This is a genomic window from Paenibacillus sp. MER TA 81-3, from assembly GCF_023713585.1.
GTDB lineage: Bacteria > Bacillota > Bacilli > Paenibacillales > Paenibacillaceae > Paenibacillus_B > Paenibacillus_B profundus.
In genome coordinates this window covers 173015-223847 of record NZ_JAMAWB010000011.1, presented here as the reverse complement: position 1 = coordinate 223847, position 50833 = coordinate 173015, and the positions used below count along the sequence as shown (strand labels likewise).

53 protein-coding genes, 1 tRNA gene and 2 pseudogenes (1 of these 56 only partly in view) are annotated in these 50833 nt (G+C 49.4%); 41 read left to right on the top strand and 15 right to left on the bottom strand.

Annotated features, from left to right (window positions below):
• The first annotated feature begins 255 nt into the window (after positions 1-255).
• The gene (locus M3650_RS18195; RefSeq protein ID WP_251576806.1) at positions 256-399 is read left to right on the top strand and encodes a hypothetical protein; all 144 of its coding nucleotides are present in this window, start codon (positions 256-258) and stop codon (positions 397-399) included.
• Positions 400-406: 7 nt separating this feature from the next.
• Here M3650_RS18195 and M3650_RS18190 read toward each other — a convergent pair whose 3' ends face one another.
• The gene (locus M3650_RS18190) at positions 407-610 is read right to left on the bottom strand and encodes a hypothetical protein (RefSeq protein ID WP_251576805.1); all 204 of its coding nucleotides are present in this window, start codon (positions 608-610) and stop codon (positions 407-409) included.
• Here M3650_RS18190 and M3650_RS18185 point away from each other — a divergent pair.
• The gene (locus M3650_RS18185) at positions 609-1013 is read left to right on the top strand and encodes a lyase family protein (RefSeq protein WP_251576804.1); all 405 of its coding nucleotides are present in this window, start codon (positions 609-611) and stop codon (positions 1011-1013) included. The genes M3650_RS18190 and M3650_RS18185 overlap by 2 nt on opposite strands.
• Before the next feature lie 66 nt (positions 1014-1079).
• On the opposite strand, the gene ytvI is transcribed toward M3650_RS18185, so the two are convergent.
• Together ytvI and yfbR are read right to left on the bottom strand one after the other, a co-directional pair.
• Positions 1080-2198: a sporulation integral membrane protein YtvI gene (gene ytvI, locus M3650_RS18180; protein WP_251576803.1), complete on the bottom strand. Its 1119-nt coding sequence runs from the start codon at positions 2196-2198 to the stop codon at positions 1080-1082.
• A 130-nt stretch (positions 2199-2328) separates the two neighbouring features.
• The gene (yfbR, locus tag M3650_RS18175) at positions 2329-2949 is read right to left on the bottom strand and encodes a 5'-deoxynucleotidase (protein ID WP_251576802.1); all 621 of its coding nucleotides are present in this window, start codon (positions 2947-2949) and stop codon (positions 2329-2331) included.
• Between the two features lie 254 nt (positions 2950-3203).
• Here yfbR and M3650_RS18170 point away from each other — a divergent pair, with 254 nt between their 5' ends.
• From M3650_RS18170 to M3650_RS18155, 4 genes are all read left to right on the top strand, one after another.
• On the top strand, positions 3204-4757 hold the full coding sequence (locus M3650_RS18170) for a fumarate hydratase (protein ID WP_251576801.1): 1554 nt from the start codon (positions 3204-3206) through the stop codon (positions 4755-4757).
• On the top strand, positions 4754-4891 hold the full coding sequence (locus M3650_RS18165) for a hypothetical protein (RefSeq protein ID WP_233697833.1): 138 nt from the start codon (positions 4754-4756) through the stop codon (positions 4889-4891). Before M3650_RS18170 ends, M3650_RS18165 begins: the two co-directional genes overlap by 4 nt.
• A gap of 195 nt (positions 4892-5086) precedes the next feature.
• Positions 5087-6907, top strand: coding sequence for a two-component system histidine kinase PnpS (gene pnpS / locus M3650_RS18160; RefSeq protein ID WP_251576800.1), 1821 nt, complete (start codon positions 5087-5089; stop codon positions 6905-6907).
• Positions 6908-7076: 169 nt separating this feature from the next.
• Positions 7077-7802, top strand: coding sequence for a response regulator transcription factor (locus M3650_RS18155; RefSeq protein ID WP_019422804.1), 726 nt, complete (start codon positions 7077-7079; stop codon positions 7800-7802).
• A gap of 232 nt (positions 7803-8034) precedes the next feature.
• On the opposite strand, the gene M3650_RS18150 is transcribed toward M3650_RS18155, so the two are convergent.
• Positions 8035-8241 (bottom strand): hypothetical protein, encoded by a 207-nt coding sequence (locus M3650_RS18150; protein ID WP_251576799.1) that lies wholly within the window; start codon positions 8239-8241, stop codon positions 8035-8037.
• 114 nt (positions 8242-8355) lie between these two features.
• Between M3650_RS18150 and M3650_RS18145 the strand changes: the two genes are divergently transcribed.
• The gene (locus tag M3650_RS18145; protein ID WP_233697835.1) at positions 8356-9348 is read left to right on the top strand and encodes a helix-turn-helix transcriptional regulator; all 993 of its coding nucleotides are present in this window, start codon (positions 8356-8358) and stop codon (positions 9346-9348) included.
• 59 nt (positions 9349-9407) lie between these two features.
• Positions 9408-9941: a DinB family protein gene (locus M3650_RS18140; protein ID WP_251576798.1), complete on the top strand. Its 534-nt coding sequence runs from the start codon at positions 9408-9410 to the stop codon at positions 9939-9941.
• Positions 9942-10052: 111 nt separating this feature from the next.
• Here M3650_RS18140 and cydS read toward each other — a convergent pair whose 3' ends face one another.
• The 3 genes and pseudogenes from cydS to M3650_RS18130 form a co-directional block, all read right to left on the bottom strand.
• Positions 10053-10154, bottom strand: a complete 102-nt coding sequence (gene cydS, locus M3650_RS33165) for a cytochrome bd oxidase small subunit CydS family protein (RefSeq protein WP_483311757.1) — start codon at positions 10152-10154, stop codon at positions 10053-10055.
• 31 nt (positions 10155-10185) lie between these two features.
• Positions 10186-11190: pseudogene (locus M3650_RS18135) on the bottom strand (cytochrome d ubiquinol oxidase subunit II); the annotation flags it as partial.
• Positions 11187-12160, bottom strand: a pseudogene (locus M3650_RS18130) (cytochrome ubiquinol oxidase subunit I); the annotation flags it as partial. The pseudogenes M3650_RS18135 and M3650_RS18130, both read right to left, overlap by 4 nt.
• A gap of 155 nt (positions 12161-12315) precedes the next feature.
• On the opposite strand from M3650_RS18130, the gene M3650_RS18125 reads away from it, so the two are divergent.
• The 12 genes from M3650_RS18125 to M3650_RS18070 all read left to right on the top strand — a co-directional run bounded on the left by M3650_RS18125 (position 12316) and on the right by M3650_RS18070 (position 23500).
• Positions 12316-12606 carry a CBS domain-containing protein gene (locus tag M3650_RS18125; protein WP_251576795.1) on the top strand — a complete coding sequence of 97 codons (291 nt, stop codon included), beginning with the start codon at positions 12316-12318 and terminating at the stop codon, positions 12604-12606.
• Entirely contained in the window at positions 12594-12962 is a 369-nt protein-coding gene (locus M3650_RS18120) for a methyl-accepting chemotaxis protein (protein ID WP_285848523.1), read from the top strand. The genes M3650_RS18125 and M3650_RS18120 overlap by 13 nt, the downstream gene beginning before the upstream one ends.
• A gap of 129 nt (positions 12963-13091) precedes the next feature.
• On the top strand, positions 13092-14096 hold the full coding sequence (locus M3650_RS18115; RefSeq protein WP_233697839.1) for a PstS family phosphate ABC transporter substrate-binding protein: 1005 nt from the start codon (positions 13092-13094) through the stop codon (positions 14094-14096).
• A 154-nt stretch (positions 14097-14250) separates the two neighbouring features.
• Entirely contained in the window at positions 14251-15177 is a 927-nt protein-coding gene (gene pstC, locus M3650_RS18110; RefSeq protein ID WP_233697840.1) for a phosphate ABC transporter permease subunit PstC, read from the top strand.
• 4 nt (positions 15178-15181) lie between these two features.
• Positions 15182-16057, top strand: coding sequence for a phosphate ABC transporter permease PstA (gene pstA / locus M3650_RS18105; RefSeq protein ID WP_019422815.1), 876 nt, complete (start codon positions 15182-15184; stop codon positions 16055-16057).
• A 12-nt stretch (positions 16058-16069) separates the two neighbouring features.
• Complete coding sequence (gene pstB / locus M3650_RS18100; RefSeq protein WP_251576794.1) at positions 16070-16843, top strand: phosphate ABC transporter ATP-binding protein PstB; 774 nt, start codon at positions 16070-16072, stop codon at positions 16841-16843.
• Positions 16844-16954: 111 nt separating this feature from the next.
• Complete coding sequence (gene phoU / locus M3650_RS18095; RefSeq protein ID WP_251576793.1) at positions 16955-17614, top strand: phosphate signaling complex protein PhoU; 660 nt, start codon at positions 16955-16957, stop codon at positions 17612-17614.
• A 123-nt stretch (positions 17615-17737) separates the two neighbouring features.
• Positions 17738-20413, top strand: coding sequence for a DNA polymerase I (gene polA, locus M3650_RS18090; protein WP_251576792.1), 2676 nt, complete (start codon positions 17738-17740; stop codon positions 20411-20413).
• 61 nt (positions 20414-20474) lie between these two features.
• Positions 20475-21305, top strand: coding sequence for a DNA-formamidopyrimidine glycosylase (gene mutM / locus M3650_RS18085; protein WP_251576791.1), 831 nt, complete (start codon positions 20475-20477; stop codon positions 21303-21305).
• A gap of 142 nt (positions 21306-21447) precedes the next feature.
• Positions 21448-22203 carry an MntP/YtaF family protein gene (locus tag M3650_RS18080; RefSeq protein ID WP_251576790.1) on the top strand — a complete coding sequence of 252 codons (756 nt, stop codon included), beginning with the start codon at positions 21448-21450 and terminating at the stop codon, positions 22201-22203.
• Between the two features lie 113 nt (positions 22204-22316).
• Positions 22317-22913, top strand: coding sequence for a dephospho-CoA kinase (gene coaE, locus M3650_RS18075; protein WP_251576789.1), 597 nt, complete (start codon positions 22317-22319; stop codon positions 22911-22913).
• Positions 22910-23500, top strand: a complete 591-nt coding sequence (locus M3650_RS18070; RefSeq protein WP_019422822.1) for a lytic transglycosylase domain-containing protein — start codon at positions 22910-22912, stop codon at positions 23498-23500. Before coaE ends, M3650_RS18070 begins: the two co-directional genes overlap by 4 nt.
• A 60-nt stretch (positions 23501-23560) precedes the next feature.
• On the opposite strand, the gene M3650_RS18065 is transcribed toward M3650_RS18070, so the two are convergent.
• A complete protein-coding gene (locus tag M3650_RS18065; RefSeq protein WP_019422823.1) occupies positions 23561-23782 on the bottom strand; it encodes an alpha/beta-type small acid-soluble spore protein in 222 nt (73 codons plus the stop codon).
• A gap of 123 nt (positions 23783-23905) precedes the next feature.
• Between M3650_RS18065 and nrdR the strand changes: the two genes are divergently transcribed.
• A complete protein-coding gene (gene nrdR, locus M3650_RS18060; RefSeq protein ID WP_019422824.1) occupies positions 23906-24382 on the top strand; it encodes a transcriptional regulator NrdR in 477 nt (158 codons plus the stop codon).
• Positions 24383-24480: 98 nt separating this feature from the next.
• On the opposite strand, the gene M3650_RS18055 is transcribed toward nrdR, so the two are convergent.
• Positions 24481-24556 (bottom strand) — tRNA-Ala (locus M3650_RS18055).
• Positions 24557-24612: 56 nt separating this feature from the next.
• A complete protein-coding gene (locus tag M3650_RS18050) occupies positions 24613-24879 on the bottom strand; it encodes a hypothetical protein (RefSeq protein ID WP_311295098.1) in 267 nt (88 codons plus the stop codon).
• A 308-nt stretch (positions 24880-25187) separates the two neighbouring features.
• Between M3650_RS18050 and M3650_RS18045 the strand changes: the two genes are divergently transcribed.
• The 9 genes from M3650_RS18045 (at position 25188) to M3650_RS18005 (ending at position 32279) form a co-directional block, all read left to right on the top strand.
• Positions 25188-26099 (top strand): helix-turn-helix transcriptional regulator, encoded by a 912-nt coding sequence (locus tag M3650_RS18045; protein ID WP_251576788.1) that lies wholly within the window; start codon positions 25188-25190, stop codon positions 26097-26099.
• A 135-nt stretch (positions 26100-26234) separates the two neighbouring features.
• Positions 26235-27209, top strand: coding sequence for an N-acetylglucosamine kinase (locus tag M3650_RS18040; protein ID WP_019422827.1), 975 nt, complete (start codon positions 26235-26237; stop codon positions 27207-27209).
• A 76-nt stretch (positions 27210-27285) separates the two neighbouring features.
• A complete protein-coding gene (locus M3650_RS18035) occupies positions 27286-28596 on the top strand; it encodes a 6-phospho-beta-glucosidase (protein WP_019422828.1) in 1311 nt (436 codons plus the stop codon).
• 219 nt (positions 28597-28815) lie between these two features.
• Positions 28816-29217, top strand: coding sequence for a phage holin family protein (locus tag M3650_RS18030; protein ID WP_019422829.1), 402 nt, complete (start codon positions 28816-28818; stop codon positions 29215-29217).
• A 351-nt stretch (positions 29218-29568) separates the two neighbouring features.
• Positions 29569-29946: a cupredoxin domain-containing protein gene (locus tag M3650_RS18025; RefSeq protein ID WP_019422830.1), complete on the top strand. Its 378-nt coding sequence runs from the start codon at positions 29569-29571 to the stop codon at positions 29944-29946.
• A 100-nt stretch (positions 29947-30046) separates the two neighbouring features.
• Complete coding sequence (locus tag M3650_RS18020) at positions 30047-30475, top strand: DUF86 domain-containing protein (protein ID WP_251576787.1); 429 nt, start codon at positions 30047-30049, stop codon at positions 30473-30475.
• Between the two features lie 82 nt (positions 30476-30557).
• Positions 30558-31193 (top strand): helix-turn-helix transcriptional regulator, encoded by a 636-nt coding sequence (locus M3650_RS18015; protein ID WP_251576786.1) that lies wholly within the window; start codon positions 30558-30560, stop codon positions 31191-31193.
• Positions 31194-31374: 181 nt separating this feature from the next.
• Positions 31375-31788 (top strand): hypothetical protein, encoded by a 414-nt coding sequence (locus M3650_RS18010; RefSeq protein WP_251576785.1) that lies wholly within the window; start codon positions 31375-31377, stop codon positions 31786-31788.
• Between the two features lie 53 nt (positions 31789-31841).
• Positions 31842-32279 carry a YtxH domain-containing protein gene (locus M3650_RS18005; protein ID WP_251576784.1) on the top strand — a complete coding sequence of 146 codons (438 nt, stop codon included), beginning with the start codon at positions 31842-31844 and terminating at the stop codon, positions 32277-32279.
• A gap of 90 nt (positions 32280-32369) precedes the next feature.
• Here M3650_RS18005 and M3650_RS18000 read toward each other — a convergent pair whose 3' ends face one another.
• Positions 32370-33530 carry a phosphodiester glycosidase family protein gene (locus M3650_RS18000; RefSeq protein ID WP_251576783.1) on the bottom strand — a complete coding sequence of 387 codons (1161 nt, stop codon included), beginning with the start codon at positions 33528-33530 and terminating at the stop codon, positions 32370-32372.
• 229 nt (positions 33531-33759) lie between these two features.
• On the opposite strand from M3650_RS18000, the gene racE reads away from it, so the two are divergent.
• The 7 genes from racE (at position 33760) to M3650_RS17965 (ending at position 40395) form a co-directional block, all read left to right on the top strand.
• On the top strand, positions 33760-34569 hold the full coding sequence (racE, locus tag M3650_RS17995; protein ID WP_311295097.1) for a glutamate racemase: 810 nt from the start codon (positions 33760-33762) through the stop codon (positions 34567-34569).
• A 253-nt stretch (positions 34570-34822) separates the two neighbouring features.
• Positions 34823-36049, top strand: a complete 1227-nt coding sequence (locus M3650_RS17990; protein ID WP_251576782.1) for a M14 family zinc carboxypeptidase — start codon at positions 34823-34825, stop codon at positions 36047-36049.
• Between the two features lie 79 nt (positions 36050-36128).
• Positions 36129-36395 (top strand): hypothetical protein, encoded by a 267-nt coding sequence (locus M3650_RS17985; RefSeq protein WP_087435158.1) that lies wholly within the window; start codon positions 36129-36131, stop codon positions 36393-36395.
• A 120-nt stretch (positions 36396-36515) separates the two neighbouring features.
• On the top strand, positions 36516-36740 hold the full coding sequence (locus M3650_RS17980) for a YuzB family protein (RefSeq protein ID WP_019418963.1): 225 nt from the start codon (positions 36516-36518) through the stop codon (positions 36738-36740).
• Between the two features lie 84 nt (positions 36741-36824).
• A complete protein-coding gene (locus M3650_RS17975) occupies positions 36825-37109 on the top strand; it encodes a hypothetical protein (protein ID WP_019418964.1) in 285 nt (94 codons plus the stop codon).
• A gap of 115 nt (positions 37110-37224) precedes the next feature.
• The gene (locus tag M3650_RS17970; protein WP_019418965.1) at positions 37225-38751 is read left to right on the top strand and encodes a glycine betaine uptake BCCT transporter; all 1527 of its coding nucleotides are present in this window, start codon (positions 37225-37227) and stop codon (positions 38749-38751) included.
• 735 nt (positions 38752-39486) lie between these two features.
• Positions 39487-40395, top strand: a complete 909-nt coding sequence (locus M3650_RS17965; RefSeq protein ID WP_251576781.1) for a transposase — start codon at positions 39487-39489, stop codon at positions 40393-40395.
• A gap of 1303 nt (positions 40396-41698) precedes the next feature.
• On the opposite strand, the gene M3650_RS17960 is transcribed toward M3650_RS17965, so the two are convergent.
• Both M3650_RS17960 and M3650_RS17955 read right to left on the bottom strand, forming a co-directional pair.
• Entirely contained in the window at positions 41699-43681 is a 1983-nt protein-coding gene (locus M3650_RS17960; protein WP_251576780.1) for an LTA synthase family protein, read from the bottom strand.
• A gap of 141 nt (positions 43682-43822) precedes the next feature.
• Entirely contained in the window at positions 43823-44992 is a 1170-nt protein-coding gene (locus M3650_RS17955; protein WP_251576779.1) for a THUMP domain-containing class I SAM-dependent RNA methyltransferase, read from the bottom strand.
• Between the two features lie 83 nt (positions 44993-45075).
• On the opposite strand from M3650_RS17955, the gene M3650_RS17950 reads away from it, so the two are divergent.
• From M3650_RS17950 to M3650_RS17940, 3 genes are all read left to right on the top strand, one after another.
• Positions 45076-45711, top strand: coding sequence for an O-methyltransferase (locus M3650_RS17950; RefSeq protein ID WP_251576778.1), 636 nt, complete (start codon positions 45076-45078; stop codon positions 45709-45711).
• Between the two features lie 96 nt (positions 45712-45807).
• Positions 45808-47154, top strand: a complete 1347-nt coding sequence (locus tag M3650_RS17945) for a sodium-dependent transporter (RefSeq protein WP_251576777.1) — start codon at positions 45808-45810, stop codon at positions 47152-47154.
• Positions 47155-47210: 56 nt separating this feature from the next.
• Positions 47211-48557: a sodium-dependent transporter gene (locus tag M3650_RS17940; RefSeq protein WP_251576776.1), complete on the top strand. Its 1347-nt coding sequence runs from the start codon at positions 47211-47213 to the stop codon at positions 48555-48557.
• 126 nt (positions 48558-48683) lie between these two features.
• Here the strand turns inward: M3650_RS17940 and M3650_RS17935 are convergent, their stop codons facing one another.
• The gene (locus tag M3650_RS17935; protein WP_251576775.1) at positions 48684-49454 is read right to left on the bottom strand and encodes a Cof-type HAD-IIB family hydrolase; all 771 of its coding nucleotides are present in this window, start codon (positions 49452-49454) and stop codon (positions 48684-48686) included.
• A 277-nt stretch (positions 49455-49731) separates the two neighbouring features.
• Between M3650_RS17935 and M3650_RS17930 the strand changes: the two genes are divergently transcribed.
• Positions 49732-50721 carry a LacI family DNA-binding transcriptional regulator gene (locus M3650_RS17930; RefSeq protein ID WP_251576774.1) on the top strand — a complete coding sequence of 330 codons (990 nt, stop codon included), beginning with the start codon at positions 49732-49734 and terminating at the stop codon, positions 50719-50721.
• Positions 50722-50831: 110 nt separating this feature from the next.
• Here M3650_RS17930 and M3650_RS17925 read toward each other — a convergent pair whose 3' ends face one another.
• Positions 50832-50833, bottom strand: partial view of an MFS transporter gene (locus tag M3650_RS17925; RefSeq protein WP_019424234.1) — a 2-nt sliver only. It continues 1210 nt past the right edge of the window; only 2 of the gene's 1212 nt are visible here; the start codon falls outside the window, past its right edge; the stop codon is cut by the window's right edge — 2 of its three bases fall inside, at positions 50832-50833.

The following is a 50833-nucleotide window of genomic DNA, read 5'->3' as shown; positions in this document are numbered from 1 at the left end:
ATCACACAGTCGCCGAAATCCGCAAAAATGTTCAGCAGTTTATGGACGAGATCATGAAATATCCCTTGTCCATCATCGATCGTCTTTGTGTAAGATTCTAAGTGATTCAATAATTCAACTTATATAGCTGGTTCCCGCACTAACCGAACCAGAATACGTGGACTTCTGAGGAATAGACGCTACAGGGTAGAAGTTTCCCTATAGAGGCAATCTTTTGACCAAAATAATGATACAAGGCAATGCCAAATCCAACGATTGAAAATGGGTATGCTGTCTATTGAAGAGCCGGTATGTCTGCGCTCCATTCAGCTTGCATGGGCAGATCAGCGTTACCTGTCTCCAGCAGCCTGTATGTTTCGCGGCTACGTTACCGGTTATTACGCCGAATGCTTGCGATAGTGTAAGCTTACGGCTCGATACTGTAAGAGAGTTGAATGGTTGCGAGAGCGCCGACCTTGTACAATAAAGACATAAGCCAGTTAAGCAGACGCTCCAGCCAGCAGATCAGCCGTTCCGGTACATGATTGTATCGAGCCGCTTCAAGGGATGCGGAGCCATACCAGTCGCTGACTTGTCGCAAGTACAATATGTAAAGGAATGGTGCTCTCATGTCTCATGTTACGATCAACATCCATAACCGCAACGTGTTGTTAGTGACTGAGCCTCAGGTTGTCCGCATTGTAAATAATGAAGAGCTTATGGATTTGCTGCAATCGTTCGGCAGTCTGATGGAAGCGGGGAAAGTGATAGCGGATCGCGTGTTGGAGGAACACTGGCTTAGAGAACGCAGAGAACTCCATATTAGTAGAGACTCGTTAGCCGCCGAAATTGTCGGACATGCGATGGCCATTCCACTATTGGAGCAGTTGAGGAAGAAGGTGCCCTCTGTTCCAGATCGGATTATCGATACGCTACGTGAAAAAGCGGAGCATCACGTGGACGTCATCGATTGCGGTGAGGGACAAGTTGACAGCAACCGCTGGGTATGGGACATCCTCGGCTTCCTATTTTAAATAACCCATAAATAAGATGGGCTGATCTTATGCAATTTAATTGCACGAGATCAGCTCATTGGTTACTCACTCACTTTGAAATTTACCTGTCATGACATAACGCCATACGTCACGAAATACGTTCGCCTTTTGAAGCGCGGTCAGCACGACGAGCGCGATGATGCCGACGAAAATACCGATGACGCCGAACAGCTTCAACCCCGCAAACAGAAAGATAAGCAGCATGAGCGGATTCAATCCGATGCTGGAGCCGTATACTTTCGGTTCGAACGCATGCCGCGTGACGAGAATGACCGGCCACAATATTAAGAGCCCCGTACCCAAGAAAATATCCCCTTCAAAATAAGCGAATACCGCCCAAGGAACGATGATGGCCGGAATGCCGATCAGTGGAATAAGATCGACGATGCCGCCGATGATGGCAATGGTGAATGCATATGGAACGCCCAGGATGAGCAGTCCGATAAAGAACACGATCGCGGTAATCGTTGACAGAATAATATGTCCCTTTATGTAGCCAAAGATAGCGTTCTGCAAATCGCGCGCGACGACGCCAAATGAGGTGTGTACTTGCTCAGGGATGATTGCAGCGCCCCGTGCTGCAATCTGATTCCATTGCTTGCTGATAAGGAATGTTGCGACCATGATGATAACGGTAATAACAGCGAACTTCGGCAGAAACAAGATGGTGGATTTCAAAAACATAAATAAATAGGCGACGATTGTCGTCCCTGCACCAGCAATTGTACTCGTATATTTGGATAACGAGGATTGGATATCGACCGAGCTTAGCGTGTTATTTAACTCCAGTAATAAATTTTGAAAATCCGCGGATTGATAATAATCGATTAATAGATCTTTCCATTCTACAATTTGTTCTTGCACAATACCCATAATATGCCAGGATTCTGCGATGATTTTTGTAGCGAACACAAATACCGCGAACGCAATGATGGCCGCAAACAGCAGCAATGAAGCAGTGACGGCGAGCCAACGCGGAAACTTCCAGCGACGTTCCAGAAAGCGTACGACTGGATTCATCATGTAAGCGAGTAACCATGCGACAAGGAACGGATAGATGATAGGAAATCCGTAATAGAATAGCGCAATGGCGGCTGCAAGTACGATGGTGACCCATGCAGCGCGAAAAATTCGGTGGACCAGTGTGACGTTGAAGATGGGCATAGCACTCTCCTTTTCGTGATGACTCTTTAACCTAGGCAATTGTCTTCGTTTATGATGCTGCCTTTATTTTATCAGACTTGATTCGAGAAACCCAAATGATACAGCTGCAGAAGGACAAGCGTGTGCAGCATTAGTCCATAAGAGACATTTCATCGAGCGTCATATCGAAGCTCGGCGCCAGCTTCTCCAGCACATAATCGATCTCGGGCAGACCTAATTGCTTCAACTTTTCCTCCGTCTGATGTTTTGCTACCTCAAATTCGCGATTGCCGGCAGCCAGTTCGCTGCCGCATTTGAAATACGCATCCAATAAGTCGGCCGCTTTGACATATAACCGAACTTCCTTCTCCAGTTCAGACTTCGGATCGATGAGCGGGGCATAGACGGATTGCAGCTCCTCAGGAATCATGCGGATAAGCCGTTCGGCTGCCAACTGCTCGATCTCGCGGAAGTTCGACAAAATGCGGGCATTATGATGTTTCACTGGCGTTGGAATATCCCCAGTGAACACTTCTGTTGCATCATGAAACAACGCATACGTAACGGCTTTGCCCGTATCGATTTCTTTGTGGAACACTTCATTGGCTATCGTGCAGAGCATATGTGTCGTCATCGCGACATGAAAGGAATGCTCGGCGACGTTTTCTTTATTCGTATTGCGCATTAGGCTCCACCGTTCGATATGCTTCAACCGGTACATATAAGCAAAAAAGTGATGGGACAGTGCGGATTGGTTGTCTGATTGATGCATTTGAGTTCCATCCTTTCATTAAGTGCATGAACAACCTAATATAAATAGTGTTTCCAAAGGGGGCCGAAGGTCGCTCTGATTGGAAAATGCTTCGAAGAAATTGTACTCTTATGTTATTATATTACTATTGAGATGTGATTGTCGTCATAGATAAATGATACGTGCATTGCCTCGTTCCCGCCGCAACTAGACTTCGCATCATGATCAATCGTTTTCCGGGACATGACATGCGATGAGAGGAGCTACGTCTAATTATGAAATCGTTTTTACAGAGTGTGTATGAGCTGATTGTAGAGACTTCGACGAACCTGCCAGGGGATGTTCGCCGGGCCATTGCACGGGCGCAGGAACGCGAAGATGCCGCAACCCGTTCGGGTCTGTCGCTAAGCACGATTGCGCGCAACATTAAGATGGCGGAAAACAACGTGTCGCCTATCTGCCAAGATACGGGCATGCCGACCTTTATCGTGCATACGCCAGTCGGTGCGAACCAACTCGTGATGAAGGAGCAAATCCGCGAGGCGATTAGCCGCGCGACGAAGGAGGGCAAGCTGCGCACGAATTCGGTAGATTCGCTTACAGGGTCGAACAGCGGGGATAACCTGGGACCGGGAACGCCGGTCATCCATTTCGAGCAATGGGACAAAGATATGATTGAGGTGCGGCTCGTCTTAAAGGGCGGCGGCTGCGAAAATAAAAATATCCAATATAGCCTTCCAGCGGAGCTGGAGGGGCTGGGCAAAGCCGGGCGCGACTTGGACGGCATCCGCAAATGCATCATGCATGCGGTATATCAAGCGCAAGGCCAAGGCTGCAGCGCCGGGTTTATCGGCGTCGGCATCGGCGGCGACCGCACGACTGGCTACGAATTGGCGAAGCAGCAGCTGTTCCGCAAGGTTGAGGATACGAACCCGATTTCAGAATTGCATAATCTGGAAGATTATGTGATGGATAAAGCGAATCAGCTCGGCATTGGAACGATGGGCTTCGGCGGTGAAGTAACGCTGCTGGGCTGCAAGATTGGCGTCATGAACCGGCTGCCGGCCAGCTTTTTCGTATCAGTAGCATATAACTGCTGGGCATTCCGCCGTCAAGGCGTCCTCATCGACAGCACGACCGGCGAGATTCAAGAATGGGTGTATGAGCGCGGCACGGAAGTAGAAATGCAAGAGTCGGCTGCTACAGCTGCGAACGGACAAGCCAAGGCAGCTGACACAGGCAATGAAAGCCGGCAAATCGTGCTGACAACGCCAATCACGGAAGAGGCGATTCGTTCGCTCCGAGTCGGTGACGTCGTAATTATTAACGGCGAGATGCATACCGGCCGCGACGCGCTGCACAAGCACTTAATGGATCATGAGGCTCCGGTGGACTTGAACGGCGCGGTCATTTATCACTGCGGTCCAGTCATGCTGAAGGATGAAGAAGGCTGGCATGTAAAAGCGGCTGGACCGACGACTAGCATCCGGGAGGAGCCTTATCAAGGCGATATCATCAAGAAGTTCGGCATCCGCGCAGTCATCGGCAAGGGCGGCATGGGCGCTAAGACGTTGGCGGCGCTCGGTGAACACGGCGCGGTATATTTGAATGCGATTGGCGGTGCAGCTCAATATTACGCGGAATGCATCAAGAAGGTAAATAGTGTGGACTTCATCGAATTTGGTATTCCGGAAGCAATGTGGCATTTGCAGGTCGAAGGCTTCGCAGCGATCGTAACGATGGATGCGCACGGCAACAGCCTGCATGCGGACGTCGATCGCGACTCGTTCGAGAAGCTGGCTCAATTGAAGGAGCCTGTATTCATATGAGTGGCAAGCCTCCGCTTGGATTACAAATAAATGATTGGTTCGAACGTTATATGTTTATTCTTGTCCCCGGCAGTCTGATGCTGGGGGTTCTTTTTAATGAAATGCTGATTTCCTCTATCTGGCTCATTCCCTGACTGTTCGGGCTCGTTACGTTCGTGATGGGACTCGGCTGCGGGAGGCGAGACATTGCGGGAGAATTTCGCCAACCCATCATTGTTTTAACGGTTTTTACAAAAGCTTAATATACTACCATCTAGCCAAACCGAAGCGCGATAAGTACGATGAATACGTAGATAAGAAACTTAGACAGATGGAGTGGAGAGATGATCATGTCACGCTTTCGCACGCGTTTGACCCTTATTTTTGTGCTGCTAATCGGCATTTCTGTATTGACGGCGGGCATTTATATGGCGTCTTCCTTTAAAGAAAGCCATATCCGGCAGTTGGAGCAAAATATGTCCCGGGAAATCAAGCTCATTGAACAGACGCTTGTATGGCAGCGCGGAAACGATGCAACCGACATGGTTGAATATTACAGCAGTTGGGCCCGTAAGCTGCACGAAAGCGCTGCTGCCCGTGTCACCTTTATACTGGCGGACGGAACGGTCGTGGGAGATTCGGATCATAACGCAGCCAACATGGATAACCATCTTGCCCGCGAGGAGATTGCCGCTGCTCACCAAGAAGGCTTAGGCTCAAATATACGCTACAGTGACACACTGAAGCAGAACATGCTATATGTGGCGAGTCCGGTGCACACTCCCAATTTCGAAGGCTATATTCGGCTGGCGATGAGCCTTGAGGATGTAGAGGTGAGCGTACGTGAACTGTGGGCTTATTTGGCGCTCGGACTGGCTGCATTATTTGTGGTCGCCGTGCTCGTCAGCTACCGTATCGCTTATAATTTGACGCGTCCGATTGAGAATATGACGCGTGTCGCCCTTCGTTTCGCCCATATGGATTATAAAGCTCGAGCCCAAGCTGTCGGCAAAGACGAGATAGGCCAGCTTGGATCGGCCATCAATGCGATGGCAGACAGCCTCCAAATTCAGATGACGCAAATTCGTGAAAAGGAAAGCCGGCTGCAAACGGTGATGGAGCATATGATCAACGGCATCGTCATGATTGATGCGGAAGGTCAAGTCGCCCTGTTGAACCGGAAAGCGGAGCATATTCTCGGCGTGAAGAGCATTGAATGGCTTGGTCGATCGTTCCAGGACGTGCACGCTCCGCACGAGCTGCTGCATATGACAGCCGAAGTATTGGAACGAAAGCTTTTGTGGCATGATGAAATTACGATTTACTATCCGGAGGAGCGGCTGCTCGATGTCAGTGTCGTGCCTATCTATTTCACTGATAGCGAATGGGCAGGTATTCTTCTTGTCATGCAGGACGTATCCGAAATTCGTCGCTTGGAGCGAATGCGAAGCGAGTTCGTCGCCAACGTATCGCATGAATTGAAGACACCGATAGCAGCAGTAAAAGGCTTTGCGGAAACGCTGATGAACGGGGCAATGAACGATCCGGAAATTGCAAAAACCTTCTTACAAATCATTCATGATGAGAGCGAACGGTTAAACCGTCTTATCGGAGATATTCTTGAATTATCCAAAATCGAATCGAAGCGGGTGCCGCTGCAGTTCTCGCCGGTGCATGTCGACAGCTTCTTGGAGCAGACAGTGGAGATGCTGCAGAAGGAAGCGGAGAAGAAACGGATTGATATTCACCTGCAAGCAGAGCAAGACTTATACGTAGAAGCTGATGAAGATCGCTTCCGCCAGATCGTGCTCAATCTGCTGTCCAATGCGATTAACTATACCCCGGAAGGCGGGCACGTCAAGGTAACCGCAGCGTCTGTCCATCATAACGAGCAGGGGGAGGCGGAACGCATCCAAATCACGATTGCGGATACGGGAATCGGAATACCTAAAAAAGATGTGCCACGCATCTTCGAACGGTTCTATCGGGTGGACAAAGCGCGCTCCCGCAGTTCAGGCGGGACGGGATTGGGGTTGTCCATTGTGAAGCACTTAGTTGAGTCCCATCATGGGGCCATTTCCGTGGTAAGTGAATTGGGTGTAGGCACGACGTTTACCATTGAACTTCCGGTACTACAGGATATGCTGCCGCCATCCAATGCAATGAGTTAGTCAGGTGAGGCGTGTATACGGCATGAAAGAGAATACAGGTGTTTTCATGTTGTTTGCAGCTGGTTTCAAAAAAACTGGTCGACATCGTTAAAAATATGTTAGGATAATGTTGAGATACGATGAAGAAAGACGAGAACGATGAAGTGAATCGACTTTCGGAGGAATAGTTATGTCTGAGCTTAAAGTATTAGTTGTTGAAGATGAACCAACACTTGCACGGCTGCTGTCGTACAACTTAACATTAGAAGGCTATGAGACGACTGTGGTTGACCATGGTACCCAAGGACTGCAAATGGCCCTTCACCGCAAATTCGATCTTATTATACTGGACATCATGCTTCCTGGCATGAATGGCTTTGAAGTATTGTCTAAGGCAAGACAGGCAGGGGTTCGGACACCGGTCATTATTTTGACCGCGCGCAATGCAGAGGAAGAAGTAGTGCAAGGACTCAAGTACGGAGCGGATGACTACATTACGAAGCCGTTCGGAGTGGCCGAGCTGCTTGCACGTGTTGGAGCTGTGCTCCGCCGCACATCTAACGATGCTCCGGCCAATGCGATGGATGAAGAGGGCGATGATAAAGTAATCGTGCTTGGCGATTTACGCATCTATCCGGAGAAATACGAGGTGACGCTGCACCGTGATCTAATTCCATTGCGTCCGAAAGAATTTGAAGTGTTGCTCTATCTCGTCCAGCGTCCAGGGACGGTTATCACACGGGATGATTTGATGAATGCTGTGTGGGGATTTGACTATATTGGCGGGCAGCGAACGGTGGATGTGCATGTCAGTTCTCTGCGTAAGAAGCTGGAGATGAATCAGCAATCTGTGCAGATTGATTCGATACGCGGAGTTGGCTACAAGCTGGTTGTCCAGAAGAAGCAGACGGTGTAAGTGCCACATCCATAGATTCGGATTATAATAACAGGCTCCTTCTCGCGAAGGAGCTTTTTTACTTCTATTAGATCATGGGGAGAATACGTCTCTGGTCTTGGAGCTGCCCCTTGTCCCTTCCCTGGAGCAAATATGCCTGTAATATCTCTTGCCTCACTCTCCCCTTCATTCAGAATGGCTGCCCTCTTTTTTAAAACGAGAATATTGTTAACGGACCTTTGTGCAATGGCCCTTATGTCCATTCTCCCGCATAGTCAGGAATGGTAACGACGGAAGAAATGATACATGCCGTTTCGTATAGAAACCCTGCCATGAAGCGGCCGACTATAACAGCAGTGAGCCAGAATCGTCCTTGGTGTGCCGTCTTCTGATGGAAGGGGAGAACGAAGCAAAGGGGCGAGTGAAGCGAATCACCGTCAGCCAGAATGCAACGCAGCACGAGTGAAAGGGCGTATTAGTGCCGCAGTGCGCGAACCATAGTGGATGTACAAGCTGGAGCCATAAGGTGATTCAGGTTATCATAAGGTTATATCAGATGTAAAAAGGTGATGCGATGAATCGGACGGATCGGTTGCTCGCTATGCTTCTCGAACTTCGCAGCAGGAAGCTGTGCCGAGCAGAGGATTTAGCGGAACAGTTTGAAATTAGTGTAAGAACGGTATATCGGGACATGCTGGCGCTGTCGGAAGCAGGGGTTCCGATTTGCGCGGTGCCGGGACAAGGCTACTCTTTAATGGAAGGCTACTTTCTGCCGCCAGTGTCGTTGCTGCCCGAGGAAGCAATTCTATTGCTTTGCGGCGGGGAACTGGTGGAATCGATTTTCTATTCTCCATGGAAGGAGCATGCTCGCACGGCTCATCGCAAAATCGAGGCGTTGCTGAGCAGCAGTCAGCGAGATCAGGTGGATGAGCTGCGTCAACAGGTACGGATTTTGCCTGCCCCTTACGCAGAGTCTTCGGCATTGCACGGTCAAGATATAGAGGCGGATACGCGCCTCTTCGGAATGATTCGTGAAGGCGTCCAGGAGAATCGCGTGCTGCAAATCGATTACCATGGGAAGCGCAGCGGCCGCGACGGCGACTTGTCGTCGACCCGCAGAAAGATTCATCCGTATGGACTTATATATGTTGGAGGCGGATGGGTGCTCGTTGCGTATTGCGAGCTTCGGCAGGATATGCGTCATTTTCGTCTCGACCGCATCGGAGCTTTGCTGCCGACGGAAGAGAAGTTTCTGCGAGATCCGAACTTTTCTCTGACAGCGTATAAGAAGGAGAATGATCGAACCGTTCAAGTTCGGGTTTGTTTCACGCTTGATATTGCGCCACAGGTGTTGGCTTCTCGATATTTCTATATCGATTCGTATGTAGAGCAGGCAGAGCGGCTTCTCGTGACCTTGCTTGTCCGTCGCGAGGATGAGGTGCTAAGCTGGATTCTTGGCTGGGGGCATCGTGCGAAGGTGCTGGAACCAGCGTCTTTGGTCCAGCGAATCGAGGAGGAAATTGCCGCGCTCCAAAAAGTATACATGACTTCCGCGCTCCTGACATAAGGTTGTCAGGAGCTATCTTTTATGATGTATGTATAACCAACAGAAAGAGGGATATAGTCATGGCAGAAAATCGGCAATCGCTTGAAGGATTAGAAAACATCGGAGCGCTCGTAGAACAGTATCGGAATGGACTTGATCCATATACGATCGAGCAGCTGCGTTATAAGGCAAACGATGATCAGTGGTCGCTCGGACAAATGTACAATCACCTGATTCAATCGGCTATGTTCATGCAGATCGGCGCGATTGCCAAGTGCGCCGAAGCAGAATCAACGGATACGGCAGAAGGAAAGAGCGAAGACGGGCAGCGAATTTTTCAAAAGGGCTCTTTTCCGCCAATCAAAATCAAAGTTCCGGATTCACCGCAATATACGCCGTCTCAGCCGGAGAGCAAGGAACAGCTGGCACAAGGCTTGGAAAAGGTGTGGGAGCAGGCACAATCGTGGGCGGCGAAGCTGCATGAGATTCCCGGGAATCGGAAAGTCAAGCATCCAAGGCTCGGTTATTTAAACGCGCTGGAATGGTTTCAGCTGATTGAAATGCACCTCCGCCATCATTTGCGGCAGCAAGCAACGCTTGAACAGGAGCTATAGAATCCTCATAAAAATACAGCCCTCAGCGAATTCTCTTCGCGAGGGCTGTTGCCGTTATAAAGTCAGTCTTCGTTGCAAAAGGCGCACGCACGGGCCAATGCGCTAGCCTGTTTACCCCTCATCCGTCTTAACGCGGGCGCCCCACCAGAATACGAATCCGATGGACAAGGCCACGATGATCAGCGGGGCGTAGTAAATAAGAAAATTCTCCATTGCCTAATCCTCCTTTAAGCTTGATATTGTTGCCTTTCACATAGTTCGCATCGAACAGGAACAAGCGAAGCAGCAAGAACAATGACGGTATCAGTATAAGCAAGCCCAAAATGAATACGACGATTTGCGCGGTCGCCATCGAAGGATTCGTAATGCTGTCGTGGATGTTGACGTACGGATAAAGCACATATGGCAGATGGGCTTTTCCGTAACCGAACCAGGCGAATCCGAACTGCAGAACGACGCAAGCGAACGCCCAGCCATAATTGCGGCGTTTCCAGACGCAGAAGACTGCAATGAGGAAGAACAAGAACGACAGAATGAACATCCATGCATTCGACACCATGTTGTTAAAGTGATCTAAGTTATGTCCTCGAATCGCATAGAATACGAACAAGCTAGCCAGAATCGTCGGTGTAGACCAGAATAAGGCATATTTGCGCACGACTTCGAGCGCTGCGCTGTCCTCTGCTTTCGCAGCGTAGTATGTCAAGAACATAGCTGAAATGTACAACACGCTCACGAGGGCAAGCAGGATAACGGAATACGGATAAATGTTCGTAAACAGTTTCCCGAAGGCGAATGTGATGTAGCCTCCCTGTTCCGTAATATATCCGCCTTCCGAGACGGCCAGCACCGTCGACAATGCCGCGGGGATGAGCCAGCCGCTGACACCGTACAAGAACATATAGACACGGTTGTTCTTGAAGCCGTATGTGCTGAACGCATAATAAGAACCGCGAATCGCCAGCAGTATTGTCGCCAAGCTTCCCGGGACAAGCAGTGCCGTACCGTAGTAATAAGCGGCATCCGGGAAAAATCCGACCAGTCCGACATAGAAGAAGATGAGAAAGACGTTCGTCACTTCCCAGACCGGAGACAAATAGCGTTCGATGACATTGTTGATAATATGGCGCTTGCCTGTAATGGAGCTTACATAGCTGAAAAATCCAGCGCCGAAATCAATCGACGCCACGATGAGATAGCCGAACAGAAATATCCAAAGCACCGTAATTCCTAGCAGTTCGTAACTCATATCTTCGTGCCTCCTTCAATCCCGAGCGCAGCAATTTCCTCTTCTGCAGGATTTCCTTGAACATCCGGATCAGGACTCTAATCGCGGTCAGGGTAAGTACGGCATAGAGCAAGGCGAACAGCCATAGCATCGTATCGACGTGGTTCGATGTCGTCGCGCCTTCGGCTACCGTCATGACCTTCCATAAAATCCATGGCTGACGGCCGATCTCCGCGAATATCCAACCGGATTCGATAGCCATAACCGCCAGCGGCGCGCCAATGACGATGGCCCAGAGCAGCATACGGCTAATCGGCTTGCCTGTCTTGCGCTTCCGGCGTTGCCATATGACGTACCAGAGTGCGACAAGCGTCAAATAGATACCAATGAACACTATGGAATCAAAGAAATAATGCGTTGGCCGCAGCGGCGGAAGCTCGTCTGGCGGAACTTCCTTCAAGCCTTTCACAACCGTATCCGGTGTGCTTCCGGCCAGAATGCTGAGCGCAAATGGAATTTTGATTGCAAATTTGACTTCATTCTCTTCTGTTAAAATGCCGCCGAGAATGAGCGATGCTTTATCTGTCGTCTCAAAGTGCCATTCGGCCGCCGCGAGCTTCTCGGGCTGATATTCATGCAAATATTTTCCGGACAAATCCCCAATAAGGGCGGAAGCAAGCGCAAAGACAAGCGCCGAAGTCATCGTCAGACGCAACGCCTTCTTGTAGTACGTATGATTGCGGCCGCGGAGCATCGCAATCGCTGCAATCGCCGCTAGCAGAAAGGCGGACGTGACGTATGCCGTGACGAGCACGTGGCTGACCTTCGTCGGCATAGCCGGGTTGAACATGGCGAGCAGCGGTTGGATATTTGTCATTTGACCTTCTACCATATCGAATCCGCGCGGCGCATTCATGAATGCGTTAACGGTAGTAATGAAGAACGCCGATGCGGAAGAGCCAATGGCAACCGGGATAAGCGCCAGAAAGTGAACCATATTCGCACAATAAATGTAAAATAAAGCTCGTTATTTCACAAACAGAGATGATTTACAATATCTTAACTTTTACAAAACAGAACATTTACAATCCCGTGCTACATTGGGACTTAGGGCGGAATTCAGGACTATAGTAGGGGTGAAGCTTCATGATAACGAAGGTTGGTACGACCCAGCGAACTCAAGAGGAACCGCAACAGCGGCTCGTAACAAACGAATATGATGACCTCATACGACAAGCACCCATTATTCAAGCGGGCACGACGATTGAAGAAGCGGAACATCGATTTCGCAGCGATCCATTTCTTCTGTGTCTCATAGTAGGGAACGATAGGAAGCAGCCGATTGGCATCGTCATGCGGGAACGATTCCATGAATTTATGAGCAATCGCTTCTCGCCGGCATTGTTCTATGAGAAGCCGATAAAATGCTCGCGTTAAATGATTCTATAGAAGCGGCCCGTGCCGGTGAGCACGGCAGAGGATTTCAAGTGGTGGCGTCAGAAGTGCGGAAGCTGGCTGCGCTCACCAAGTCAGCAACCGGACAAATTGAAGCTACGCTCAATCAGATGACAGACGCTTTAAATCTAACGATTCAAGCAAGCGAGCATACGAATAAGGAAGTGCAGACGACCTTATCGGGCCTTACGACCGCAGTCAAGCAATTTGAGCAGCTGTCCCGGGCGATCGTGGACAACCGCCACAGGTTGGAGCAAGCGGATGCTTATGCGATGCGCATGTTAGATACCGCACATGATGCGCACAGACAATTAACGACAATGTCAGACCGTCCATAAATATTTTACACTGCGTTTACAAAATACAAAAACAGGCTTAACAAACAAGCTTTAAGATACAAAGTGTAAGACGAAAATGAAAAAACGAAATGATTAAAAAAGCGAACCAATCAAAAGGAGTGGATACACTTGAAAAAATGGGGAAAACAAATCATGCTGCTAACGCTTGTTGCAGCGTTAACCGTAGTGCTGGCGGCATGCGGAGGCAAAAAAGAAGATACGAGCGCTAACTCTGGAAACACAGCAACAGAAAACACGACGAACGGTTCGACATCGGAAACGGCAAGCCCTGAGAAGTTGTCCGGAACGATTGATATAGACGGTTCCAGCACAGTATATCCGATTACGGAAGCAATGGCTGAGGAATTCGGCAAAGAGCATGGCGAAGTACGCGTATCGGTAGGAACGTCGGGCACCGGCGGCGGCTTCAAACGCTTCATTAATGGTGAAACGGCTATCAGCAACGCTTCCCGTCCGATTAAGGAGAAAGAAGCAGCTTCTGCGAAGGAAAAAGGCATTGAGTACTTGGAATTGATGGTTGCCTACGATGGTTTGTCGATTGTCGTCAATAAAGACAACGATTGGGTCGACAAAATTACAATCGATGAATTGAAGAAAATTTACGAACCGAATTCTAAAGTGAAGACGTGGGCGGACGTGCGTGCAGGCTGGCCTAATGAAGAAATTAAAATTTACTCGCCAGATGCCAACCACGGAACATTTGACTACTTCACCGAAGAAATCAATGGCAAAGCGCAAGAAAGCCGCAATGACAAGCAAGTGACGTTCAGCGCAGACACGAACGCCATTGTACAAGGAGTCGCAGGCGACAAGAACTCTATCGGATATTTCGGATATTCCTACTTCGAAGAGAACCAAGACAAGCTGAAGCTCATCCCGGTTGACAACGGCACTGCTACAGTAGCGCCTTCCCAAGACACGATTAAAGACGGCAGCTATTCGCCATTGTCCCGTCCATTGCTCATCTATGTGAACAAGAAGCACATGGAGAAGGCAGAAGTGAAATCATTCGTTGAATATTACTTGCAAAATGTCGGCAGCATCGCCAAAGAAGTCGGCTATGTAGCACTTCCACAAGAAAAATATGACGAGCAATTGAGCAAGTTAAAATAATTAGATTCGTCTAAATGTATGTGAATGCACGTAAGACTAGCATCATACAACCTGCAGCAAATGTGATGTCTCTCCATACGGAAGGTTTGGGACATCACATTTTCACGAAGATAATGTTAACGAATTGTAAAAGAAGTAAAGAGAGGTTAAGACGATGCAGGGTAATCTCCCGCAACAAGAGACAACGATGTCCTTCAAAAACAAAAGAGCGCATATATCGGACAAAATCGTTCCGATTGTGCTGTTTATGTGCGCAGCCCTGTCGGTACTGACCACGATCGGGATCGTATACACACTCTTTTCTGAAACATTCTCTTTCTTTAAAACTGTAAATATATCAGAATTTCTGTTCGGCACGAAATGGAGCCCGCTTATTGAACCGAAATCGTTCGGTATATTGCCTCTGTTGGGCGGTACTCTGATGGTGACGGTCATCGCCTGCCTCGTTGCTATTCCAATCGGCCTTGCGAGTGCGATTTATTTAAGCGAATATGCGCCGACACGCGTTCGCAAAATCGTCAAGCCGGTGCTTGAGGTGCTGGCCGGTATTCCGACGATTGTGTACGGATACTTCGCCTTGTCGTTCGTCACGCCGTTAATTAAGAGCATCTTCCCAGATGTGGGCGTGTTCAACGCATTGAGTGCGGGGCTTGTCGTTGGGATTATGATCATTCCGATGGTGTCGTCGCTGTCCGAGGATGCGATGATGGCGGTGCCGCGGAGCTTGCGTCATGGCGCGTACGCACTAGGTGCGACGCGCTTTGAAGTAGCGCTCAAAATTGTCGTTCCGGCTGCGTTTTCCGGCATCGTGTCCTCCGCCGTATTGGCCTTCTCCCGTGCCATCGGAGAGACAATGATTGTGACGGTTGCAGCCGGGGCTACACCGCAGCTGACGTTGAACCCGCTTGAGAGCATTCAGACGATGACGGCATACATCGTTCAGGTCAGCATGGGTGATACGCCGCACGGCTCGATAGAGTACGGTACGATCTTCGCCGTCGGGATGACGCTCTTTGTCATTACGTTCTTGCTGAATATTGTCGCTCAGTGGGTCGCAAGACGGTTCAGGGAGGAGTACTAAACAAATGAGTATTTTACAAGATGCTAACCGTAAACAAATCAGCAATCGCCGTAAAGTCGATATGACGCTTCATATTTTATTTCTCATAGCAACATCCATCGGTATTATCGCTTTGATGGCCTTGCTCATTCAAATTATGATGGACGGCTTATCACGTCTCAATCTGGAGCTGTTCACGAATTACCCGTCGCGGATGGCTGCCAAAGCAGGGATGAAATCGGCCATTGTCGGTTCCATTTATATGGTGCTCATTATGGCTCCCATCTCCTTCATACTCGGCGTAGGAGCGGCGATCTATCTGGAGGAATATGCGAAGAAGAGTGCGTTCACGCGCTTGATCCAATTAAATATCAGCACATTGGCCGGCGTGCCCTCAATTGTGTACGGAATTCTCGGATTGACGATCTTCGTGCGCGGGCTGGCTCTGGAGCGCAGCTTGTTGTCCGGTGCGCTGACGATGACGCTGCTCGTGCTGCCGATTATTATCGTATCCGCCCAAGAGGCGATTCGAGCCGTGCCGAAAGCGCGCAGAGACGCATCCTTCGCGCTTGGCGCCACGAAATGGCAGACAGTATCGCGATCAGTGCTGCCTTCTGCGATCTCAAGTATTTTGACCGGTGTCATTCTGGCGCTGTCGCGGGCTATCGGCGAGACCGCGCCGCTTGTCATGATAGGCGCCCTCACGTTTGTCGCTTTCCTTCCGGAGAGCATTATGGATCAGTTCACGGTCATGCCGATTCAAATTTTCAACTGGGTATCGAGACCGCAATTGGCCTTCCACGAATTGGCGGCTGCGGGCATTATCGTTCTGTTGGCACTGCTTATCATCATGAACATCTCTGCGGTGATGCTGCGCAACAAATATCAGAAAAACGTGTAAGGAGACGATCCCATGAGCACAGCGACTGCCTTAAAAACATTAATCGACATTCGTGACTTAGACCTCTACTACGGTACTTACCATGCTTTGAAGAAAGTGTCGATGACGATTCCGGAAAAAGCGGTGACGGCGTTCATTGGCCCTTCCGGCTGCGGTAAATCAACGCTTCTGCGCACGCTGAACCGCATGAATGATATGATCATCGGCACGCGCATTGAGGGCAAGGTTGAAATTGCCGGTACGAACATATACAGCAATGAAGTGGACGTAGAAACATTGCGCAAGAAGGTCGGCATGGTGTTCCAGCAGCCGAATCCGTTCCCGAAGTCGATTTACGATAATATTGCCTACGGCCCGCGTCTGCATGGCACCCGCAGCAAATCGCAGCTGGATGAAATTGTGGAGCAAAGCTTAAAGCAGGCGGTGCTGTGGGACGAAGTGAAGGATTACTTGAAGCGCTCGGCGTTCAGCCTATCTGGCGGTCAGCAGCAGCGCCTCTGCATTGCGCGCGCCCTGGCGGTGAACCCTGATATCCTGCTGATGGATGAAGCCACATCCGCGCTCGATCCGATATCTACACTTAAAATCGAAGAGCTTGTTCAAGAATTGAAGCATCGTTACACGATTGTCATGGTTACGCACAATATGCACCAAGCTGCGCGCGTGTCGGACCAGACGGTATTTTTCTTAAACGGTGAAGTGGTGGAATTCGATAATACGGAAACCCTGTTCTCCAATCCGAGCGACAAGCGCACGGAGGACTACATTACGGGACGTTTCGGATAAAAAGGAGGCAGTTCAAAAATTCCCCTTTTGATTACGAAGCATCTCTAGATGTCACTTAGCATCGAAAAGGGTCATGTTTGAACACGCATGAAAAGGGAGAGTGGATGAAGCATGATTAAGCGCAAGGAATTTGACTTGGCTTTGAATGAGCTCAGCAGGCTGCTAGAAGAGATGGGGCAGCGTGTCGAACGAGCCTTATCCGAGTCAATTGAGTCCTTGAAGACGATGGATGCAGTACGCGCCAAGCATATCATATCTGAAGATGTGGAATTGAACCAACTCGAGGAGAAAATTATCGACCTCGGTTCAAGACTCATATTGACACAGCAGCCGGTTGCGAAAGATTTGCGCCGCATCCTCGTCGCCTTCCGCATTTCAAATGACCTGGAGCGGATGGGCGACTTGTCTATCGACGTGGCGAAGGTGGTGCTGCGCATGGATGGACAGACGCTAATCAAACCGCTTATCGATTTGCCGCGTATGGCGGGAATCGTGCAGCAGATGATAACGGACTCCATTCAATCCTATGTGCGGGAAGATGTGAATCTAGCTTATAAAATGGCGAAGGAAGACGACCAGGTTGATCAGCTGTACAGCCAAATTTTCCGCGAGCTGTTAAGTTATGTTGTAGAGAACCCGCAGAACGCTTCCCAAGCGATGCTGCTTACGTTCGTAGGGAGGTATATCGAACGGATTGCAGACCACGCGACGAACATCGGTGAAGCGGTTGTCTATCTGGTTACGAACGAGCGTCCTGATCTGAATAATTAATCATTGCAACCGATCGGAGAAAGACCCGATCGGTTGTTGTCGTCTAGGGCGAGACTGATTTCCTTTTCTGGTCCAGGCTATGCTATCATGTTAGCAAGAGAATGGATTGAGGTGCTTTGTATCATGGAAAAATGGATCGTTATCGACGGTAACAGCATTATTTATCGAGCTTTTTTTGCAATGCCCCCACTGACGAATTCGCAAGGTTTACATACGAATGCCGTGTACGGCTTTACTACGATGCTGCTTCGCATATTGGAAGAAGAACGTCCGACGCATATGCTCGTTGCATTCGATGCAGGCAAGGAGACGTTCCGCCACGGCGACTACCAAGACTATAAAGGCGGACGCGAGAAGACACCATCTGAGCTGTCCGAGCAATTTCCTCTATTGAAAGAGTTGTTGACCGCAATGGGTATTTCCCATTTTGAACTTAAAGGATATGAAGCGGACGATATTATCGGCACGCTGACGCGTCAAGCGGATGAATCGGGGCAATCCATGTCTGTCGTAACGGGCGATAAGGATATGCTGCAGTTGGCTTCTGAGCATGTCACCGTTCTGCTGACGAGAAAAGGCGTGACAGAGATTGAGAAGTACACTCCAGCAGCCATAGAGGAGAAGTATGGGCTTGCGCCGCTGCAAATTATCGATATGAAAGGCCTGATGGGCGATACGTCCGACAACATTCCGGGTGTCCCTGGGGTTGGTGAGAAGACGGCGCTGAAGCTGCTGCATCAATTCGGCAGTGTGGAAAGCGTGCTTGAGCATGTTGATGAGCTGAAAGGCAAGATGAAGGAGAACATTACGAACCATGCCGAGGATGCGCGCCTCAGCAAGAAGCTGGCGACGATCTTTCGGGAAGTGCCTTTGGATAAAGAATGGGAAGAGATGGCTTTTTCGGGCTTGAAGGGAGATACCGCCATTCCAGCGTTGAAGAAGCTTGAGTTCAAATCGATCATCGAGCGTATTGAGAAGATCGGCATGGTGGATGGCTCTTCAGTTGCCGAGCCTGCTGTTGCCGATGATTCACTGTCAGCTGAGAAGCTGAATGTTCGCCTGGTAGACGACAACTGGGATGAATTGAAGCAAGCGCTGGATGCGGCAGATACGTTCATCGTGGAATCTCACGGCGACAATCCGCATCAGGCGGAGCTTATCGGCATGCTGATTGCCTATGAGGAAGGAAGCTGGTTCCTGACTAAGGAGCAGCTGCTAAGCGAAGAGGCCGGACCGATACGCGAGTGGCTGGGTGACGGGAGCAAGTTGAAGAACGGATATGACATGCACTACGCCGAGCTTGTGCTGCACTGGACAGGCATACCGTTTGCGGGATCAGGCTTTGACGTGCAGTTAGCTTCTTATGTGCTGAATCCGGACGATGCGACGGCTACATTGCAGGCGGTGGCAGAGAAGAACGGCTTGCCCGCAAGCCCAAGCGATGAGGATGTATATGGAAAAGGGGCCAAGTTCCGTGTGCCCGAGCTTCAGCAAGTGGCCGAGCATAGCGCGCGCAAGGGAGCGCTCGTGCGTCGGTTAAAGCCGCTTATGGAGAAGACGCTGCACGAGCAGGAGATGGACCGCCTCTATTACAAGCTGGAATTGCCTCTATCTAAAGTGCTGGCTCAGATGGAGAAGACAGGTATTAAAGTGAAGATTGAGAGCTTGCAGCAGCTGGGCGAGCAGTTCAGCGAGCAGATTGAAACGACGATGAAGCGCATTTACGTGTTGGCTGGCACCGAATTCAACATCGGTTCACCGAAGCAGTTGGGTGAAATTCTGTTCGACAAGCTCGGACTTCCAGTCATGAAGAAGACGAAGACCGGATATTCGACCGATGCGGAAGTGTTGGAAAAGCTAGAACCGTATCACGACATCATTCCGCTCATTTTGCATTACCGCCAGATGGCGAAGCTGCAATCGACTTATATTGAAGGTCTGCTGAAGGAAGTGCGCAAGGAGACAGGCAAGGTCCATACGTATTTCCGTCAGACCATTGCGGCTACAGGCCGCTTAAGCAGTCAATACCCGAACTTGCAGAACATTCCGATTCGGTTGGAGGAAGGACGCAAGATTCGTCAAGCCTTCGTACCATCGGAACAGGGCTGGCATATTGTTGCTGCCGACTATTCCCAGATAGAGCTCCGCGTTCTAGCCCATATATCGGGTGATGAGAAGTTGAAGGAAGCGTTTCTTCATAATATGGATATCCATACGAAGACAGCGATGGACGTGTTCGGCGTAAGCCCGGATGAGGTGGACGCCAACATGCGCCGTCAAGCGAAGGCGGTCAACTTCGGGATTGTATATGGTATTAGCGATTATGGGCTCTCTCAGAACTTGAATATTACGCGCAAGGATGCCGCAAGGTTTATCGAGCAGTACTTTGCCGTCTTCCAAGGCGTAAGACAATATATGGACGATATCGTCGTACAAGCGCGTCAGGACGGTTACGTGAAGACGCTGCTTGAACGGAGAAGGTATTTGAAAGATATCACGGCGTCGAATTACAATCTGCGTTCGTTCGCCGAACGCACCGCGATGAACACGCCAATTCAAGGTACCGCAGCAGATATTATTAAGCTTGCGATGGTGCAAATGGATGAGCGCCTGCGGGAACAGGGCTTGCAGAGCCGAATGCTCCTGCAGGTACACGATGAATTGGTGTTCGAAGTGCCGCCTGATGAACTTGATACGATGACGAAGCTCGTGCCGGAAGTAATGGAGCAAGCATTACAGCTTGCCGTACCGCTGCGAGCGGACGTGAATTCAGGTGAAAACTGGTATGAATCCAAGTAAAATTTACGATTTCTACATATCCGGGATATTTTCGGTATAATGGACATCGAGGTGATATATTATGCCGGAATTACCGGAAGTAGAAACAATCAAACGAACGTTAAACACATTGGTCGCGGGGAAGAAGATCGAACGGGTCACCGTATCCCTCGCTCGGATTATTCAGCGGCCAGCCGATATAGATCAATTTTGTGACGCATTATGCGGACATACGGTACAGCAGGTTGAGCGCCGCGGGAAATTTCTGCGCATTCTGCTCGACGGTCTCGTACTCGTCTCTCATCTTCGCATGGAGGGACGCTACGGCGTCTTTGCATCAGACGAACCAGTGGAGAAGCACACGCACGTCATTTTTCATTTTGACGACGGTACAGAGCTGCGATACAAGGATGTCCGCCAGTTCGGGACGATGCATTTGTTCAAGCCAGATGAAGAATGGACGCTGCCGCCGCTTCATAAGCTAGGAGTAGAGCCTTTGTCCGATGGCTTCACCGTTGAGCAGTTCGCTGCGGCCATGCGCAAGCGGCGCAGCTTTATTAAGCCTGTTTTGCTTAACCAGCACGTTGTCGTGGGCATTGGGAATATCTATGTGGATGAGGCGCTGTTCCGCGCTGGAATTAATCCGCTCCGTCCTGCCGATCAATTGTCGGACGAGGAGTATGCCAGCTTGCATGAAGCGATTATCGCTACACTTCAGGAAGCGGTGGAGGCAGGCGGCTCCTCTATCAAGTCATACGTGAACGGACAAGGTGAGATGGGGATGTTCCAGCACCAACTGCAAATGTACGGCCGGGAAGGCCAGCCTTGCATTCATTGCGGTACCATTATTGAGAAGACCGTAGTCGGCGGGCGTGGCACGCATTACTGCCGGTTGTGCCAAAAACAATCATAACCCACTGAATGTTGAGTTGATCAAGTGATATAGCTTACGTATGCACTCTTATCCGCTCCTGCCCATATGATGGATGTATATCATCGGTGGCCTCCGATATGCTCCATCGCTGTCGGTGTCCGCCAGGCGGGGAGGAACTGTGTTGCTCATTCAAGTAGCGTCTATGCTGGTATTGGCCTTTGCGTTAAGCTTGGACAGCTTCGGAGTAGGAATGACATACGGGCTGCGCAAACTTCGCATCCCTTGGACGTCTATCGTCATTATTTCATTATGCTCTGGATTGGTCATTTTGGTGTCGATGCAGGTCGGCGCCCTGCTCGTTCAATACGTCTCCGCATCAACTGCACAGTGGATTGGCTCCGTCATCTTAATCGGAATTGGATGCTGGGCGATTGTGCAGCTGCTGCGATCGCGTGCGGGCGACATCGCTGTAATCTCGTCAGCAACTTGTGGTGAGAGTAGATGCAGCCATGTCCGGACGAAGGAAGAAGGCTGCGGCAACGATACGACCGGAGCTTTGAATCCAGATACAGCCGATTCGAATCCGGAACCGCGGCCCGTCTTCCGCATCCAATTGCGGAGTCTCGGCCTTGTCATTCAGATTTTGCGTACGCCTAGCGCTGCGGATATGGATCGTTCCGGTACGATAAGCTCCTCGGAAGCGGCATGGCTGGGCGTCGCTTTGTCTCTGGACGCGTTCGGAGCAGGAATTGGAGCGGCTTTGCTCGGTTATCCGCCATTCGCTACAGCGCTTATCATCGCGTTGTTCAGCGGCACTTTTTTACGAATCGGGTTACAAGTGGGCATCGCTTGCGCTCAATTCAGCTGGATTGGGAAATTGACGTTCATACCGGGGGTGATGTTAATTATGATGGGGATTATAAAGCTGTTCTCCTAGAGGTTGTTCAAAATGTCCCCTTTTGATTCACAAAGCATCTTTTTGAACATGAACGCTTAGGAAACTTTTACAGATATGAATGAAGTACAGCAAAATATAAACGAGGTGAAAGCATGAACATCGGATTAACCGGCGGGATAGCGTCGGGGAAAAGCACCGTCTCTAACCTGCTTGTGGAACGGGGCGCTCTGCTTGTTGATGCTGATCGGATTGCCAGGGAGGTTGTCCTTCCTGGCAGCCCCGTTCTGGACAAGATTGCGGAGCTGTTCGGAATGGACATGCTTCTTGAGGACGGCTCTTTAGACCGCAAGCGGTTGGGGGAGGTCGTATTCGCTAGCGAGGAGCAGCGCAAAGTGCTGGAGGGAGTTACTCATCCGGCCATCCGGCATGAAATGATAGCACAAATGAGCAGGTTGGAAGGGGAGTACCCTGATAAGCTCGTTGTGGTGGACGTGCCGTTGCTATACGAATCGGGTCTGACGGAAATGTTTGAATCTGTAGTCGTCGTATATGTTCCGAAGGAAATCCAACTTCAGCGCCTCATACAGCGGGATGGAATTGACGAGGTACAAGCGGAGCGCCGATTGCAGTCGCAATGGGACATTGAAGAGAAGCGCAAGCTTGCCGATGTCGTCATTGATAACAGTAAAGGACTTGAATATACGGAGCAGCAAGTTGAACGTTTCTGGTCGCAGAAAGGATTGTTATGAACCGTGTTATGAAGGTTCTGCGCAAGAAAAGAGTGTTGTTGTCGCTTTTCTTGGGCTTGTTGTTTATTTTGTTCGTTCAATCCCAATGGTTGGGGCGTTGGATGTATCCGATTCCTTACGAGAACGAAATACGCAAGCATGCGGCAAAGTATAAGGTCGACCCGCTTCTCGTGGCGGCGATCATTCGAGTGGAAACGAATTTCCAAGCCGGGCGTGAATCCCGTAAAGGAGCGATTGGCGTCATGCAGCTTATGCCTGAAACAGCGACCTGGGCGATGGAACAGTTACAGTTGCAGAGGCACTGGACGATGGATGAGCTGAAGAACGAGGTTGATCCCAGCATTCATTTAGGAACGTGGTATTTAAATTCCCTGTACAAGCAATTCAACGGAAATTGGATTGCTGCCATTGCCGCATACAATGCGGGTCCAGGAAATGTGAACAAATGGATGCGAACGCAAGTGTGGGACGGCCAATATGAAACAGCCAAAAATCAAATACCATATGGAGAAACGAAGTTGTATGTTCAACGAGTCATCCATTATTATGATAAATATAAAGATATTTATCCGACACCATTGAAATGACAAAGAAGCATCGGACGAGCCGATGTTTAAATCACCGCTTGAGCCGATGCTTCTTCTAACTTATTTGTATTGACCTGCAAGTTGCTGCTCAGCCATTTGTACAAGACGTTTCGTGATGTATCCACCGATCGAGCCGGTGTCACGAGTCGCCATGTTGCCATAGTACCCGTCTTGCGGGATGGCAATACCCAATTCTTGAGCGATCTCGAACTTCATTTGCTCGAGTGCTGCCGTTGCTTGTGGTACAACCAGGTTGTTGCTGGAACGATTGTTTTGGCTCATATCTATTCACCTCCTTGCGGTTGGTAATTGTATTGTGCGCATTCTTGTAAAGTTCATTACAGGTAACGATTGGGATTTTCATCAAATTGATTAACATCAGGCGTAAAGGACGGAGGAAATGAAATGAAGTGCCCCTATTGCGATCATTTAGGAACCAAGGTGCTCGATTCTCGTCCGGCGAATGATAATAAGTCTATTCGCCGCAGGCGTGAGTGCGAGCTGTGCAGCCGACGCTTCACAACATTTGAGATGGTAGATGAGACGCCTCTTATCGTCATTAAGAAAGGCGGGAGCCGGGAGGAGTTCAGCCGGGACAAGATGCTGCGCGGGCTCATTCGGGCATGCGAAAAGCGGCCGGTATCGGTAGAACGGCTGGAGATGATTGCTTCGGAAGTGGAGAAGCAGTTGCGCAATACGGCGCATGCCGAAGTGGAGAGCCGCATTATCGGCGAGCTGGTAATGGAGCAGCTGTATCCGGTTGATGAGGTCGCTTATGTCAGATTTGCGTCCGTATACCGGCAATTCAAAGACATTAATATGTTCATGAAGGAATTGAATCATTTACTATCCAAAAATTCTTTGGGAGAACATCAAGAATAACAACAAATGTAAGAACCCGAGGAAGCAGGGGTTCTTTTTTTGTAAGCAAACACAAAAAAGACACCTCGTTAAGAGATGTCATCGAGTATAACATGGATTGGTGGAGCCAAGGGGGCTCGAACCCCTGACCTCTTCGCTGCCAGCGAAGCGCTCTCCCAGCTGAGCTATGGCCCCGTTCACCTGTTATATTGTACCATGCACAGTATTAAAAATGCAATAGGACAAATTTCTTATTCAGCAAGCATTTCAGGTAAATTCACTTGGCTGTCAATTTGATCCGCGAATCGATTCAAGCATTTGCAAATAAAGTCTTTCCGGCAAATCGGACAAGGAATCGTCAGTAAACGGCTAATGCTTTTCTCGCCATGGTTATAGAACACACGGCACAGCGTACCATCTTGCAGCTTCACTTTTACCTGATAAAGTTTTTCGGAATCGTTGCGTTCGATTAACGTTTTTTCCTTTACAATCGGTTCATAGGTCACGTTTCGTTTCACCTGCATCCTTAAATTTTTCGCAAGTAACATATTATGTTTTTTGAGTGTCTTTGTCAATTTAAATTATAACATCCTGAAGGCAAAGTTATTACTGGCGGATTATTGAATACGTGAGAAAATACGAAAAACGAAGGAAAAAGTCGTAAATCACGTATTGGCACATTTTTTTTGAAGTGCAATTTTCCATGCAAGTCTCGAATAGGTCTCACCCATTTATACCCGGCGGAAATTGCGGTCATCCGTATTTTTTGTTGTAATGGATATATGAGAATGCGATGAGTCTTGCAGGAGGGAGGGTATCAAGTATTATGGAACTTTTCAATGAGACAGAATGGATGACCCGAACGGACACACCACAGACCATCATCCGTGATCTTATTAATTTGCCTGATTCATTTCCGTTCATGGCCGCAACAACAGAAGGTGTCAGTCCCGGCTCTCAGCGATTGCATTGGCACCGGGAACTGGAGATTAACTACATTCGCAGAGGCCGTGGGTTTTATTTAATCAATGGGGTGAAGTATCACTTTCAGGAAGGGGACATTTTACTAATTAACGCTCATGACCTGCATCGCGCCTTCGAAACGGACAACCTTACGATGGACGTGTTCATGTTCGACCAGGCACTTCTCGCCATGGAGCTCCGTTATGATCACGATGTGTTGCGTCCATTTCGCGAAATGGGCGTACAGTTTACGAACCTGCTAAGCCGACAGCATCCTGCAATTCCGCAGCTAGTCGATATTTTGCAGGATATTACGCTTGAGATGGACCGGAGAGACACTTCCTATCCTTCTGTGGTTCACGCGCAATTGACCCGATTTCTCGCATTGGTGAACCGTCATTTTTCCGTATCGGATGCCAATCCCGCACCTGTCAAGCATCGTGGCATGCATGCGCTCAAAGAAGTTATCCGTACGATGGAGCTGCATTTATCTTACCAATGGACATTGAAGCAGCTTGCGGATTTGGCTCATCTGAGTCCTTCTCGTTTTAGTGCTTTATTCCAACAGGCTGTCGGCACTTCGCCGCTTGACTACCTTATCCAGCTGCGCTTGACCCATGCGGCTTATTTATTAGAATCCTCAGACGAGAAGATAATTGATGTCGCAGAAGAATGCGGCTTTCGAAATTTATCCAACTTCAATCGCTTGTTCAAGCAGCATTACACAATGTCACCCAGTGAACTTCGTCAGCAAAGACAATTGAATAAACAGTAAGATTGTATTAGTTTTTGCGAAATTAGTAGTAGTCTATCTTTGAAAAAAAGGTGTAAGGTAACTATAAAGCGTTGTATGCGCATTCAGCGATTGTCGCAGGGGCGCCGAACAAAACCGGAGATAGGAGAGGAACTGATGAGCATCTACTTGGGAGTGGACGCTGGAGGCAGCAAAACACACGCCCTACTAATTGACGCACATGGAAATGTATTAGGTAAAGGATTGGCTGGCAACGGCAATCATCAGATCCACCGTGACATTGCCGCGCGCAATATACGCCTTGCTTGTGACGCGGCACTTGAATCGGCCAATCTGACTAAGGACGACGTTACGTTTGCCTATTTCGGGCTTGCCGGTGCGGATCGGGAGCCGGATTACACGATTTTGCGTCCGATGATTGCGGAGCTTGGCTATGAACGCCATGCCATTGCGTGCGACACGATGATCGGAATGCGAGCAGGCACGAACCGTCCGTACGGTGCGGTTATCATTAGCGGATCGGGCTTCAACAGCGCTGCTCGCAACCGGAATGGGCAGGAGCTGCAATACGGCGGTTTCGGTCATATGTACGGCGACGGCTTCGGCGCAGGCTCGAGCTTGGCTGTATTAGCGTTTCGTGCGGTCATTCGCGCATGGGACGGACGAGGAGAAGCGACGAAGCTGACCCCAATCATACTTGAACAGTTAGGCTACAGCTCAGTGGATGAGATGTATACCGATGTGCTGGATAACGTTCAATCTGTCCCCAGGGACCTAGTGAAAGCACTGTTCCTAGCGGCGGCAGAGGGAGATGCTGTGGCGCTCCGCATATTGGAGGAGGAAGGTACAGAGCTCGGCAATGCCGTTAACGCGCTCATACGACGCCTTCACATGACAGAGGCAGCCTTTGATGTTGTTCTGATCGGCAGCGTATTGACGCGGGGACAAGGGCCGTATTTTATTGAAGCCATCAGCCGTATGGTGAAGACGGCTGCGCCATACGCTCGCTGCGTGCGACTCGAAGCGGATCCGGTCATCGGAGCAGTGCTCAGTGCAATGGATGAAGACGGCATGACGATCAGTCCGGAATTGGACGCTCGTCTGAAATCATTCGCTTTTCATGAAGGCTAAAGCTTCACCTCAAAGTTAAAGCGATTATCTTTCGATTATCATTATCAATTTGTATTGAAATGAGGAGGTCTTTGCAATGGGAGAACAAGCAGGCTTGAAAGTAGCAGTCATCGGTGGCGGTTCCTCTTATACGCCGGAAATTGTAGAAGGATTTATTAAAAATTATGAACAAATGCCGATTCGCGAGCTATGGCTCGTCGACATTGAAGCAGGCAAGCATAAGCTCGACATCGTAGGCAATCTTGCCAAACGCATGGTGAAAGAAGCGGGCGTGCCGATCGATGTGCATTTGACGTTGGAACGCGAACGCGCGATTGAAGGCGCTGACTTCGTGACCACTCAGATGCGTGTCGGCTTGCTAGAGGCGCGCAAGCGTGATGAGCATATCCCAATCATGCACGGTGTTATCGGACAAGAGACGACTGGCCCGGGCGGAATGATGAAGGCGCTGCGCACCATTCCAGTACTTCTGGACATTTGCCGCGATATTGAGCGCTTAGCCCCAGAGGCATGGATGCTGAACTTTACGAATCCTGCCGGAATCGTGACGGAAGCGGTGACAAAGCACAGTCGTGTTCGCTCAATCGGCCTGTGCAACTCACCGATTAATTTCAAGAAATTCTTGGCGGAACAATACGGTGTAACCGAAGCCGAAGTGCTGCCTGAATTTGTCGGTATCAACCATCTGCACTGGGTCACTTCCGCAGCGGTGAAAGGGGTAGAGAAACTGCCGGAGCTGCTGGATGGCGGCAAAACTTATACAGCAACGAACGTGCCGACTCTAGGATGGGATGCTGAGTTCCTGCGATCACTGGGAGCCATTCCGACGTATTATTTGAAATATTTCTACATGACCGATGTTATGTTCGACGAAATGCAGGAAGCGTTATCGAAGGACGGCACGCGTGCCGATGTCGTCAGCCGCGTTGAAGCGGAATTGTTCGAGCTGTACAAAGACGAATCGCTGCGCGTAAAGCCGAAGCAGCTTGAACAGCGTGGTGGAGCCTATTATTCGGAAGCGGCCGTTAACCTAATGAACTCGCTCTACACGGATAAACATGATATTCAAACGTTGAACGTGTCCAACGGCAATACATATGATTTCTTGCCTGCGGATGCAAGTATCGAGGTGAATTGCGTCGTAACGGCGCAAGGACCGATTCCGCTGCCGCCAAGACGGGTGCCAGAGCATATTAAAGGATTGCTGCATGCGGTGAAGACTTATGAGCAGTTGACCATTGAAGCGGCGGTCAGCGGCGACCGCGGCATAGCACTGCAAGCGATGGTTCATCATCCGTTAGTTCCTTCGGTATCGGTAGCCAAGACGCTCTTGGATGAGATGCTGGAAGCGAATCGGGCTTACTTGCCGCAATTTTTCAAATTATAAAATAGTTAATACAGTCGAGAAGACCTTGCAGATTGGTTGTGGGCAATAATACCCAGGTTAATTGGGTTGCTGCACGATTATGCGAGGTCTTTTTTTGTGTTGTGAGAAGCATGCATCTACCACGCTTTCACATGTAAGTTGACGTAGTATACGTGCCGACACCGTGTGGACAAGGTCACGCATACAATAGAATATCCCGCGTTAGAGGAGGATACGTCTATGAGATTGATCGTTATTAACATCATCTGCGGGGTATGCGGCATCGTATTGGCATTTTTATTCGGAGTGTGGAGTCATTTGCTCACTTTATTTATGGTAGCGATAGCGATAGATTATATTTCCGGTATCGCCGCATCGCTAAAACAAAATAAAGGATTAAGCAGTAGGGTCGGTTTTTGGGGCCTTGCCAAAAAAGGCTTGATGCTGCTTATCGTCACATTGGCTCATCACATGGACATGCTGTTCGGGACAAGCTGGATCAAAGACGGAACCATCAGCTTTTATCTTGCGAACGAGCTCATTTCCATTACTGAGAATTATGCACGACTAGGCTTGCCGCTCCCTCCAAAAGTAAAAAACATTATCGCTTCTTTAAAATCGGATTCCAATGAACCTAAATAAGCTGTCATGATGATGCAACCAACTAATGCAGACATGATGGGACTGTGAGTTCACGAGCTCTAACTCATCATGTCTTGTTAATTTCTTATGGCGATAAAACCTAAAATTCGCGAGAAAAAACATAACAGCCCAGGATCTGAAGGTATGAGAAACGGGCCTTATCAGAGGTGCTCTCAAGCTTTATTGAATGAAAAAGGAATTACTTACATAATCTAACCTCATTTCGTTCAATGTTTCGTCACAAATTGGAAAAATGATTCCGAAATATTCAAGTTTATATTGAGAGAAATAGGAAACATTTTGTAATATGTAAGGTGATGAATGTAACTGACAAAGGGGCGTAGAGCATTTATGCAGAAATGGACGATGTTCATATTGTTCAGCGTCGCGTGCTTGTTTGCCGCCGGATTGATGCTGTTCAACATGCCGCAACCTGAAGCAGAGGAAGCAGCTCCGGAAGGTGTTCAGCTTGTTAAGATTGTAGCGACCAATGATTTTAAGTTCGACCAAGCGGAATATAAGGTTAAAGCCGGGGAGAAAGTTCGCTTGAAGCTAGTGAACAAATCCGGTTTCCATGGAGCAGGCATTAAAGATTTCGACATCGATCTCAAGGATGGTCAGATGGAGAAAGACGTCGTGTTCGACAAGCCAGGAAAATATGTAATTCATTGTTCTGTCATGTGCGGCACGGGTCACGACGATATGAAATCTTTTTTGGTCGTTGAATAAACCAAGCTGAATGGACAAGAGAAGGGGCTTTTAGCTCCTTTTTTTGTGTCTGAATGCGCAAGAATCAATATATATCCAACATCGAAGGAGGATCCAGAATATGTACTATGTCAATACAGAGCAAATTGATGAGCGGTTAACGTTCATTCCAAAAGTCGTTCAAGCTGTAACTGAAATTAATAATCGTTGGGATGGAAGTTTATACGTGTCCTTCGCACAGGAACGGGCACTGCATATCGCCATTGAGATTGTGACGGATGTCGGCAGTTTGTTAATTGACGGCTTTCTCATGCGGGATGCGAGCAGCTATGAAGATATCGTCGATATATTGGTTCAGGAGCAGGTCGTATCTTCTTCGCATCACGACTCCCTTCTCCGATTGGTGCGCCTGCGTCGAGCGTTGGTGCAGCATTACACGGAGTGGGAACGAAATGACATCCATCCAGTGCTGCTGGAGCTCCCGGACATGCTACCGAAATTCGGAGAATCAGTCCTGCGGTTCATTGCCAAGGAAATGCATCTTGCCTAAAGTTGGCGTGTCCTTGTTGTCTATACGAACATGATACGTTACAATGACGATACGATGACAACCAAGGTTAAGGTGGTTAAAATTGAAACAACCGGAACGTAAAGTGACAACGCGTCAGAAGCTGCTTACTTTGCTGAAGACGAACGGCTCCATGTCCGTGGCCCAGCTCGCGAAGGAGCTTGGTATGACAGAGATGGGTGTCAGAAGACATCTTTACGCGATGCAGCAGGAGCATTTGCTAGTGACGGACATGGTTCGCCAGCCCATGGGCAGGCCTTTGCAAATGTACCGCCTTTCTGATAACGGGAACGAGCGGTTCCCGAAGCAATATCATCAATTGATACTTGATTTGTTGAAGGAAATGGAATCATGGCAGGAGAAAAGTGGGGTACAGCGCCTATTTGAAGGACGGAAGCAATCGCTTTTGGAAAAATACGCTCCACAGCTCAGTCAGAAATCGTTCGACGAACGTGTGCAGGCTCTGGGCAACATTCAAGATATGAACGGATATATGGTGGAAACGGAGCCGGTAGATGACGGCAGCTGGCTGCTTCATGAGTACAACTGTCCGATAGCCCAAGTGACTCAACTATATAAAGAACCGTGCGCGTGTGAATTGGCGTTGTTTCGCGATTTACTGGAAGCTGATGTGGAACGAACGGAGTGCTTGGCTGAGCAAGGACAGCGTTGTACTTATCGAATTAAGCGGCGGTTATAAAAAGAAAGTTATAAAAAGAAAGCCGGGATTCAAATTCATCCTGGCTTTTTTCTTTTGTGAGCGGACATGCTTGATAAAAAAGGACGGCCCTTCCTGTGTCAAGACGAGCCCAACTTTCTTATACTGTCATTACGACATGGGCATTCGTCCTGGTCGATGCCGCAATCCGAGGAGGCACACGATGATAACCTGGAGCATTTGTATCGCCGCAATCGCTTGGACTGCTTTATGTATTGCCGCGATTGCGCTTATCTGTCGCAGCTGGCGCAGCCTGACCAAGGTGGATGCCGGCATGGAAGAAGGCCGCAGGCTGATTGAACAGCTTCGAGAGCTTACCCGCCGAGCAGAGAAGATGTTGAATCAAGCGGAACAGACAGGCGACACGATCAAGGAGTGGTCCGATACGCTGCATGAATTGCATAAACGGGTTGGACGGTGGAATAAAGCCCTCGGCAGATGGTCTCAGCGGGCGTATTCTGGAATCGGCACTGCGAGGGAAGCAGATGAACGACGCGAGCCCGATACGCAGCTTTGGCTGGACATTTTATTTAAACTGTGGAGTGAGATTCGATCCCGTCGCGCCCGTGCATCGTAATCTTCTTCGGATGTGCAGCAAGGATGAATGCAATAGAAGGAGGAACTAACAAAATGGCGAAAGCAAATAAAACATTCTGGATTGGCGCGTTAATCGGCGGAGTGCTCGGTTCGGTGTCCGCACTTCTCTTGGCTCCCAAATCAGGCCGTGAATTGCGTCAAGATATTGCTGAAGGAGCACAGCAGGTCAGCGAGAAGACACAGCATTTGGCGAAGCAATTTGGGGAACATTCAGGAGAACTATTAACGACGGCGAAAGAGAAAGTCGTCGCTATCAAGCAAGGCTGGAGCGAGTGGAAACAGGACGGAGCGGAAGAGGATGAGAAGGTTATGGTCACTGCGGTTAAGGAGATTACTGCAGAACAAGTCACGGATAGCTTAGCAGAGCAACATGAGGATAATATATCGGGGCAAACCAACGAGAACGTCAGTCACAGTGAGGAATCTGTTAGCCAAGCGGAGACGGAGCACGAGTTAATTCATCAATCTTGACACCGGTGCTATGAGAGCGAAGAAGTCCCTTCATACAACCATTCGCGCCCGGTTGCGATGAAGGGACCACTCATTCATAATACGATATGATTACCATGTGCTCGGATCGATCTGGCTTGGATCAAGGCCTTCCCAGATGTTCTTGATTGTAACCTGCTCTGGGTGCTCAAAGACCAAGAAGGCGGAAGGCAAATAGCGCTCTCCGTATTGGCTTGCAGGCGAATTCTTAATCGATCCGCCTCGTTCGACCAACACGGTCGAGGACCCCCCATCCAAGTTCGCTGCAATAACGGCTCCGTTCTCCAGCATAACTTGTTGGCAGTCATATAAATCGGCTCCGATGCTGTGAGTCTGTCGGCCATCGATGATGAGGAAGAGTATGGCACCGTCTTCCCGTTGACCCATTACCGTGCGGGGCGCAATCCCCCAGCCGTCGGCATGGTCTTTAATTTGTCCCTTGCCATTGACAATCATGCGGGGTTGGAATGTGACGCCTTCCTTTACTCCCATTTCCAGTAGCTCATCGACTTTATAATTGCCTGCTACCATCTTTCCATCGTTGTCGATGCCGACGATTTGAGTGCGGCGGTTTTTACCTACGCCATCGTAATACAGTTTGCCGTCAGCGAAGACGACACCGATAGGTTGGAATCCGTTCCCCTTCCAGTTCGGATCGGCGAAGCCGCCCGCATTGACGCCTGCCAGTGCCCCGGTACGCTCGACCATGCTGCTTACCTTTTCACCGCGTCCGACTCGATTCGGCACGGCGATTCGAATCTTGGTCGGGTCGTTTACAATCATCAAATAGCCGCTATATCCCTTGCCGCTTACTGTCTTATATTCAATTAACGGCTTCTGCTCTTCTTCAACAGGCGCGGGCTTCTTAATTTCGAGAGTGGACTCCTCTTCGCCCATTTGTTCGAATTTCTTCCAATATGCTGCTACCCGTTTATCGAGCTCTTCTTGTCCAATTACATATTTCGCCCAATGTCGATGTCTTGTTGTAATTAAAGTATCTGCAATTAAGAAACGCATTTCCGTTCCGGATGGCGTGAAAAATAACCACCCTGCCCCAAATGCGCTCATGATGAGCATAACGACTGCTGTCAATCTGAGCGTGCGCCAGAATGAACGTTTGCGACGACGTTGTGTCTTTTGCTGCTTGCGCCGCCCTGTCCGCTGTTGAGCGGATCTACGTGGCGGCAGAGAACGAGCGGTGCTTCTTCCCGCCGATGAACGTTCAGGATTCATATTTCAAGTCCTTTCTACATTATCTTGCATCATTATAAACGTTTTTTTAGAGACAAAAGGTTGCAGTAATGTAACAATATGAAAACAATGATTTTAGCTGCATGCCAATCCCGGAACATGTGACTTGAACCTTGTCTGACTTGCTGATAAGATCGAGGTACGTTTTACCTCTACCAATCATATGGTATCAAAGGTCAGTCAAACAAGAGACGAAGGAAGCGGTGTATTCGTGCAGCAAGCCATAGCAATGTTTGATTCAGGTGTGGGAGGACTGACGGTCGTCAAGGAAGTGATGCGTCAACTGCCACGCGAGAAAATTATTTATTTCGGAGATACTGCCCGTTCGCCTTACGGTCCGCGTTCAGCGGAGGAAGTAAGACTATTCACCCGACAGATCGTAGATTATCTCATTCAATATGAACCCAAAATGATTGTCATCGCTTGCAATACAGCGACTGCCGTAGCATTGGAAGAACTGCGTGCATACGTTTCGATTCCTGTCGTTGGCGTCATTCATCCTGGCGCAAGGGCGGCCCTTTCAGCAACAGACACTGGTTACATCGGAGTTATCGGTACGGAGGGAACGATTAAGAGCGGGGCTTACGAACAAGCACTGAAACGGTTAAATCCACACGTAGAGGTCATTAGCAGATCTTGCCCTAACTTTGTGCCTCTGGTGGAGAAGGGATTGTTCCGATCTGATGAAAGATGGCACATCGTGAGTGACTCATTGGATCCATTGCGGAACGTTCCAATAGACACCCTTATTCTCGGATGCACTCATTATCCTTTTTTAACGGAACCGATTCAACGAGTAATGGGATCAAGCGTGCAACTGATTAATTCTGCAGAAGAAACAGCAAGGGAAATCAGCACGATCTTGCATGATAAAGGGCAATTGGCTCATAATGACGTGGTGCCAATCCATCAATTCTTTTGCAGCGGTGATCCTGAAATATTCCAGCAGATCGCTCGTTCTTGGCTTGGAGAACAAATTCATGCTGTGCCTGTTGTATGGCAGATGCCTCAAATCATATAACATCCACACAGTTGAAGAGTCTGTTCCTAAGTCTATCCTTTACTTTGCGGGCATTCTATTCAGCCAGCTTAAGCAGCTTCCAATGATCAAACACGAAATCAAAAACTATATTGATGTCTTAGAGGCTTGAGGAGGGTTGCACTCTCAAGCCTTTTTATAATATTTAAGCTGCAGCATTAGTCGTAGCAACCTGTAATTTTCGCCATCCTCCTGGCATATGCATCAATGATGATAGGCTAAGGAGGTGCCATAGATGGCTATCCCTTATATAGTGCAGCAAGGCGATACCTACCTGCGCATCTGCACGCGTTATGGTATTAATCTGCATGCATTGTTTGCGCTCAATCCACAGCTGGATACGGAGGATTATGCGCTTCCCGGTCAAGTTATAACGATTCCGAAGCGGCCGAACAATACGTATATCGTTCAGCAGCATGACACGTTCTACGATATCGCTTCCCGGTTCCACGTACCAGCGCAGCTGCTGTCCTCCGCCAATCCGTGCATCAACCCGAGCCGATTGATGGAAGGGCAAAGCTTGCTCATTCCTTACGGCTATCCGGAAGGGGCGCTAAGAAGAAATGCGGAATACGGACATGTTCAACTGACAGAGGATATCTGTCGATTGAGCAGCCGCTATTCCTTCATCTCAGTGGAAACGATCGGCCATAGTGTATTGGGCAAGCCGATACAGGCCATTGGTATCGGCAGGGGCAATGTTCCGATACATGCGAATGGAGCGGTGCATGCGAATGAATGGATTACCTCGGCTCTGTTGGTTCAATTCATTGAGGATTATGCAAATGCATATGACAGCGGCTTGGCATGGCGCGGATGGGACGCGCATGCCGCTTATGAGCGGACGTCATTGTGGATTGTGCCGATGGTTAATCCCGACGGTGTCGAATTGGTGCAGGAGGGCATTTCGCTCGGGCATCCGTTCTATAAGTCGATTATGGAATGGAACCAAGGTTCAAATCGGTTTCAGCGTTGGAAGGCGAACGTGCGCGGCATTGATTTGAATGATCAATTCCCGGCTCATTGGGAGGAGGAGCGGGAAAGGCGGGGGATGCTTTCCCCGGCTCCACTTAATTATGGAGGGGAGCAGCCACTGTCCGAGCCGGAGGCTGTCGCTTTAGCGTCATTTACAGAGCAAACTCCATTTGAGCTTGCCTTATCGTTTCATACACAAGGTCAAGAGATTTATTGGAATTACCGGGATTACGAACCTGAAGAGTCGTTATATTGGGCGGAACGGTTCCAACTGGTGAGCGGATATCGTGCCGTTAAACTATCGGGAAGCGATGCAGGCTATAAAGATTGGTTCATTCAGCGGTTTCTCAAGCCGGGGTTTACCATTGAAGTGGGACTTGGATCAAGCCCTTTGCCCTTGCACGATTTTAATTCGATGTATCGGGAAGTGTCTTCCATTTTGATGGAGGCACTAAGAGGTGATATAGTCGAGAACGAAAACACGTAGAATTTAGTAAATATGTATTTGTGTTTTGTTGTATGTTCCAAGGGGCGCGACGCACAATATCGTGAAGGAGGTGTGCGCGATGGCACCATCATCACGGGACCCGAAGCAGCGTTCGGGAGGAAGGCGCCCTTGGAACAATCTGTGGTGGCTTATCAGCTCCGTCCCCCGTCTGTTGGCATCACGCAACGTACCGATTTGGGAAAAGGCATTGTTCGTCGGTCTCGTTGTCTTGTATTGGATCATGCCGGATGTTCTGCCGTTTATGCCGATTGATGATATATTATTCACATTTATTCTGATGCCATGGTTTGCTAAACGCTCTCTGAAATATGAACAGTTGTCATGAAGTTTGCGCAATATGGTTGCTTCTCTGTACAGGTTCCCTTACAATGACATAGTAGGTCAAGCAAACAAAATGATTGCGAAAGTACATCATGACTAAGTGGGTAAAGCGGAGTGACGAATAATGGCAAACGATATACGTATTTGTGATAAATGTCGACATATTAAAATGAAGTCGTTTTTACCGAAAGTGAAGAAGCTCGATCCGAATGCGGACATTAAGATTGGTTGCAAATCATATTGCGGACATTGCACCAAGCGAGTGTTTATTTATATTAACGGCAGATACGTAACCGCCCCGACGGAAGATGAGGCTATCGAGAAGGCGAAATCCTTCTTGAAAGACTGAAGGTATAGAAAATGCTGCTGAGCACATCCTATTCATTAGAGAAGAACCGCAACGAATACCGTTCCAATGAAGGAGGCTCACAGCATGTCCCAATACGACTCCAGCTTGCAGTCGCAAAATCCGATCTCGCAGGCGCAAAACGCCATTGAGACAGCGCATAATGCTGTTTCTCAGGCTATGTCACATCCAACGGACCAATCCGTACTACAAGCGGAGCAATCTCTTGAGCACGCCGAACGCGCGGTCGAACAAGCCGGTTTGAGCGTGAATCCACATCCGGTCCAATTAGCGGAAGAAATGCTTGCAGAGGAACAAGGCAGATTGCAATCCCTCATTGAAAGTGAGCAATGGGAGCAGCAAGAGGGGTAGGCTTACTTAATCAAGGTAATGATGTTTTTTTATCCCGGACACATTAGGTCTGGGATTTTTTTGCATATTATACATGGCAACAAGAACGACAAGACAAGCATCTAGGAGTGGTTATGTGGTTTTTGGTATTTCAGTCATAATAATACTAGCGTTTGTTATATGGGGCTTCGTTGCACCGGACACTCTTGCTGAACAATCGAGCGCAGCATTGTCATATACGACGGAGACATTCGGCTGGTTCTATCTCATTACGGCACTGGTTATTTTGATATTCTGCTTTGTTCTGGCCTTTGGCAAACACGGGCACATTACACTCGGAAGCGACGATGATGAGCCTGAATATTCAAATATATCTTGGTTCGCCATGCTGTTCAGCGCCGGAATGGGAATCGGCCTTGTGTTTTGGGGAGTGGCAGAGCCGATCAGCCACTATATTACTCCTCCTACGGATGACGGGATGACACCCGGTGCAGCGCGAGAAGCGCTGCGTTATTCCTTCTTCCATTGGGGACTTCATCCGTGGGGAATCTACACTCTTGTGTCGCTCGGACTGGCATATTTTACGTTCCGCAAAGGCTATAAAGGTCTGATTAGCTGGACGTTTCAGCCATTGCTCGGGGACCGGGTGAATGGGCCAATCGGAAAGGCTATCGATATTTTGGCTATTATAGCGACCGCGTTCGGCGTAGCCACGTCTCTTGGGCTTGGAGTCATGCAAATCAACGGCGGACTCGCGCATACATTCGGCATTCCGAGCAATCCAACGGTTCAGATCATTATTATTGCAATCGTAACGGTGCTGTTCCTGACTTCTGCCATCTCTGGCTTGGACAAGGGCATTCGCATCCTGAGCAATACGAACCTGCTTATTGCGCTGGGATTGCTTCTTTTCACACTGCTGCTCGGTCCGACGTCGTTCATTTTTGATACATTCACGACAACGCTTGGAGGTTACTTGCAAAACATTATTCAAATGAGCTTGCGCTTGACGCCGTTTACCGAGGATTCTTGGGTGGCGAACTGGACGTTGTTCTATTGGGCATGGTGGATTGCTTGGGCGCCGTTTGTCGGTTCATTCATCGCCCGCGTCTCACGTGGACGTACGATTAAGGAGTTCGTTCTCGGAACGCTGCTCTTGCCAAGCGGATTCAGCTTCATTTGGTTCTCCGTCTTTGGCGCGACCGGTCTGAAGTTCGAAATGTTCGATGGACTGCCCATTGCCGAATCAGTGAAGCAGGATATTACATCGGCATTATTCATCACACTTGATTACTTGCCAGGGGGCACGTTCCTGGCGATACTGGCTACGCTGCTCATTGTAACCTTCTTCATTACATCCGCCGATTCGGCTACATTCGTCCTCGGCATGATGTCTTCGAACGGTAATCCGAATCCTAGCATTCCCGTGAAGCTGGCATGGGGTATCTTTCAGTCGCTCATCGCGATTGTTCTGCTGTTGAGCGGCGGACTGGAGGCGTTGCAGACGGCCTCTATCTTGACCGCCCTGCCATTCGCTGTCATTCTGCTCGGCATGTGCCTGTCACTCGCCAAGGCGCTGCGCAAGGAAGAGCGGGAGCGGCGCTTGAAGGAGAAGAAGCGGCGCAGGAAGCTGGACAAGCTGTTGGAACAGGACGGAAGTTGACGTAGAGCCGGGATGGCCTTTACTATCTGGGAATCGCCATAGTCCTTTAACCATCAACTAACCTTGTGGAACTAGAGAGAATGCGTCGAGCTTTCGGCGCATTTTTCATTTTTCTTTTTGAAAAGCAAGCATGCTCAAAATAGTTGTCTAATGAATGGAATGAAACGATAGCTTCCTCATCGCCCTCATTCTTGTTTCTGACTCTCTCTACCTTCGCAGCAGGATGGATGTCAATTGTCGGCTGAGCTTTAAGCATCAGGAGGAGATATATTTCGCCTCAATCTTAATGCCGCTTGACCCAACTCTGAGAAGGTCTCTTCGTTCGCTCCTTTGCATCACACTCCCCTCCATTCAGAACAGACATACCGATTCCCTGTAAACCTAGATAATTTCATTACATATCTGGCCCCGCTGGCCATCAGCAGCTGTGACTTGTTCCCTGTAGTATCCCCCATGCACGGAGTGCGGCACCTTCAGATGATGCAGTATAAAAGATAGCATCAAACAAGCGGGCTGATTCGGATGCTGAGGCATATCGCACCATACGAAATCCATCAAAATTGGAAGAAGAAAGGGTCTTGTTTCATGTTGTTTAAAAAGCTGCTTTAAGCGTATTTGGATATTCAAGCTAGTAGAAAAATAACTTGAAACAGGAACATTTGTTCTATATAATGAATATAAGAACATTAGTTCCATAATTAGGTCGAAAAAGCCCGTTATGAGGAGGTAGTCTTGATGGAAGCATTGCAATCTATCGCTACATTGGAAGAGTTGCGCCGTCAGTTTCATACCGAATCTTCTTGCTTCCATTTTCTGTATAAGTTAAAGTGGCCGCATGGTTTTGTCTGCCCACGCTGTCAGCATGCCCATACCTATGTCATCCGGACACGACGGCTTCCTCTGTACGAGTGCCGCGCTTGCCGCCATCAGACTTCGCTCATCGCTGGCACGGTCATGGAAGGCAGCCGCACGTCCTTGCAGAAGTGGCTCACTACATTTTGGCTTGTCTCCCGTTCCGACACCGGCATCAACGCCGTCCGGCTCAGTTCGATTATCGAGGTTACATACAAGACCGCCTGGTTGATGCTGCATAAGATCCGAGCTGCGATTAGCCGTACCGACACTGAGCGGCCTCTGCAAGGGGTCGTTCATGGCTTCGTGGCCTTTTATGGCCGCCATCCGTCAAGACAACTTAACCCTCGGGAATGCCCTCTGATCGTTGCCGAATCTGTCACACCAGACGGGCAAATGGGAGAAATCAAGATGAAGCTAGTAGAGCCAAATGGCCACTGCAACAAGCTGCTGCTCCGTTCCGACTGCGAACACTTCGCCGCTCTGCATGTCGCTAAGACTGCTGCCGAGACATCCATCATCCGACACAATTACCGGGTACGCCGCAATCGTCCTTTATTTCAATCTTTCAGACGGGCGTGGCGTTGGATGAACGACACATTTCACGGAATAGGCGCTAAATATCTCCAGACATACCTGGATGAATTTTGCTTTCGATTCAATGCATCTCTCCATCATACGTCCGCTTGGGAGCGACTACTGTATATATGCATGGCGGTGTTTTCTCCTGTCCCGACTTCGTCTTGCATCGGCTATAACGAGCCCTTAGTTCCAGACACACCAGCAGCATGACCAGGTTGACTGCACCCTTGCATGAGGCGTTCTTCAAAGTTTGTTTACATCTCATTAATTTATTCCGTTCAATACTGCGACTTTTCGAACGTTCTTGCTGTACTTCTTAATCCGTTCCAACTGCGAACGTTGAAGCGTTCTGGCAGAACTTCATTCTTCCGGTTAGTCGCTATATGAACGTCCTGCAGCATTTTTTAATGCCCGTTTCATTTATCGCTGTATGAGCGTCCTAGCAGCATTCTTGCGTTCTTCAGGTTGGTTACTATATGAGCGTCCTGCAGCATTTTTTAATGCCCGTTTCGTTTATCACTGTATGAGCGTATTAGCAGCAATTCTTGCGTTCTTCAGGTTGGTTACTATATGAGCGTCCTGCAGCATTTTTTCATGCACTGTTCCGCTTATCGCTGTATGAGCGTTCTAGCAGCAATTCTTGCGTTCTTCAGGTTGGTTACTATATGAGCGTCTTGCAGCATTTTTTCATGCACTGTTCCGCTTATCGCTGTATGAGCGTTCTAGCAGCAATTCTTGCGTTCTTCAGGTTGGTTACTATATGAGCGTCTTGCAGCATTTTTTAATGCCCGTCTCGTTTATCACTGTATGAGCGTATTAGCAGCAATTCTTGCGTTCTTCAGGTTGGTTACTATATGAGCGTCCTGCAGCATTTTTTCATGCACTGTTCCGCTTATCGCTGTATGAGCGTTCTAGCAGCAATTCTTGCGTTCTTCAGGTTGGTTACTATATGAGCGTCCTGCAGCATTTTTTCATGCCCGTTTCGTTTATCACTGTATGAGCGTATTAGCAGCAATTCTTGCGTTCTTCCGGTTGGTTACTATATGAGCGTCCTGCAGCATTTTTTTATGCACTGTTCCGTTTATTGCTGTATGAGCGTACTAGCAGCATTTCTTGAATTGTTCCAATTGTGACTGTTTGACCATCTTGATTTTATTTATGCTCCATTCCAGTTGCTGCTCTTTGGCGTTCTTCGTGTTGAAAACCTTATTTATCTCATGTCGTAGCTCTCTAGTTTTTAACTTCTCGAAAAATGAAAAGGTGCTGCTATAAGTAAGTGCACGCGCTGGTATTATCCTGCATCAACTTTGTGTAGTTTCTGAACTAAGGGGAGAGTGGAGCTAAGTGCTAAATGAAGGATCCTACTATGAACGTAATACCTCAAGGTTTATATAGTTTCAACTGTAGAGTACAGTCGCTGGATAAGCACGTCGTGCTGGCGTTTCCTAAAAAAGAGGCCGTCTTTCAGTAGAAAAATCTACTTGCGAGACGACCCCTTTTGCTCAATGAACGTTCAATTTTCGCCTTGCCGGAACTGCTTAATCAAGTTATGCGTAATGACCTGATCCGAGATGCTTAGACGATGCTTGGCTTCAGCTTCTAAAGGCTCGCAGCGGGATACAGCAGTCATTTGGCGCGTGCTGTAATCGAAGCAGGTTCCGTTCTCGAACAGCCCGTCTGCCGAAGGCACATAGAATACGTTGCCATCGGTAAAAGAGCCGTTGCGCAGCACGACGAGCCGGTTGTTAGGGTCGAGCAGGTTGTGGCCCATCATATATTTGTCACCCGCATCGATGCCAAGCCAGTGCAATAGGGTAGGAGCAATGTCCAACTGACCGCTTGGGGTGTCGTATGTGCCTGCGTTGGCTCCGTCTGGAAGATGAACGATGAGCGGGACTTGATTCTTCATTTCGAGCATATCCAAGTCGCTGATGTCATGCCCCAGCAATTGGGCGAGCGGCTCCCGATCCCCAATGGAATTGTCATGGTCCCCGTAGAGCACCCAAATCGTCTTATCCCATAATCCGCGCTGCTTCAAATCGGCGATCATCTCTCCGACAGCATCATCCACGTAACGTATGGCCTGCAAGTAATCACCAAAGATAGTATCCTTGTGCGGGTCGACGTTCAACTGCTGTGTGGATTCCGGCAGCTTGTACGGGTGATGGCTCGTCAGCGTAATTAAGAAGCTGTAGAACGGATTCTGTGCTTCCGACATGCGCGCATCAGACTGGCGCAGGAAAGACTTGTCTCCGACCGACCATCCTAGCGGCTCGTCCACTTTATAATCTTTGCGGCTCATGAAGAAATCGTAGCCCATATTGTTATACATTAAATAGCGATTCCAAAACCCTGCGTCATACGCGTGATATGCCCCTGTCTCATAACCCGCTGACTTTAAAATTCCTGGCAGCGTATCATACGTCTGATTCGGGTAACGAATGAAGACGGAACCCGTCGGAAGCGGGTGAAGGCTGCCATTGACGCCAAAGTCTGCATCCGAGGTCCGGCCTTGTCCGGTTTGATGGAAGAAGCGGCTAAAATACATGCTTTCCTTCAACAAGGCGTTAAGGTGCGGCGTAATTTCCTGACCGTTAATCTTTTTGCCGATGACGAAGTTCTCAAATGCTTCTGCTTGTACGATGATGACATTGCTGTCTTTGTATTTGCTGAACGAGACGGGCGGCCCTTGGCGATCGGCGCGATGGTCGGCAAACCATTGCTTGGCCCCCGCCAGTTCCTCGGCGGAAATCGTGGCGCCGGAGAACCAGTTATCCTTGGCATAGCGGTACATGTCATAGCCGTGAAATCCGAGTAGTCCGGTAACGTTATAAATCGAAGCGTTCCACCAATGACCGGCGAACAAGCCTTTCGCCCACGTGCTTGTCGCTTGCTGCACGGGTACTGCGATGAGCAAGGAACCGATAGCGATGCTGACAATGCCGCTGATCAGGCGCGTTATTATCTTGGGACGTCTTCTGGATGACCCTGGAAGAATATAGCTGCTGCTCTGAACGCGACGCTCCTTCGACAGCATGCGGAATGTCACGATGGATAACGGAATAATGACGATCCAATCAATGAACAACAAGCTATCCTTCAGCATTATCAACGAAACGATGCTGTCTCCGAGCGAGCTGACCTGCGCCGCTTGCAGCAGAACAGGCACGGAAATGAAATCTTGAAAGTAACGGAAATAGACTAAATCCGAAAAAATCAGTATCGTGAGAATCACGTTCAGTATCATTAAGGCCAAGGTGCGCCAACGCGCTGATAACCCTAAGGTCCAACCCCCGACGATAAGCACCGCGCCAAGGGCAACCCAGAAATCGCTCGTGGACATCGCCATATTCGGGATGGAGAGCGCCTTGTCGAACCAGATGAGCTTCCACAAAATCAAGACAACAAACCAGACGATATCCAACCGTCCAACTAAAGATAGCAGCCGTAGACTGCGGTTCGAGTATCGGACTGGACCGTTTATTGTCGGTTTCATAACTTCTTCCTTTCTCCTTGCAAATTGAAAAAATCTGTATGGAAAAATAAACACTCCCCATCATAACAGATTTACGAAATATATAAAAATAAAAAGACATCCAAAACGATTAGCTCGTTAAGGATGTCTGGTTAATTCAAGCTAGCCCTGCTCTGGGGAATGCAACTCGCGAGGCGGTCGAGGTGGGAGCGGACCGAAATATTGGTAGAACTGGCATTCGATATTTCCGTTAAACAGCTTGCGCCGCTTGTCCGCCGGCTTGCCGAAATAATGCTCGAACTGCCGGTTCGGACTAATCGTGAAGAACGACCATGTCGGCAAGCCCTTCGCCATGAAGCCCAGTTGGCGCACCATGCGTTCCACTTCATCCTTTTCATTCAACCGCTCCCCGTAAGGCGGGTTCGTAATGACAACGCCGTAATCGCCTTCTGGCTTTGCCTTGGCGACTGGTGTAACATGGAAGTTAATCTCCCTGGAGAAGCCTGCGCTCTTGGCGGCCGCTTCAGCGAGATGAAGCGCTTCGGCATCGATATCGGATCCCGTCAGCTGCAGATCGATATCATCCTTCACCGAATCGAACGCTTCCTCGCGCGCCGTCTCCCAGTGAGCCTCTTCGATGACGTGCCAAGCTTCCGCAGGGAAGGAGCGACGCAGCCCGGGAGCTACGTTCCAGCCTATCATTGCCGCTTCAATGAGAATCGTACCCGAGCCGCAGAAAGGGTCATACAGCGGGCGATTCGGATTCCAGCGGCTTAACTGCACCAGTGCGGCTGCCATCGTTTCTTTGAGCGGCGCCTTACCGGTAAGCTTCCGGTATCCACGCTTATGCAGTCCCGGTCCGGTCGTGTCCAAGGTAAGGAGCGCCCGGTCGTTCAACAACGATATCTCGATGCGGTAAAGCGGTCCGGTTTCTTCGAACCAGTCGATATGATAATGCTGCTTCAGTTGTTCAACAATCGCCTTCTTCACGATCCCTTGGCAAGCGGGGACGCTGGAAAGCTGGGATTTATGAGAGCGGCCGTCGACCGGGAATTCTCCGTGTGCGGGAATCCATTCGTGCCACGGTATCGCCTTCGTTCCTTCAAACAGTTCCTCAAACGTTCGTGCCGGGAATTCTCCCATATTGATAAGCACGCGGTCCGCCGTGCGCAGCCACAGGTTGGTCCGGCATACATCGAGCGGTCCTCCTTTGAAATGCACGCGTCCGTTCTCTGCATGCGCATCCTCATAACCTAGCTGATGCAATTCTCGCGCCACAATGGCTTCCAGTCCCATCGGGGCGGTAGCGATTAACGACCAAGGTCGATTCATCGGTGTTCTTCACTCCGTTCTACTTTGTCTGACTTGTACTCATATGGCATTCATCATATCATAAAAAGCAGGAGGTTGGGAAAATGTCTAATGAAGCGGTAGAAACGTATTTAGAGCAGTTATACACGAAGGATGACACGTTGGAGCATATTAAAGAGCAAATCCGCGCCAATGGTCTGCCCGAAATATCCGTTCCGGCCGGATATGGGCGCTTGTTAACGATGCTTGTCCGCATGTCGCATGCGAGGAATGCGTTGGAAATCGGCGCGTTAGGCGGATACAGCGGCTGCTGCCTGTTGAGGGGGCTTCCTGCGGAAGGCAAGCTCGTGTCGCTGGAATTGCGTCAGGACTATGCCGATTTAGCGAAGCAACACCTAACGGAGGCAGGCTTCGGCGAACAAGTGGAGTATCGGGTCGGGGAAGCGCTTGACTCGTTGACAGCTTTGAAGAAGGAAGGCGCACGCTTCGATTTCTTCTTTATCGATGCTGATAAAGGCAACTATCCGAATTACTTGGAATATGCCATTACACTGGCCCGGCCTGGAGCCATTATCGCCGGTGACAATCTCATGCTGCGAGGACGCACCTTAGACACTGACAAGCAAGGTCCTTCTGTGCTAGCGATGCGCCGCTTTAATGAAATGATCGCACAAGACGATCGTCTGATTAGCACAATGCTGCCGGCTTATGACGGTCTGGCATTAGCCATCGTGCGCTAGTGCGCATAAGTGTAAAGATTTGCGTCTGGAAAGGCCTTTGCTCCCTTGTGTTATAATATGTGACAGCAACTTATGTAACGGAGGGTACGGATTATTATGAAATCGGGAGAACAATGGACTTCCAGGCTTGGATTTATTTTGGCGTCAGCCGGTTCAGCCATCGGACTCGGAGCGATATGGAAATTTCCGAATGTCGTGGCGACAAGTGGCGGGGGCGCCTTTTTTCTTGTTTTCATTTTATTTACGTTTGGGATCGGATTGCCGCTTCTGCTCGCTGAATTTCTCATTGGACGGAGCACCGGAAAAGAAGCGGTGTCTGCCTACCGCGATTTGGCACCGAACAGCCGCTGGCATTGGGTTGGATATTTAGGAATGGCGACCTGTTCGATATTGCTTTCCTTCTACAGTGTCGTCGGTGGATGGATCGTCCTGTACTTCATTCGCGCCATTACCGGATCTTTGTTGACAGCCGGACGCGATTATGGCGCTCTTTTCGACCAGACATCGGCCAATCCATGGGAGGCAGTGCTTTCTCAAGGCGCATTTATGCTGCTGACGATTGTGGTCGTGGCCAGGGGAGTCAAGCAGGGCATCGAGAAGGCAAGCCGGATCCTGATGCCAGGGCTGTTCTTGCTCTTTGTCGTGCTTATTATCCGGTCGCTTACGCTGCCGGGAATGAGTGAAGGGCTCGTCTACTTTCTAAAGCCGGATTTCAGCCGACTGTCTTCTGAGGCGCTGCTGTATGCCCTCGGACAGTCCTTTTTCTGCTTGAGCGTAGGCGGATCCTGCATGGTGACATATAGCTCCTATTTGCAGAAGAACGAACCGCTTGGCAAGCCGGCACTGTCCGTTGTCAGCTTGAATGTGATGACCTCGTTCATGGCGGGCATTGCCATCTTTCCGGCTCTGTTCGCGCTTGGGATGAAGCCGGTAGAAGGACCGGGATTATTGTTCGTGACACTGCCTGCTGTGTTCGAGCAACTGCCGTACGGGAGTCTGTTCATTACAGTGTTTTTAGCTTTGTTCCTGTTCGCCACGCTGACATCGGCCTTCTCTTTGCTGGAGATAGTAGTCGCGGCCTTCGCCCACGGCGATGCAGCCCGCCGCAAGAAGATGTGCTGGCTGTTCGGAACGATTATATTTATGCTCGGCATCCCGTCCGCGCTTTCCTTCGGGGTCGGCAGCGACTTCGTATGGCTGGGCAGAAACGTATTTGCATGGGCGGATTTCGCGGTGACCAATGTGATGCTGCCACTGGGCGTGCTGCTCATCTCTGTATTTGTTGGCTTTCGATTTCCGCGGGAGCGGCTGCAGGCGGAGTGGTCAGGCGAGTCGGCATGGGCCCGGAAGGGACTTGCCTTGTATGTCTTCATGCTGCGATTTGTCCTTCCCGTTATCGTCGTGCTTGTCTTCATGCACGGGATGAACTGGCTGCCCATTTAAAGGGTGTATATGACAACACACAACTATTTCAACAAGAGTGACAACAGGAGGAACAAATGAAATCGCGAGAGCAGTGGTCTTCAAAAATAGGTTTTATATTGGCGTCAGCAGGGTCGGCCATCGGATTGGGCGCAATCTGGAAATTCCCCAATGTGGTGGCAACGAGCGGAGGCGGCGCTTTCTTTCTCGTTTTTCTACTATTTACATTAGGCATCGGGTTGCCACTGCTGCTTGCGGAGTTCGTTATCGGACGCAGTACCGGTAAAGAAGCGATTTCTGCCTATCGGGCCATCGCTCCCGGATCCAAGTGGCACTGGACCGGGTATCTCGGTATGGGAACATGCTTCCTGCTCTTATCTTATTACAGCGTGGTAGGAGGCTGGATACTGCTGTATTTGGCGCGCGGATTAGTTGGCGGGCTGCTGCAGGCGGGGCAGAATTACGATACGTTGTTTAACGAGACTGTATCCAATCCATGGTCTTCGGTGACGGCGCAGTTCACCTTCATGCTCATTACGATTATCGTGGTCGGACAAGGAATTAAAGGTGGTATTGAGCGTGCTAGCCGTCTTTTGATGCCAGGTTTGTTCATCTTGTTCCTCGTTCTGATCGCGCGATCGTTGACGTTGCCAGGCATGACCGAAGGGCTGTTGTATTTTTTGCAGCCTGACTTTGGAAAACTGACAGGAAAAGCGATCTTGTATGCATTAGGACAATCCTTTTTCTGTCTTAGCGTCGGGGTATCTGTTATGGTGACGTATAGTTCTTATTTGAATAAAAAGGAATCTTTGGTGAAGTCTTCATTATCCGTTGTCGGGTTGAACGTCTTGACCTCGTTCATGGCAGGTTTGGCCATCTTCCCGGCTGTGTTCGCGCTTGGCATGAAGCCGCAAGAAGGACCGGGACTGTTGTTCAGCACATTGCCTGCACTGTTTGAGCAGATGCCATACGGAAGCATCTTCATTGCGTTGTTCCTCGCTCTGTTCTTATTTGCAGCCATGACCTCGGCCTTTTCGATGCTGGAAATTCTCGTCTCGGGATTTTCCCGCGGGGAGGAGCAGAAGCGCAAACGGTTAAGCTGGCTGTTCGGGGCCCTCATCTTTATGGCAGGCGTTCCATCGGCTCTATCCTTTGGCGTATGGTCAAACGTCCAAATTATGGGGTTGTCGCTATTTGATGCGGCGGATTTCGCTGTGACGAATGTTCTGATGCCGATCGGCGTGCTGCTTATCGCCTTGTTTGTCGGATACCGCATGCCGAAAGAACGGTTGTACGCCGAATTTTCATCGGAAGCGGCAGGATGGCGCAAAGGCTTGGCCTTATATGTGCTGCTGTTGCGATATGTGATTCCGGTCATCATCGTTATCGTTTTCTTAAACGTTCTGAACATCCTGCCAGTTTGAATTTGATATGGGCAGCAGAACGGGAAACCGGGTTCGACGACATGACCATCATTCCGTTGCCTACAGATGCCAAGGCGGATGAATAATAACAAGCCTCCGCCCATGTGGGTCGGAGGCTTGCTCGTATTACAGCAGGCCGACGGTCCGCAGTCCCTTCCATATGCCATCCTCGGTATGAGAAGCCGTGACGAGATCGGCGTGCCGCTTGACCTCCTGCGAAGCGTTGCCCATAGCTACGCCTGTCCCGGCGAACTGCAGCATCTCGATGTCGTTCACGCCGTCTCCGAATGCATAGCAGTGCTCCTGGCTCATACCGGTCCGTTCCAGGAGCTTACGTATTCCCACCGCTTTCGAGCCATCCTTCTGCAGGAAGTCCGTCGCCAAGGAGTGCCAACGGTAGAATTGCATGTTCTGAAAGCGCTCGGCGAACGGTATCGTCGCCTCGTCATCGCAGAATAGAACGCCTTGATATACTGCTGCTTCCCTATAGCCCATTGCACAGATGGGCGGGTGCTCCAGATTGCATGTTCGCAATCCGTCGTGAATAAGTTGATGCTCCATGGAGGCGGACATACCGTGCGAATGCATGTACACAATAGGATGATGAAGTGATGCGGCCATGGAAGCGAAAGCCTCAAGCTCAACGGTGTCCAGCGGCTGATCGTATATGACCTCATCTTCGAAGACGACGTATTGTCCATTAATCGATACATAGGAGCGGATGCCTAGTTCTTCGCGGATCCACGTAAAGGTGGATGGTGCTCGGCCGGTAGCAATTGCGGTATATACACCGGCATCCTGCAGTTCTTGGATGGCGCGTTTTGTCGATAGGGCAATTTCGTGGTTCTCGTTCAAGATCGTTCCGTCTATATCGAAGAAAACGATATTACGTGCCATATTTTAGACCTCCTGCTTCATGCTGCTGTTCTTAGGGGCGAGCCACCGAGCCGTAACGCCCGACAACATCCGGTTACGCGGACTTCAGGTGACTGCAATCCCAACATAAATGATGAAATGCATTTCAGGTCAAGCTGAATTTGTAAATGTCGAATCATATCTCGCGATGCTTCGTGCTCAAAAGGTTTTTTTTGAACAATCTCTAAATTTAAATTTCGTTAATGCGATTGTAATCATCTATAATACAAGTATTAGCCTGGACAGGGGGGATTTGCGCTTGGCAAACATTAAACAAATCGCGGAGCTTTCTGGCGTATCTGTCACAACAGTGTCGCGTGTCTTGAACAATCATCCCTATGTCAGCCGGGAAAAGAGAGAAGCCGTACTGGAAGTCGTCAGGAAGCTGAATTACAGCCAGAATGTTAATGCTGTCCATCTGGTTAAAGGTCGAACGCAAATGATCGGAATTTTATTGCCGTATATGAATCAGCCCTTTTTTACGAGCTTTATGAAAGGGCTTGCCGATGAGGCATTGAAGCATCAATACAACCTCATTTTTTTTCAATCCGACTATCGGGAGCAAGAAGAGCTGCGCGCCTTGGATATGTTGAAGATGAAGCAGATTGACGGATTAATCATCGTGTCCAAGGCAGTTCCTTGGCATGTCGTGGAAGAATACGCAGCGTATGGGCCGATCGTTGCCTTTGAAGATACGGGCGAACAGACGATTTCCTCGGTATCGTTCGACCATTATAACAGCTACATGCATGCGATGGATTATTTCATTCAGCGGGGGCATCGGCATATCGGTCTTACGCTGGCCCGGGAGCACAGCTTCAACAGCGGCATTCGCAAGCGCGCCTTCAGCGATGCATTGGAGCGGATTGGCGAGCGTCCGAGGAAAGAGTGGATGTTCTATCAATGCTATGACATTGCGAAGGGTGCTGAAGTGATAAGAAGCTTGGCCAAGCTGGAGGAGCTTCCTACCGCGATGCTTGCATCCGGAGACGAGATTGCGGCGGGTATGATGCTTGAAGGACGGAAGCTGGGGATAAAGGTGCCAGACCAAATGTCCATCATTAGCTGCGAGAACTTGCCGCTTGCCGATGTGCTGGAATTGACGGCTCTGGGGCATTGCAACGAGGAGGCTGGAAGTCTCATGTTTCAAGTCTGTTATCGTAAAATAATTAATCCTGCCGAAGAGACAGTGAAGCATAAGCTGCCCTTTCAATTCGTCGAACGCGCATCAGTCCAGTCGTTGACATAACAACAGAGGCCAAGGTTATCCCTTGGCCTCTGTTCGTGTGAGTGGCAGTGTGAATCGATGTGGCGACGTGTGACCTTATCTTAGTTGATTGCATTCGTACGATAGAGACGTC

Bases quoted from the DNA above. Each gene is read 5' to 3' on its own strand.
- M3650_RS18185 (WP_251576804.1), top strand. From the start codon at position 609: ATGTCTCATGTTACGATCAACATCCATAACCGCAACGTGTTGTTAGTG.
- M3650_RS18190 (WP_251576805.1), bottom strand. From the start codon at position 610: ATGAGAGCACCATTCCTTTACATATTGTACTTGCGACAAGTCAGCGAC.
- ytvI (WP_251576803.1), bottom strand. From the start codon at position 2,198: ATGCCCATCTTCAACGTCACACTGGTCCACCGAATTTTTCGCGCTGCA.
- yfbR (WP_251576802.1), bottom strand. From the start codon at position 2,949: ATGCATCAATCAGACAACCAATCCGCACTGTCCCATCACTTTTTTGCT.
- M3650_RS18170 (WP_251576801.1), top strand. From the start codon at position 3,204: ATGAAATCGTTTTTACAGAGTGTGTATGAGCTGATTGTAGAGACTTCG.
- M3650_RS18165 (WP_233697833.1), top strand. From the start codon at position 4,754: ATGAGTGGCAAGCCTCCGCTTGGATTACAAATAAATGATTGGTTCGAA.
- pnpS (WP_251576800.1), top strand. From the start codon at position 5,087: ATGTCACGCTTTCGCACGCGTTTGACCCTTATTTTTGTGCTGCTAATC.
- M3650_RS18155 (WP_019422804.1), top strand. From the start codon at position 7,077: ATGTCTGAGCTTAAAGTATTAGTTGTTGAAGATGAACCAACACTTGCA.
- M3650_RS18145 (WP_233697835.1), top strand. From the start codon at position 8,356: ATGAATCGGACGGATCGGTTGCTCGCTATGCTTCTCGAACTTCGCAGC.
- M3650_RS18140 (WP_251576798.1), top strand. From the start codon at position 9,408: ATGGCAGAAAATCGGCAATCGCTTGAAGGATTAGAAAACATCGGAGCG.
- cydS (WP_483311757.1), bottom strand. From the start codon at position 10,154: ATGGAGAATTTTCTTATTTACTACGCCCCGCTGATCATCGTGGCCTTG.
- M3650_RS18125 (WP_251576795.1), top strand. From the start codon at position 12,316: ATGATAACGAAGGTTGGTACGACCCAGCGAACTCAAGAGGAACCGCAA.
- M3650_RS18120 (WP_285848523.1), top strand. From the start codon at position 12,594: ATGCTCGCGTTAAATGATTCTATAGAAGCGGCCCGTGCCGGTGAGCAC.
- pstC (WP_233697840.1), top strand. From the start codon at position 14,251: ATGCAGGGTAATCTCCCGCAACAAGAGACAACGATGTCCTTCAAAAAC.
- pstA (WP_019422815.1), top strand. From the start codon at position 15,182: ATGAGTATTTTACAAGATGCTAACCGTAAACAAATCAGCAATCGCCGT.
- pstB (WP_251576794.1), top strand. From the start codon at position 16,070: ATGAGCACAGCGACTGCCTTAAAAACATTAATCGACATTCGTGACTTA.
- phoU (WP_251576793.1), top strand. From the start codon at position 16,955: ATGATTAAGCGCAAGGAATTTGACTTGGCTTTGAATGAGCTCAGCAGG.
- polA (WP_251576792.1), top strand. From the start codon at position 17,738: ATGGAAAAATGGATCGTTATCGACGGTAACAGCATTATTTATCGAGCT.
- mutM (WP_251576791.1), top strand. From the start codon at position 20,475: ATGCCGGAATTACCGGAAGTAGAAACAATCAAACGAACGTTAAACACA.
- coaE (WP_251576789.1), top strand. From the start codon at position 22,317: ATGAACATCGGATTAACCGGCGGGATAGCGTCGGGGAAAAGCACCGTC.
- M3650_RS18070 (WP_019422822.1), top strand. From the start codon at position 22,910: ATGAACCGTGTTATGAAGGTTCTGCGCAAGAAAAGAGTGTTGTTGTCG.
- M3650_RS18065 (WP_019422823.1), bottom strand. From the start codon at position 23,782: ATGAGCCAAAACAATCGTTCCAGCAACAACCTGGTTGTACCACAAGCA.
- nrdR (WP_019422824.1), top strand. From the start codon at position 23,906: ATGAAGTGCCCCTATTGCGATCATTTAGGAACCAAGGTGCTCGATTCT.
- M3650_RS18045 (WP_251576788.1), top strand. From the start codon at position 25,188: ATGGAACTTTTCAATGAGACAGAATGGATGACCCGAACGGACACACCA.
- M3650_RS18040 (WP_019422827.1), top strand. From the start codon at position 26,235: ATGAGCATCTACTTGGGAGTGGACGCTGGAGGCAGCAAAACACACGCC.
- M3650_RS18035 (WP_019422828.1), top strand. From the start codon at position 27,286: ATGGGAGAACAAGCAGGCTTGAAAGTAGCAGTCATCGGTGGCGGTTCC.
- M3650_RS18030 (WP_019422829.1), top strand. From the start codon at position 28,816: ATGAGATTGATCGTTATTAACATCATCTGCGGGGTATGCGGCATCGTA.
- M3650_RS18025 (WP_019422830.1), top strand. From the start codon at position 29,569: ATGCAGAAATGGACGATGTTCATATTGTTCAGCGTCGCGTGCTTGTTT.
- M3650_RS18020 (WP_251576787.1), top strand. From the start codon at position 30,047: ATGTACTATGTCAATACAGAGCAAATTGATGAGCGGTTAACGTTCATT.
- M3650_RS18010 (WP_251576785.1), top strand. From the start codon at position 31,375: ATGATAACCTGGAGCATTTGTATCGCCGCAATCGCTTGGACTGCTTTA.
- M3650_RS18005 (WP_251576784.1), top strand. From the start codon at position 31,842: ATGGCGAAAGCAAATAAAACATTCTGGATTGGCGCGTTAATCGGCGGA.
- M3650_RS18000 (WP_251576783.1), bottom strand. From the start codon at position 33,530: ATGAATCCTGAACGTTCATCGGCGGGAAGAAGCACCGCTCGTTCTCTG.
- M3650_RS17990 (WP_251576782.1), top strand. From the start codon at position 34,823: ATGGCTATCCCTTATATAGTGCAGCAAGGCGATACCTACCTGCGCATC.
- M3650_RS17985 (WP_087435158.1), top strand. From the start codon at position 36,129: ATGGCACCATCATCACGGGACCCGAAGCAGCGTTCGGGAGGAAGGCGC.
- M3650_RS17980 (WP_019418963.1), top strand. From the start codon at position 36,516: ATGGCAAACGATATACGTATTTGTGATAAATGTCGACATATTAAAATG.
- M3650_RS17975 (WP_019418964.1), top strand. From the start codon at position 36,825: ATGTCCCAATACGACTCCAGCTTGCAGTCGCAAAATCCGATCTCGCAG.
- M3650_RS17965 (WP_251576781.1), top strand. From the start codon at position 39,487: ATGGAAGCATTGCAATCTATCGCTACATTGGAAGAGTTGCGCCGTCAG.
- M3650_RS17960 (WP_251576780.1), bottom strand. From the start codon at position 43,681: ATGAAACCGACAATAAACGGTCCAGTCCGATACTCGAACCGCAGTCTA.
- M3650_RS17955 (WP_251576779.1), bottom strand. From the start codon at position 44,992: ATGAATCGACCTTGGTCGTTAATCGCTACCGCCCCGATGGGACTGGAA.
- M3650_RS17950 (WP_251576778.1), top strand. From the start codon at position 45,076: ATGTCTAATGAAGCGGTAGAAACGTATTTAGAGCAGTTATACACGAAG.
- M3650_RS17945 (WP_251576777.1), top strand. From the start codon at position 45,808: ATGAAATCGGGAGAACAATGGACTTCCAGGCTTGGATTTATTTTGGCG.
- M3650_RS17940 (WP_251576776.1), top strand. From the start codon at position 47,211: ATGAAATCGCGAGAGCAGTGGTCTTCAAAAATAGGTTTTATATTGGCG.
- M3650_RS17935 (WP_251576775.1), bottom strand. From the start codon at position 49,454: ATGGCACGTAATATCGTTTTCTTCGATATAGACGGAACGATCTTGAAC.